56 protein-coding genes, 1 rRNA gene and 1 pseudogene (1 of these 58 only partly in view) are annotated in these 56,553 nt (G+C 56.3%); 26 read left to right on the top strand and 32 right to left on the bottom strand.

Annotated elements, in window-relative coordinates; all coding sequences use genetic code 11:
• The 5 genes from pfkB to AC13CN_RS17005 form a co-directional block, all read left to right on the top strand.
• Positions 1-656, top strand: partial view of a 1-phosphofructokinase gene (gene pfkB, locus AC13CN_RS17025; protein ID WP_253557058.1) — the 3' portion only. Its footprint begins 316 nt before the window's first position; 656 of the gene's 972 nt are visible here — the last part of the coding sequence; the start codon falls outside the window, past its left edge; its stop codon occupies positions 654-656.
• A complete protein-coding gene (locus AC13CN_RS17020; protein ID WP_253557057.1) occupies positions 653-2,392 on the top strand; it encodes a PTS fructose-like transporter subunit IIB in 1,740 nt (579 codons plus the stop codon). Before pfkB ends, AC13CN_RS17020 begins: the two co-directional genes overlap by 4 nt.
• A 224-nt stretch (positions 2,393-2,616) precedes the next feature.
• Positions 2,617-4,284, top strand: a complete 1,668-nt coding sequence (gene pgi, locus AC13CN_RS17015; RefSeq protein ID WP_044629392.1) for a glucose-6-phosphate isomerase — start codon at positions 2,617-2,619, stop codon at positions 4,282-4,284.
• A 192-nt stretch (positions 4,285-4,476) separates the two neighbouring features.
• A complete protein-coding gene (locus AC13CN_RS17010) occupies positions 4,477-5,556 on the top strand; it encodes a PA0069 family radical SAM protein (protein ID WP_253557056.1) in 1,080 nt (359 codons plus the stop codon).
• Between the two features lie 38 nt (positions 5,557-5,594).
• Positions 5,595-5,888 (top strand): winged helix-turn-helix domain-containing protein, encoded by a 294-nt coding sequence (locus tag AC13CN_RS17005; RefSeq protein ID WP_228168834.1) that lies wholly within the window; start codon positions 5,595-5,597, stop codon positions 5,886-5,888.
• On the opposite strand, the gene AC13CN_RS17000 is transcribed toward AC13CN_RS17005, so the two are convergent.
• The 4 genes from AC13CN_RS17000 to coxB are packed head-to-tail and all read right to left on the bottom strand — an operon-like array spanning position 5,809 to position 12,047.
• Entirely contained in the window at positions 5,809-8,064 is a 2,256-nt protein-coding gene (locus AC13CN_RS17000) for a heavy metal translocating P-type ATPase (protein ID WP_253557065.1), read from the bottom strand. The genes AC13CN_RS17005 and AC13CN_RS17000 overlap by 80 nt on opposite strands.
• A gap of 56 nt (positions 8,065-8,120) precedes the next feature.
• Positions 8,121-8,465, bottom strand: coding sequence for a hypothetical protein (locus AC13CN_RS16995; RefSeq protein ID WP_253557055.1), 345 nt, complete (start codon positions 8,463-8,465; stop codon positions 8,121-8,123).
• Between the two features lie 4 nt (positions 8,466-8,469).
• Positions 8,470-10,995 (bottom strand): cytochrome c oxidase subunit I, encoded by a 2,526-nt coding sequence (gene ctaD, locus AC13CN_RS16990; RefSeq protein WP_483053280.1) that lies wholly within the window; start codon positions 10,993-10,995, stop codon positions 8,470-8,472.
• Positions 10,992-12,047 (bottom strand): cytochrome c oxidase subunit II, encoded by a 1,056-nt coding sequence (gene coxB / locus AC13CN_RS16985; RefSeq protein WP_253557053.1) that lies wholly within the window; start codon positions 12,045-12,047, stop codon positions 10,992-10,994. Before coxB ends, ctaD begins: the two co-directional genes overlap by 4 nt.
• Positions 12,048-12,115: 68 nt before the next feature.
• Between coxB and AC13CN_RS16980 the strand changes: the two genes are divergently transcribed.
• The gene (locus AC13CN_RS16980) at positions 12,116-12,574 is read left to right on the top strand and encodes a DUF2231 domain-containing protein (protein WP_044630639.1); all 459 of its coding nucleotides are present in this window, start codon (positions 12,116-12,118) and stop codon (positions 12,572-12,574) included.
• A gap of 49 nt (positions 12,575-12,623) precedes the next feature.
• Here the strand turns inward: AC13CN_RS16980 and AC13CN_RS16975 are convergent, their stop codons facing one another.
• The 8 genes from AC13CN_RS16975 to AC13CN_RS16940 form a co-directional block, all read right to left on the bottom strand.
• Entirely contained in the window at positions 12,624-13,049 is a 426-nt protein-coding gene (locus tag AC13CN_RS16975; protein ID WP_058578323.1) for a CopD family protein, read from the bottom strand.
• 92 nt (positions 13,050-13,141) lie between these two features.
• The gene (locus AC13CN_RS16970) at positions 13,142-14,005 is read right to left on the bottom strand and encodes a DUF2797 domain-containing protein (protein ID WP_483053279.1); all 864 of its coding nucleotides are present in this window, start codon (positions 14,003-14,005) and stop codon (positions 13,142-13,144) included.
• Positions 13,989-14,273 carry a YeaC family protein gene (locus AC13CN_RS16965; protein WP_058578321.1) on the bottom strand — a complete coding sequence of 95 codons (285 nt, stop codon included), beginning with the start codon at positions 14,271-14,273 and terminating at the stop codon, positions 13,989-13,991. The genes AC13CN_RS16970 and AC13CN_RS16965 overlap by 17 nt, the downstream gene beginning before the upstream one ends.
• 41 nt (positions 14,274-14,314) lie before the next feature.
• Complete coding sequence (locus AC13CN_RS16960; protein ID WP_044630635.1) at positions 14,315-15,166, bottom strand: rhomboid family intramembrane serine protease; 852 nt, start codon at positions 15,164-15,166, stop codon at positions 14,315-14,317.
• A gap of 200 nt (positions 15,167-15,366) precedes the next feature.
• A complete protein-coding gene (locus AC13CN_RS16955; protein ID WP_058578319.1) occupies positions 15,367-16,353 on the bottom strand; it encodes a metallophosphoesterase in 987 nt (328 codons plus the stop codon).
• Between the two features lies 1 nt (position 16,354).
• Positions 16,355-17,287, bottom strand: coding sequence for an NAD(+) kinase (locus AC13CN_RS16950; protein ID WP_062360234.1), 933 nt, complete (start codon positions 17,285-17,287; stop codon positions 16,355-16,357).
• 112 nt (positions 17,288-17,399) lie between these two features.
• Positions 17,400-18,269, bottom strand: a complete 870-nt coding sequence (locus tag AC13CN_RS16945; RefSeq protein ID WP_044629748.1) for a carboxylate/amino acid/amine transporter — start codon at positions 18,267-18,269, stop codon at positions 17,400-17,402.
• 86 nt (positions 18,270-18,355) lie between these two features.
• Complete coding sequence (locus AC13CN_RS16940; protein ID WP_044629749.1) at positions 18,356-18,880, bottom strand: YqaE/Pmp3 family membrane protein; 525 nt, start codon at positions 18,878-18,880, stop codon at positions 18,356-18,358.
• Between the two features lie 145 nt (positions 18,881-19,025).
• Between AC13CN_RS16940 and AC13CN_RS16935 the strand changes: the two genes are divergently transcribed.
• The 6 genes from AC13CN_RS16935 to AC13CN_RS16910 all read left to right on the top strand — a co-directional run bounded on the left by AC13CN_RS16935 (position 19,026) and on the right by AC13CN_RS16910 (position 27,080).
• Entirely contained in the window at positions 19,026-19,433 is a 408-nt protein-coding gene (locus AC13CN_RS16935; protein ID WP_044629750.1) for a CBS domain-containing protein, read from the top strand.
• A gap of 278 nt (positions 19,434-19,711) precedes the next feature.
• Entirely contained in the window at positions 19,712-20,071 is a 360-nt protein-coding gene (locus tag AC13CN_RS16930) for a hypothetical protein (protein ID WP_044629751.1), read from the top strand.
• A 27-nt stretch (positions 20,072-20,098) separates the two neighbouring features.
• Positions 20,099-20,962, top strand: coding sequence for an AraC family transcriptional regulator (locus tag AC13CN_RS16925; RefSeq protein ID WP_058578317.1), 864 nt, complete (start codon positions 20,099-20,101; stop codon positions 20,960-20,962).
• Between the two features lie 259 nt (positions 20,963-21,221).
• On the top strand, positions 21,222-24,413 hold the full coding sequence (gene putA, locus AC13CN_RS16920; RefSeq protein WP_253557052.1) for a bifunctional proline dehydrogenase/L-glutamate gamma-semialdehyde dehydrogenase PutA: 3,192 nt from the start codon (positions 21,222-21,224) through the stop codon (positions 24,411-24,413).
• A 298-nt stretch (positions 24,414-24,711) separates the two neighbouring features.
• Entirely contained in the window at positions 24,712-26,202 is a 1,491-nt protein-coding gene (gene putP / locus AC13CN_RS16915) for a sodium/proline symporter PutP (protein WP_253027934.1), read from the top strand.
• A gap of 251 nt (positions 26,203-26,453) precedes the next feature.
• Positions 26,454-27,080 (top strand): OmpW/AlkL family protein, encoded by a 627-nt coding sequence (locus tag AC13CN_RS16910; protein WP_044629755.1) that lies wholly within the window; start codon positions 26,454-26,456, stop codon positions 27,078-27,080.
• 87 nt (positions 27,081-27,167) lie between these two features.
• Here the strand turns inward: AC13CN_RS16910 and AC13CN_RS16905 are convergent, their stop codons facing one another.
• The gene (locus AC13CN_RS16905; RefSeq protein ID WP_044629756.1) at positions 27,168-27,500 is read right to left on the bottom strand and encodes a YqcC family protein; all 333 of its coding nucleotides are present in this window, start codon (positions 27,498-27,500) and stop codon (positions 27,168-27,170) included.
• Between the two features lie 285 nt (positions 27,501-27,785).
• On the opposite strand from AC13CN_RS16905, the gene AC13CN_RS16900 reads away from it, so the two are divergent.
• The 4 genes from AC13CN_RS16900 (at position 27,786) to AC13CN_RS16885 (ending at position 30,815) form a co-directional block, all read left to right on the top strand.
• Positions 27,786-28,838: a DUF3549 family protein gene (locus tag AC13CN_RS16900; RefSeq protein WP_054645068.1), complete on the top strand. Its 1,053-nt coding sequence runs from the start codon at positions 27,786-27,788 to the stop codon at positions 28,836-28,838.
• A 52-nt stretch (positions 28,839-28,890) separates the two neighbouring features.
• Positions 28,891-29,331 carry an ATP-dependent zinc protease family protein gene (locus tag AC13CN_RS16895; RefSeq protein WP_044629758.1) on the top strand — a complete coding sequence of 147 codons (441 nt, stop codon included), beginning with the start codon at positions 28,891-28,893 and terminating at the stop codon, positions 29,329-29,331.
• 40 nt (positions 29,332-29,371) lie between these two features.
• Positions 29,372-30,280: a 30S ribosomal protein S6--L-glutamate ligase gene (rimK, locus tag AC13CN_RS16890; RefSeq protein WP_044629759.1), complete on the top strand. Its 909-nt coding sequence runs from the start codon at positions 29,372-29,374 to the stop codon at positions 30,278-30,280.
• An 88-nt stretch (positions 30,281-30,368) separates the two neighbouring features.
• A complete protein-coding gene (locus AC13CN_RS16885; RefSeq protein WP_044629760.1) occupies positions 30,369-30,815 on the top strand; it encodes a hypothetical protein in 447 nt (148 codons plus the stop codon).
• Positions 30,816-30,836: 21 nt separating this feature from the next.
• Here AC13CN_RS16885 and AC13CN_RS16880 read toward each other — a convergent pair whose 3' ends face one another.
• The 10 genes from AC13CN_RS16880 to AC13CN_RS16835 form a co-directional block, all read right to left on the bottom strand.
• On the bottom strand, positions 30,837-31,625 hold the full coding sequence (locus AC13CN_RS16880) for a SanA/YdcF family protein (protein WP_137094193.1): 789 nt from the start codon (positions 31,623-31,625) through the stop codon (positions 30,837-30,839).
• 18 nt (positions 31,626-31,643) lie between these two features.
• Positions 31,644-32,213 carry a putative Fe-S cluster assembly protein SufT gene (gene sufT, locus AC13CN_RS16875; RefSeq protein ID WP_058578313.1) on the bottom strand — a complete coding sequence of 190 codons (570 nt, stop codon included), beginning with the start codon at positions 32,211-32,213 and terminating at the stop codon, positions 31,644-31,646.
• A gap of 8 nt (positions 32,214-32,221) precedes the next feature.
• Complete coding sequence (locus AC13CN_RS16870) at positions 32,222-33,487, bottom strand: cysteine desulfurase (protein ID WP_137094191.1); 1,266 nt, start codon at positions 33,485-33,487, stop codon at positions 32,222-32,224.
• A 14-nt stretch (positions 33,488-33,501) separates the two neighbouring features.
• On the bottom strand, positions 33,502-34,842 hold the full coding sequence (gene sufD / locus AC13CN_RS16865) for a Fe-S cluster assembly protein SufD (RefSeq protein ID WP_089675401.1): 1,341 nt from the start codon (positions 34,840-34,842) through the stop codon (positions 33,502-33,504).
• On the bottom strand, positions 34,839-35,588 hold the full coding sequence (gene sufC, locus AC13CN_RS16860) for a Fe-S cluster assembly ATPase SufC (protein ID WP_044629764.1): 750 nt from the start codon (positions 35,586-35,588) through the stop codon (positions 34,839-34,841). Before sufC ends, sufD begins: the two co-directional genes overlap by 4 nt.
• A gap of 70 nt (positions 35,589-35,658) precedes the next feature.
• A complete protein-coding gene (gene sufB / locus AC13CN_RS16855) occupies positions 35,659-37,101 on the bottom strand; it encodes a Fe-S cluster assembly protein SufB (RefSeq protein ID WP_253557051.1) in 1,443 nt (480 codons plus the stop codon).
• Between the two features lie 69 nt (positions 37,102-37,170).
• Positions 37,171-37,635 carry an SUF system Fe-S cluster assembly regulator gene (locus AC13CN_RS16850; RefSeq protein ID WP_044629766.1) on the bottom strand — a complete coding sequence of 155 codons (465 nt, stop codon included), beginning with the start codon at positions 37,633-37,635 and terminating at the stop codon, positions 37,171-37,173.
• A 261-nt stretch (positions 37,636-37,896) separates the two neighbouring features.
• On the bottom strand, positions 37,897-38,238 hold the full coding sequence (locus tag AC13CN_RS16845; RefSeq protein ID WP_054641090.1) for a zinc ribbon domain-containing protein YjdM: 342 nt from the start codon (positions 38,236-38,238) through the stop codon (positions 37,897-37,899).
• Between the two features lie 93 nt (positions 38,239-38,331).
• On the bottom strand, positions 38,332-38,808 hold the full coding sequence (locus AC13CN_RS16840; RefSeq protein WP_054641089.1) for a YbhB/YbcL family Raf kinase inhibitor-like protein: 477 nt from the start codon (positions 38,806-38,808) through the stop codon (positions 38,332-38,334).
• Positions 38,809-38,860: 52 nt separating this feature from the next.
• Positions 38,861-39,433 carry a hypothetical protein gene (locus AC13CN_RS16835; RefSeq protein ID WP_062362029.1) on the bottom strand — a complete coding sequence of 191 codons (573 nt, stop codon included), beginning with the start codon at positions 39,431-39,433 and terminating at the stop codon, positions 38,861-38,863.
• A 159-nt stretch (positions 39,434-39,592) separates the two neighbouring features.
• Between AC13CN_RS16835 and AC13CN_RS16830 the strand changes: the two genes are divergently transcribed.
• Complete coding sequence (locus tag AC13CN_RS16830) at positions 39,593-40,054, top strand: flavodoxin family protein (protein WP_054641087.1); 462 nt, start codon at positions 39,593-39,595, stop codon at positions 40,052-40,054.
• Positions 40,055-40,116: 62 nt separating this feature from the next.
• Here AC13CN_RS16830 and fadA read toward each other — a convergent pair whose 3' ends face one another.
• Together fadA and fadB are read right to left on the bottom strand one after the other, a co-directional pair.
• Positions 40,117-41,295 (bottom strand): acetyl-CoA C-acyltransferase FadA, encoded by a 1,179-nt coding sequence (gene fadA / locus AC13CN_RS16825; protein WP_062362025.1) that lies wholly within the window; start codon positions 41,293-41,295, stop codon positions 40,117-40,119.
• Between the two features lie 24 nt (positions 41,296-41,319).
• Positions 41,320-43,506 (bottom strand): fatty acid oxidation complex subunit alpha FadB, encoded by a 2,187-nt coding sequence (gene fadB, locus AC13CN_RS16820; RefSeq protein WP_062362021.1) that lies wholly within the window; start codon positions 43,504-43,506, stop codon positions 41,320-41,322.
• Positions 43,507-43,764: 258 nt separating this feature from the next.
• Here fadB and AC13CN_RS16815 point away from each other — a divergent pair, with 258 nt between their 5' ends.
• Both AC13CN_RS16815 and slyA read left to right on the top strand, forming a co-directional pair.
• The gene (locus AC13CN_RS16815) at positions 43,765-44,922 is read left to right on the top strand and encodes a DUF5924 family protein (RefSeq protein ID WP_062362018.1); all 1,158 of its coding nucleotides are present in this window, start codon (positions 43,765-43,767) and stop codon (positions 44,920-44,922) included.
• Positions 44,923-44,994: 72 nt separating this feature from the next.
• Entirely contained in the window at positions 44,995-45,447 is a 453-nt protein-coding gene (gene slyA, locus AC13CN_RS16810; protein WP_054641086.1) for a transcriptional regulator SlyA, read from the top strand.
• A 3-nt stretch (positions 45,448-45,450) separates the two neighbouring features.
• Here slyA and AC13CN_RS16805 read toward each other — a convergent pair whose 3' ends face one another.
• Positions 45,451-45,993, bottom strand: a complete 543-nt coding sequence (locus AC13CN_RS16805) for a hypothetical protein (RefSeq protein WP_058577842.1) — start codon at positions 45,991-45,993, stop codon at positions 45,451-45,453.
• A gap of 146 nt (positions 45,994-46,139) precedes the next feature.
• Between AC13CN_RS16805 and AC13CN_RS16800 the strand changes: the two genes are divergently transcribed.
• Entirely contained in the window at positions 46,140-46,592 is a 453-nt protein-coding gene (locus AC13CN_RS16800; protein ID WP_062362015.1) for a universal stress protein, read from the top strand.
• 53 nt (positions 46,593-46,645) lie between these two features.
• Here the strand turns inward: AC13CN_RS16800 and AC13CN_RS16795 are convergent, their stop codons facing one another.
• Together AC13CN_RS16795 and AC13CN_RS16790 are read right to left on the bottom strand one after the other, a co-directional pair.
• Positions 46,646-48,565, bottom strand: a complete 1,920-nt coding sequence (locus AC13CN_RS16795) for an ATP-binding cassette domain-containing protein (RefSeq protein WP_062362010.1) — start codon at positions 48,563-48,565, stop codon at positions 46,646-46,648.
• 209 nt (positions 48,566-48,774) lie between these two features.
• Positions 48,775-48,894: pseudogene (locus tag AC13CN_RS16790) on the bottom strand (IS5/IS1182 family transposase); the annotation flags it as partial.
• A gap of 213 nt (positions 48,895-49,107) precedes the next feature.
• On the opposite strand from AC13CN_RS16790, the gene AC13CN_RS16785 reads away from it, so the two are divergent.
• Together AC13CN_RS16785 and AC13CN_RS16780 are read left to right on the top strand one after the other, a co-directional pair.
• Positions 49,108-49,959 carry a TatD family hydrolase gene (locus tag AC13CN_RS16785; RefSeq protein WP_233420306.1) on the top strand — a complete coding sequence of 284 codons (852 nt, stop codon included), beginning with the start codon at positions 49,108-49,110 and terminating at the stop codon, positions 49,957-49,959.
• A gap of 13 nt (positions 49,960-49,972) precedes the next feature.
• Complete coding sequence (locus tag AC13CN_RS16780; RefSeq protein WP_044629783.1) at positions 49,973-50,452, top strand: hypothetical protein; 480 nt, start codon at positions 49,973-49,975, stop codon at positions 50,450-50,452.
• Here AC13CN_RS16780 and AC13CN_RS16775 read toward each other — a convergent pair.
• On the bottom strand, positions 50,449-51,030 hold the full coding sequence (locus tag AC13CN_RS16775) for an elongation factor P hydroxylase (protein WP_058577833.1): 582 nt from the start codon (positions 51,028-51,030) through the stop codon (positions 50,449-50,451). The two genes, AC13CN_RS16780 and AC13CN_RS16775, sit on opposite strands and share 4 nt — an antisense overlap.
• Positions 51,031-51,166: 136 nt before the next feature.
• Here AC13CN_RS16775 and AC13CN_RS16770 point away from each other — a divergent pair, with 136 nt between their 5' ends.
• Entirely contained in the window at positions 51,167-52,585 is a 1,419-nt protein-coding gene (locus tag AC13CN_RS16770) for an MATE family efflux transporter (protein ID WP_054645066.1), read from the top strand.
• Between the two features lie 412 nt (positions 52,586-52,997).
• Positions 52,998-53,702, top strand: coding sequence for a hypothetical protein (locus AC13CN_RS16765; protein WP_044629786.1), 705 nt, complete (start codon positions 52,998-53,000; stop codon positions 53,700-53,702).
• A 60-nt stretch (positions 53,703-53,762) separates the two neighbouring features.
• Here AC13CN_RS16765 and tusA read toward each other — a convergent pair whose 3' ends face one another.
• On the bottom strand, positions 53,763-54,014 hold the full coding sequence (tusA, locus tag AC13CN_RS16760; RefSeq protein ID WP_044629787.1) for a sulfurtransferase TusA: 252 nt from the start codon (positions 54,012-54,014) through the stop codon (positions 53,763-53,765).
• A gap of 28 nt (positions 54,015-54,042) precedes the next feature.
• Here tusA and AC13CN_RS16755 point away from each other — a divergent pair, with 28 nt between their 5' ends.
• Complete coding sequence (locus AC13CN_RS16755; protein WP_044629788.1) at positions 54,043-54,330, top strand: antibiotic biosynthesis monooxygenase family protein; 288 nt, start codon at positions 54,043-54,045, stop codon at positions 54,328-54,330.
• Between the two features lie 23 nt (positions 54,331-54,353).
• Here the strand turns inward: AC13CN_RS16755 and rlmM are convergent, their stop codons facing one another.
• Complete coding sequence (gene rlmM / locus AC13CN_RS16750) at positions 54,354-55,421, bottom strand: 23S rRNA (cytidine(2498)-2'-O)-methyltransferase RlmM (RefSeq protein WP_058577831.1); 1,068 nt, start codon at positions 55,419-55,421, stop codon at positions 54,354-54,356.
• A 251-nt stretch (positions 55,422-55,672) separates the two neighbouring features.
• Between rlmM and rnk the strand changes: the two genes are divergently transcribed.
• A complete protein-coding gene (gene rnk / locus AC13CN_RS16745) occupies positions 55,673-56,086 on the top strand; it encodes a nucleoside diphosphate kinase regulator (protein ID WP_054641084.1) in 414 nt (137 codons plus the stop codon).
• Positions 56,087-56,251: 165 nt separating this feature from the next.
• Here rnk and rrf read toward each other — a convergent pair.
• Positions 56,252-56,367, bottom strand: a 5S ribosomal RNA gene (gene rrf / locus AC13CN_RS16740).
• Between the last annotated feature and the right edge of the window lie 186 nt (positions 56,368-56,553).

The raw sequence follows: 56,553 nt of genomic DNA, 5'->3' as shown, positions 1-56,553 counted from the left end.
ACAGCCCCGGCATGCCCATCGAAGCCGCCCATCTGGAGGCTTTACGCACCACGTTAAGCGGCCTGTTTGAAGGTAGCGCGCCGCCTGAGGCTGTGGTGATCGCAGGCAGCCTGCCTCCCGGCATCGACCAACCCGCGTTTGGCGAGCTGCTTGCCTTCCTGAAAGGTTTCGGGGTGCCGCTGTGGGTGGATACCAGCGGCCCGGCACTGCTCACGGCGATTGCCGCGCAGCCTGCCGCCGTAAAACCCAACGAAACCGAGCTGGCCGACTGGGCAGGAAGCGCGCTCGATACCGAACAGCAGCGCCAAGCCGCCGCCGAGCGGCTGCACGCCAGCGGCATCGAACACGCGCTGATTTCCGCAGGTGCCGATGGCGTTTTATGGGTAAGCCAGCACGGCACTTGGCAATCCACGCCACCGACCGTCACTGCCACCAATACCGTTTGCGCGGGCGACACCTTTGTGGCGGGCATGCTGCATGGACTGCTGAGCCAGCATACACCCGTCGATACGCTTCGTTTCGCCACGGCGCTTTCTGCCGAAGCGGTACGCCATGTTGGCGTAGGCACTTCCCACGCCGATGATTTTGACTCACTCCAACAACAGACCCGGGTACGGCGTCTTGACGACACCCACACCGAGGGAGCCACGCGATGAACCTGATCCTGATTACCGCCTGCCCCAGCGGCATGGCGACCACTTTCCTGGCCGCCAAGCGCCTAGAGCAAGCCGCCATGCGGCTGGGCTGGAACGTTCATGTAGAGATGCACGGTGAGATTGCGCCACTGCAAGCCGCCAGCGCCGAGCAGATTGCTAACGCCGATTTGATCGTCGTGGCTGCCGACCACGTGCCCGCCCCAGAGCGTTTCGAGGGCAAGCGGCTGTTCCAGGCTCCTATTGCCAGCGCCCTGCCCGACCCCAGCGCCTTCTTAAGCCAAGCTAAGCGGGAAGCGCCGATCTACAGTGCCCCAGCAGCCACAGCAGCTGCCCCGACTAACAGTGCGGGCGGCAAAAAAATCGTTGCCGTCACCGCCTGCCCCACCGGTGTTGCCCACACCTTTATGGCCGCCGAAGCGCTGACCGAAGCGGGTAAGGCCATGGGCCACCAGATTCGCGTGGAAACCCAAGGCTCCGTGGGCGCGCAAAACAAACTCACGGAAGCGGAAATCGCCGACGCGGACGTGGTCGTATTGGCCTGCGACATCGAAGTGGAGCCGTCACGCTTTGCGGGTAAACGGGTTTATCGCACCTCTACCGGCAACGCGCTGAAAAAGCCGCGCCCGACCCTGGAGGCTGCCTTTACCGATGCCGCTGTGGAAGACGGCACCAGCGCCGCCAGCAGCAGCGCCACCGCCAAAAAAGGCATGAAAGAGAAAGGCGTCTATAAACACCTGCTGACCGGTGTTTCCTTTATGCTGCCCATGGTGGTGGCGGGTGGCTTGTTAATAGCCCTCTCGTTCGTGTTCGGTATCGAAGCGTTCCAGGAAGAGGGCACCCTGGCCGCTGCGCTGATGCAGATTGGTGGCGGCACGGCCTTCGCGCTGATGATTCCCGTTCTGGCGGGTTACATCGCCTACTCCATCGCCGACCGCCCCGGTATTGCCCCCGGCATGATTGGCGGTATGCTCGCCGCTGAGATTGGCTCTGGGTTTATCGGCGGTATTCTGGCCGGTTTCCTGGCGGGCTACGTGGCCCTCGCCGTCACGCGCTACGTGAAACTGCCTTCCAGCGTTGAGTCGCTCAAACCGATTCTGATCATCCCGCTGATTGCCAGCTTGGTCACCGGCCTGACGATGATCTACGTGATTGGCGAGCCGGTGGCTGCCGTGCTGAGCGCGCTCACCAGCTTCTTGGAGTCCATGGGCTCGACCAATGCCGTGCTGCTGGGCATTCTGCTCGGAGCCATGATGTGCTTTGACCTGGGTGGCCCGGTCAACAAAGCGGCCTACACCTTTGGCGTCGGCTTGTTGGCCTCTGAAACCTACGGCCCAATGGCCGCGATCATGGCGGCAGGTATGGTGCCCGCCATTGGTATGGGCATTGCCAGCTTCGTGGCGCGTAACAAGTTCTCTGCCCCCGAGCGGGAAGCGGGTAAAGCCTCGTTCGTGCTGGGCCTGTGCTTTATCAGTGAAGGCGCGATTCCCTTCGCGGCGAAAGACCCGCTGCGCGTGATTCCCGCCTGTATCGCCGGTGGCGCGGTCACGGGTGCGCTCTCCATGCTGGTGGGTGCCAAGCTGATGGCCCCCCATGGCGGTATCTTCGTGCTGCTGATTCCTAACGCCATTACTCCCGCTCTGCTTTACCTGGGCGCGATTGTGGTAGGCTCTTTGATCACCGGCCTGGGCTACGCGTTTATCAAACGTGGCGCTGCCCAAGTAGCCGTTGCCAGCTAAAAGCGGCACACTAAGGGCGAGGCAATCTCGCCCTTTTGTTTTTTAGTCAGACATTCAAAACGACCACCACCCCGCTGTTTTATTAACCATTTTTCGCTAGCTGTTGTTCTCACGCGCGCAATATGTAGTATTTTTACATAAATAACAGCGACGCCAGGGGGTCGGACACGCCCCGTTAGCGATAACGATGTAAAACAGATGTAAAAACAACAGGATCGCCCGTTATGTTTCAACTCACTCGCAGCGTTACTTGGCAGGCCCTAGAGCGCCTGCGCGATAAAACCGCCAATGACCGCATTCGTGACTACTTTACGAATGACCCGCAGCGCTTTGAAAAAATGAGCCTCCGCGTCGGCGGCCTCTTTCTAGATTACTCCAAGCATCAGGTGTCGGATGAAGTGCTGGCCAAACTGATTGAGCTAGCCGACCACTCCGCCCTGGTACAGCGCCGCGCCCAAATGTTTTCTGGCGACATTATCAACGTGACCGAGAACCGTCCGGTACTCCACACCGCGCTACGCCATCTTGGCGATGAGCCGGTGTATGTGGATGGCGAAGACGTGATGCCCGAAATCACCCGCACCCGCGAGCAGATCAAGCTGTTCTCAGAAGCGGTGCGTAGCGGCGAGTGGAAAGGCTATAACGGCCAGCGCATTAAAGACGTGGTCAATATCGGCATTGGCGGCTCGGACCTCGGCCCCAACATGGCGGTGCGTGCGCTGTTGAAGTATCGCCACCCGGAGCTGCACTTCCACTTCGTTTCCAACGTGGACGGCACCCATATTCAGAAAGTGCTCTCACGGCTCGACCCCGCCACCACGCTGTTCATCGTTTCTACCAAGACCTTCTCCACTCAGGAGACCCTGCTCAACGCCAAGACTGCGCGGCGCTGGTTCCTGGAGAACGCTGGCGAAGACGCCGACGTGGGCGCGCACTTCATTGCCGCTTCCACCAACCGCAAAGCGGCGATGGAGTTCGGTATTCGCGAAGAGAACGTGTTCGAGTTTTGGGCCTGGGTGGGCGGCCGCTACTCCATGTGGTCTTCCATCGGTTTGCCCATTGCACTCTCGATTGGCTTTGAAGGCTTTATTGAGCTGCTGGAAGGCGCCCATGAGATGGACCGGCACTTTATCGAAGCGCCTTTCGCTCAAAACATGCCGGTACTGATGGCGCTGATTGGCATCTGGTACATCAATTTTATCGGTGCGGAAACCCAGGCCATCGTGCCCTACGACCAAGCGCTGAACCAACTGCCCTCCTTCCTGCAGCAGTTGGATATGGAGTCTAACGGTAAGTCGGTAGATATTTTCGGCCACCCGGTGAACTACAAAACCGGCCCGATTGTATGGGGCCAAACCGGCTCCAACGGCCAGCACGCCTTCTTCCAGCTGCTGCACCAGGGCACCCGCTATGTGCCCATCGATTTTATCGCCTCGCTCAAGCCGGAACCGGGCGTGGAAGACCACCACTTCGCCCTGCTGACCAACATGCTGGCCCAAGCCAACGCCTTTATGGAAGGCAGCCAAGGCGACAGCAAAGAGCTTAGCCAGCTCGACCCCTATAGCTGCCCCGGCAACCGTCCCTCCAGCACCCTGCTGCTCGACGAGCTAACGCCGAAAAACCTGGGCGCGCTGATTGCGCTCTACGAGCACAAGGTGTTCGTTCAGGGCGTAATCTGGAACATCAACTCGTTCGACCAGTGGGGCGTACAGCTAGGCAAGCGCATCGCCGGTGAAATCAGCGAGCGCATCGACGCCAACGCCGCCGACTTCGACGCTTCTACGCAGGGGCTGCTTGAGCTGGTGCGTGCCCACTTTCCCACCAGCGCACGCAAAGCCGATAGCGCCGAGCCAGCAAGCAGTGATAAAAAACCGGTGCGCAAGAAGCGTTAGGATAAAAAGTAAGTAAGCACAGCGCCTTGGCAGACTACCAGGGCGCTTTTGGGTCAACGCCTATTGAGTGGCGCTCAACCGTCGACAATCGGCGTGTAGCTGGCACACCGATGCCCCTTGCTTGCAGAGCACGACAAACACCCTATACTGTATGGATAAACATATTATAGGTGGCTCAGCGCGAGGCTCCCGATGACGGCCCATAACCTTCCCCGATCCGCCGTGCATAAAGGGCGTGGTGCAACCTACGACCCACATAACCGCTTCGCCCCTACCCGCAGCGTGGCGGAGGATGACGGCTGGTGGCAAGAGGAGGCCACCACCTCGCTGGCAACAGAAGTGCGCGAGGAAGCCAGTAAAAGCGCGCTCTCTTGGAACAACTCTCCAGATTTACCCTTTGATCGTTCGCTTAACCCGTATCGCGGCTGTGAGCATGGCTGTGTCTACTGCTATGCGCGCCCGTCACACGCCTATTGGGATTTATCGCCGGGGCTGGATTTTGAAACCAAACTGATCGCCCGCCACGGGCTGGTGGAGCATTTAAAAGAGGAGCTTTGCCACCCCCACTACGTTTGCAGACCCATTAACCTCTCCGGCAATACCGACTGTTACCAGCCGCTAGAGGCCACCTACCAAACCACCCGCCGCTTGCTGGAATTGCTGTTGGCTTGCCGCCACCCGGTGACGCTAGTGACGAAAAGCACGCTAATTTTGCGGGATATCGATCTACTAGCAGAAATGGCGGAGCATCGCTTGGTGCGGGTGTTCGTGAGCTTGACCAGCCTGGACGCTAACCTAAAGCGCACGCTGGAACCCCGTGCGGCATCGCCGCAGGCGCGCCTGAAAGTGATTCGTGAGCTAAACACGGCGGGAATACCGGTGGGCACGCTGGTATCGCCGATTATTCCCGGCCTGACCGACCACGAAATTGAGCGCATTCTGGAAGCCGCCAGCCGCGCCGGGGCGCGCACCGCCACCTGGATGCTGCTAAGGCTGCCCCACGAGGTCGCGCCGCTGTTTGAAGCGTGGCTAGAAGCCCACTACCCCGAGCGCGCCGCTAAGGTAATGAGTTTGATGCGCCAGTGTCGGGGCGGTAAAACCTACGATGCTGCCTTTGGTAAGCGCTTTCGCGGCGAGGGGGTATTCGCTGACTTAATCGCCCAGCGGTTTCAGCGTGCTAGCCGCCAGTGGAACATGCAGCCACGCACCGAGCAGGGACTGAATACCCGTGATTTTCGCCCGCCCCGGGCACAGGGGGATTTATTTGATTAGACTGCAGGAATACCCATCACTAAGAAGACGCCCCCTCCATGTCGCTCAGCAAAACAAAATCCAGCTTTTACCGCCGCCTTTACGTGGCCCACTTGATTGAGCAAGGCGTGGCCAGCGTACCCGCGTTGATGGAAGCCACCGGCATGCCGAGGCGCACCGCCCAGGACACCATTACGTCCCTGGGGGAATTGGATATTGAGTGCGTGTTTGAAAAAAGCCACGGCGAGCGCCACAACATTGGCCACTACACCATTAAGCAGTGGGGCGCGATTGACCCGCACTGGGTGGCATCGAACGCTGAGCGCTTAGGGCAGGCATTGGGCTATCGCTAAGCCCCTCGTCAGGCTCTGCCCACGCAAGGCGCGCCGTGTTTAACGTCACGCTGAGCGAGCTTGCTGCCATCGCCAGCACGGCGGCCAAGGGCGGTACCGCCATCATGATCACCAGCCCAAGCGCCAGCGTGTTATAGAGTGCCGAAAACACTAGGTTTTGCACCATAACTCGGCGGGTGCGCTTCGCCAGTGCCAATAGCCTCACCACACCGCTCACCCCAGGCTGAAGCAGCTGTGCGGCGGCTCCTTCGCGGGCGGCTTCGCTGGCTTGCATAGGGGCGACGCCTACCCCGGCTTCGGCAAGGCTTAAGCTATCGTTCACCCCGTCGCCCACATAGAGCGTGGGCGATGGCAGCGCTTTGAGTAGTGCCGCTTTGGCTTCCGGCGAACGCTGGGCGTAGCAGGCGGTTTTTGCTAACCCTACCTGCTGGCCAAGCCAGCCCACCGGCCCCTGGCGGTCGCCGCTGATCAGCGCCACGATGTACCCTGAGCGCTGTAGTTCGGCAAGGCTTGCTTTCGCATCGCTCACCGGCTGGTCGGCACAGTAAAGCGTGGCGAGCCAACCGCGGCTGTTGGCCACTACCACCTGTGAAGCAAAGGCGTAGTCAGGGTGTTGGGCGTTATCTGGCAAGGGTGTGCCAAGCTGCTGCTCTATCCATGCGGCGCTACCTAACCACCACTGCTCTCCGTTTTGAAACGTTACTTGCAGGCCTTTGCCGGGATGCTCCTCAAGATGAAGTACGTTATGAAATACTTTATGAAGCGCTTTGGGCGGCGTTGCTGTTTCAGCCTTGTTCACCCAGTCCAGCAAACCGCTGGCTAGTGGGTGTTCGCTTTGGCTAACGGCGCTGTGCAGCATCGCCTGAAACATCGTGAGATCTTCGCCCTGGCGCAGCGCGGCGTGCACTACCTGATACTGCCCACGGGTGAGCGTACCGGTTTTATCAAAGGCAATACCACGTACTTTCGCCAGGGTTTCAAAAGCGGCAGGGTCGCGAAGCGCAATGCCCTGCTGTAACGCTTGGCTGCTACCGGCAAGGCTTGCCAGCGGAACCGCCAGCCCAACCGCGCAGGGGCAAGCCACCACCAAAACAGACAGCGCACGCACAGCAGCGTCTTCCAGCCCAAGGCCCAATAGCAACCCGAGTGGGAGTGTCAGCACAGCCAGCAGCAGCGCTACGGGGCTTAGCCATGAGGCAAAGCGGTCGGCCAGCTTATGCAATTCGCCCTTTTTTGCCTGGGCGCGGCGCATTTGCTCGCACAGTTTATCCACCCGCCGCTGGCCGACGGTAGCCGTCACAGCCACCTTCAAAGGCGCTGCGTTTAGCCCCGCCGCATAGCGGCAGCCCGCATAGACCCGCTGCCCAGCATGCAGGTAACGGGGCACGCTTTCCCCAGTGAGCGTGGCGGTGTCCAGCCAGCCGGGCGTTTCCAGCAGGCCATCCAAGGGCACCTGCTCACCAGGAGGCACTTCAATCACAGCTCCTATGGAGACTTCCCCAACGGGCTGCATGTCGCGCTGCCCGCCTTGGCAAACCACCACATCAGCCTCCGGCAGCCTTAGTGCATCAAAGGCTTTAAGCCCCCGCTGCCTGCACAGGGTTTCGACCAGCCGGCCCACCAGAAGCAGCACAATCAGCATCACCGCAGTATCGAAATAGACCTCAGCAGAGCCGCGCAGCAGCAGCCCTACCGATACCGCCATGGCGCCAAGCACACCCAGGCTTACCAATACATCCATGCCGGGGCGTCGGGCCAATAGCGTGCGCCACCCCGCTCGGTAAAACGGCAGGCCGGAATAGAGCACGACGGGTAGTGAAAAGGCACCGGCCACCCAAGCAACGACCAGCTCTATGGTGGCATTGGGCAGCGCGCCCACGTAGATCAGCAGCGACGCCAGCATGGTCCACATACCCAACACTGCACCTACAATCAGGCGCAGCATGAGGTAGCGGCTCTCTTGGGCTAAGCGCTGCTGGGCATCTTGCACTGGCTCTAGCTCGCTCAGCCGATAGCCCAGCCGCTTCACCACGGGGGCTAGCACCGCCAACTGGGTTGCTGCGGGAGCGCCGTTTACCCATACCGTTGCAGTAGGGTAATGAACGCTGGCCTGCGCGACTCCCGGCACGCGGGCTAGCGCGCCCTCTACCGCCAGCGCACAGCTGGTGCACCACATGCCATGAAGCGTATAGAGCGGCACCTCTTGCTTGGTAGAAACGTGTTCGGCCTCGGTTACAGGCAAGGCGGCACACCTATGATCGGCAGCCCCGCAAACGCCACCCCAAAGGCCGAGAACAGGTAGAGCCAACCGGATACCACCGCATGGAAGCGCTGTCGCCCCTGGTGCTGTTTGGCCGTGCGACAGCTTCCCCAGCCCAACAGCACAAGCCCAGCAGCACAGAGAAGGGTAAAACCGCCCAGGGCTACGTTGAGTAGCGTGAGTGATCTTGCCTCGGGCGGCGGTGGATTTACCGCACAGGCCACCGATAGGCCGCTATACACGGCCACAAACCAAACGCTCCAGAGCGTTAGCCCCACTATCAAATGGATAGGGTGGGTAAAGTTAAGTCGTTCCATCGCCCTACCCTCCTAACACGCGGGGCAGCACCGCTAGCGCCCCTATGAGCAGCCCAAAGGTGACCACGTTATAGCGCCATAGCAGGGCTACTACGCCCGGCTCGAAGGGAGCATGAGCGCCCACATAGCCATAGCCCACACGCAGGCCTTGAAGCACGGTCAAGACGACCGCTAAACCGCCGTGGAACAGAGCGTAGACAAGGCCGACCAGCATCACCGCATCGTGGGAGGTTTGCGTGGGGGCAAGCTCGGCTTGCCACAGCGCCCAGCCCGTTAGCCCCACTTGTAGTGCGCCTAACGCAGCGGCTAAATAGAAGCCTGCACCTAGCCCGGCGTCACGCTGCTGGCGCAGCCCACATACCAGCTTTTCCATCACACCACAACCGGCTAAAACCGCTACGCCAGCTGCACCCATTAATATGAGCGATAGCGGCGGCGTCTCTGGCATCTGCCATTCGGGTGAAACGGTCCAGAGGTAGAACCAGCCAAACAGGTAAGAGAGATAAAACGATCCGTTGGCGATCAGAAAAACACCCATCGCCCAAAGGCCGGGGCCGTCCATCGTACGCGAATGGAGCGGTGGATCGCCCGGTTTTACGCCTGCGTCCGGTGCCGCTTTAGGATGCGCCCCGTTCTCCCAGGACCAGCGCAGCAGAAAGATACCGGCAATAATGACGAATACGCCTGCCAACGCGTACACCTTGGTCAGCAGGCTCAGGCACACCACCGCCAGCGCGGCAGCGGCAAACAGCGGCCACCAGGAGTTACCGGGCAGGTGGATAATCTCGCGCACCTTGCCCGAAATTGGATCGGTGCCCCACATCTCCCTTCTGCCGTGGGAAGCCACCGCCAACGAGTGCTTACCCTCGGCCATGGTATGAGGCAGATTTGGGTCATCCCACAACGGGTGGCGGGTTTCGACATTGGGAAGGCTGACAAAGTTATAGGCGCTGGGCGGCATGGTGTTGGCCCACTCCAGCGTATCGGCATTCCAGGGGTTATGCTTGGCAGGCTTGCCAAACCGAAAGTGCAGCGCGATATCCAGCAGCACCATGGCAATCCCTGCCGAGAGCACAAAGCTGCTGATCGACGAGAGCAGGTTAAAAATCTCCCAACCTGAGCCTGCTTCATAGGTGTAAATCCGCCGGGGCATACCGAGCAGCCCGGTCCAGTGCATGATCAAGAAGGTGCCGTTAAAGCCCAGGAAAGTAAGCCAAAACCCCCAGCGCCCCAGGTTTTCGGAGGGCATTCGCCCGGAGAAGAGCGGCAACCAATAGTAAAGCCCGGCGATCAGCGGGAAGAACATGCCCCCCACCAGCACGTAGTGCATGTGAGCCACTACAAAGTGGGTGTCGTGCACCTGCCAGTTAAACGGCACCAGCGCCAGCATGACGCCGGTTAACCCACCACACACAAAGATAATTAAAAAGCCCATCACCCACAGCATGGGCAGCTTCATTTTGGGTTTGCCAAGCCAGAGCGTGGCTATCCAGACAAACACCTGAATCGCCGTGGGCACGGCCACTAGCATACTGGCCGCCGAGAAAAACGCCTGGGCCAGCTGCGGAATGCCAATGGTGAACATGTGGTGAACCCATAGCCCAAAGCTGATAAAGCCCATAATGGTGATCGCTGCCACTACCCAGCCGTATCCCACGATGGGCCGCCCGGCAAACACGGGAATCAGCGTCGAAATAATCCCGGCAGCAGGCAGAAAGATGATGTACACCTCTGGGTGGCCAAACAGCCAGAACAGATGCTGCCAGAGTACCGGGTCGCCGCCGCCCGCAATTTGGAAAAACGGCATGCCTACCGCCCGTTCAAGCTCCAGCAGCACGCTGCCGAGTATCAGCGGTGGGAAACCCACCACGATCATTAGCGCCATGGCGAGGATATACCACGCAAACAGCGGCATCTTATGCAGCGCCATGCCCTGGGTGCGGGTGCGTAAGATAGACACCACCAGCTCCACTCCCGCCGAGAGCGCTGATATCTCCACAAAGGTAATGCCCAGCAGCCAAAAATCGGAGCCCAAATCCGGGGCAAACTCTTTACTGCTCAGCGGCGTGTACATAAACCAGCCGCTTGAAGGCGCCATCTCAATAATTAGGCTGGAGGTGAGGATGATCCCGCCAAACAGGTAGCAGAAATAACCCAGCGACGTTAGCCGTGGGCACACCAAGTCACGGGCACCAATCATTTTAGGGATCAGGTAAATCGCCAGCCCCTCCAGCATAGGGATGGCGAACAGGAACATCATCACCGTGCCGTGCATGGTGGTGACCTGGTTATAGATCTCCGGCGACATAAAGTCCTGGTCGGGCATCGCCAGTTGGGTGCGCACTAGCATGGCGAGAATGCCGCCAATCAGGAAAAACACCATCCCGGTGATCATAAAACGCAGACCGAGCGTTGTATGGTTCACGATGGTGAGGGCCTTTAGCCCTTTCGGGTTGCCCCAAATGTCATGTAGGTCTTCGTGTAGTTGCTGCGGGTCCTGCTCTACCGCCTCTTGATTCACGCTCTTCATGGGGTCAAGGTCTCCAGCCAAGCACCCAGGGCATCCAAGGTGTCCTTATCAATATCGTCGTGGGCGGGCATTTTATTGCCCGGCTTCAGCGTTTGGTGCTGCTGCAGCCACTGGCTCACCGCGCCCTCTTCCATGGCCATCACACCGGCACCCAGCATCGTGCGGCTACCGATATCCGAGAGGTTCGGCCCTACATCGCCCTGGCTGACGCCAGCCACTCGATGGCAGCTCGCGCAGTGGGTCGCAAAGGCCTCTCTTGCGCTATCGTGGGCTGAATCTTGGGTCGCTAATTCGCTTAGTTCTGCGTCTTGGCGAGCTGCCAGCCATGCATCGAATGCTTCACGAGGCACGGCTTCGACGTACAAATGCATATGGGCATGGCCCACCCCGCACAGCTCGGCACACTGGGCACCAAATACGGCGGGCTCATCGGCTTCCAGGCGGATTTTATTCACCCTTCCTGGCAGCATGTCGATTTTGCCGCCCAGGCGCGGCACCCAAAACGCGTGAATGACATCCGCCCCGCTCACATGAAAATCCACCGGCTCCCCGGCGGGCATGACGAGCTGGTTAGCGGTGACGACTTCGCCGCCTGGGTAGCGTACCTCCCACCACCATTGGTGGCCGATCACTTCAATCACTTCAGGCGGCTCGCCTAGCGGGAGCGGTAGCATGCGTTGCCCGGCGGGCACCCCAAACATCAGCAGTGCAGTCACACTGGTGATCGGCAACACAAGGCCTCCACCAATAATCCAACGCCGGGCAATGCGTCGTTCTTGGGCAGGCGTGCGCTCCACGTTGCGCGGCTTGAAGGCGTACAGCCAAACCACGGTGACACCAATCAGCACGATGGTGGCAAAGCCCAGCATTACCCACCAAATTAACCGAACGTCTCGCGCGGCGGGCCCTGCAGGGTCTAAGATAGATCTGTCGCCAGTACAGCCCGCGACACTGAGCAGCAGGCTAAGCCCTAGCCAGCAGGCGGCTTGACGGGCTCGTCGCGATGTTAAACACGACATGATGGCGGACGTAGCGCTATTGCGTTCCCTCATTAGCGTTTTCCCTGAAGTGCAGTTGATCTGTCCGACTGTTTTGCTTTGTCTAACCACAGGAAGTGACGATGACACCTACTCCCCAACGCTCGATCAAAAGCCGCGCGTCGCTGGCGGGCCATCCACTCCATCCGGTAATGATTCACTTCCCGGTAGCGGCGCTGATGGCACTGGTCGCTTGCGATATCGCCTACTGGTATACCCAAGATACGTTTTGGTTGCGCGGCGGGCTTTGGCTGGCGGGTGTTGGCGCGTTTGGCGGCTGGATTGCGTCGGTGGCAGGCATCATTGACTTGGTCTCGGTAGCACGCATCCGTCGACTGATTACTGGCTGGAGCCACGCCATTGTGGCTGTGGTCATGCTCTCTCTGGCGTCGCTGAACTGGCTGCTGCGTTTCACTGAGCCCAGTGCGGTGCTGCCGTGGGGGTTGACCATCTCGCTGGTAACGGCCGGCTTGATTGCGCTGGCCGGGTGGCTCGGTGGCCAACTGGTGTACGAGCACGCGGTGGGCGTTGAAGTAGAATAGTAACCCGAGCGGCTCAATGGCAGCCCGTAATTGGATATTGGCCATTGAGCTAGCTCCACTCCAGCGGTTTAGAAAGCACAAACCCTAGCACCCCAAAGATGCCTACCAGCGCCAACAGCAGCGCACACAAGCTGGCCGTCTTCACCCCTTTAAAAATCCCCTTCTCAAGGCGCAGGATGAGCCAGCCAAAACAGCCGTGGGCAGCTACCATTAACACCACGGCCCCCAGCTTTAAGATCAACCAGCCGCCTAACAGGCCATGTAACAGAAATAGCAGCGTGCCTGAAGCAATCGCCGCGAGTGCCGCCGGGGTGGCGATGGAATTATAGAAAAACCGCGGCATGGGCGGTGTGCCCTGAGCGAAGCCCGCATCTTTACGTAGCTGAAGCGCCTGTAATAAAAGTGCAGGCAAATAAAGAAGAGCGCCGCACCAAATGACCAGCGCGGCGATGTGCAGCAGTTTTAGCCATGGCATCGAGGCTTCCTTGCGTTACTAGGGCAGAGTCTATTGTGACCCTGATAACCTTAGTCAACCGATGCCATTCTGGCTAGGCAAAACGCCAAGTTTCACTCCACCGAAATCTCGTAACCTGTGAATTTACGTAGATTTATCACACCCGTGTCGAACATGAGGTACTGCCCTTTCACGCCCTGAAGGATGCCTTCAACCAGCGGCTGCTTATCAAAATTATGAGAGACTACTTTGCGGGGAAACGCAGCCACAGGATAGTCGAACTGCAAAGGAGCCTCATCCAACGTGCGAATGGCGTCTTCGCCGTGAACACTACGTAGCTGGCCCAAGCCGTCTGCCAGTTTACTCAACAAGCGATCACGCTCAGCGCGCAGGTCGAGTGGTTCTACCTCACCTTTTAACATGGCACGCCAGTTGGTGCGGTCGGCCACCTGCTCTTTGAACAGCATTTCGACAAACCCGGACTGCTGGCGGGTATTCACTTCGAGAATCGGCAGCGCCTGAATAGCGCCTTGATCCAACCAGCGGGTGGGCATTTGGGTTTTGCGAGTAATGCCCACCTTCAAACCGGAAGAGTTAGCCAGATAAACGATGTGGGGCTGAAAGCAGTGCGCCTCGCCCCACTCCGGCTCGCGACAGGTGCCTTGGTAGTAGTGGCAGGTCTCCGGCTTCATGATGCAGGTATCGCACTGCGCCAAGCGCTTAAAGCAAGGGTAGCAGTAGCCTTGTGCAAAGCTTTTTTTGGTTGCCCGACCGCAGTGAGTACAGGCAATGGCACCGCTCCATGCAAGGCGCATGGGGGAGCCAATACGCTCATTCAACGCCACCCGATGCTCACCAGCGCACAGATGGTAAACTACTTGCTCGTCTTGGCGGCTAGGCAGTGCCGCCGCCATTTTTTGCAAACACCCTTTAACGGGAGAGACCTCGGGGATTAACAAATCAGTCACGCGTGGCATCCCGGCCAAGGCCCGCCATTTCTGGGCTAACGCCTGCGCCCGTCGCACCTGCCCCGCAGGTACGCCGCTCCAAATAACCTACGCGATTCTCTTCCGGTACATTGTTTTCAACTTCATAACGCATGACAGCTTCCAAACACAGCTCGGTTTGCTCCGGCGTTAAGCGGCGGCCGTCAGGCCATTTGCGTAGCGACACCCCTTGCTTAAGGCTTTCATAAATCGCAGGCGTCATCTGGCTGATCATTTTATCGAAGGTCATATCGCTCACGGTTAGCACCTCAAGTATTTGCTGCTTTCAAATTGGCGGCGTTAGGCTTTGCTACGTTTGGAGGAATAATACCAGCCCGTGGCGAGCCCCACGAGCAGCCCGCCCAGGTGGGCTTCATTGGCCACGTTGCCAAAGCCGACGGTACTGGCGATATCGGTCATGGTGAACACCATCCAGCCGAGCATAAACACCACCAGCATTTGCGGCACGAAAAAGCCACTGTTCGGGGCACGGCGGGACATGAGCCACACGTGGCCCAATAGCGCATAGACCACGCCGGACATACCGCCAAACAGCACCGTTCCGGTCACGTATTGCGCCAAGTTGGCACCGATACCGGCGACGAGAAGCAGGAGCAGCATCGTTTTACTGCCTTGGCGCAGCTCGATTTGCCGTCCGAAGTACCACACCCACATCAGGTTGAAAATCAGGTGCATCCAGCCAAAGTGCAGAAATGCAGGCGATAACAGACGCCATACCTGCCCCCCCATCACGGTGTCTGCCAGCGACCCATATACCAATTGGCCGCCGGAGATACCCACCGGCACAATGGTGAGCGCCACAATTAGCAGATCGCCGAAAATGCCGCTTAGGGCAAATACCAGCAGGCTCACGCCGATCATTAACGCCGTGACCGGCACTTGGCGTAGCGTGGCAGCAAGGCTGTGGGCCGCAGGCGGGCGTTTGGGCCGGGTAGCTTCAAGAATCAGCGGTTCGCCTCGCTCCCAGCGGCTAACCAGGGTACGTAACTCTTCATGTTGGCGGGGGTCGGCCACCCAGAGCAGCTGGCCGTCCGCTTCGTCGGTGATCCGGTGGCCAATACGGTAGTGCCATAACGCTTTGCGCAGTGCCTGTGTGTCTGCGCCCGCGGGTAAGAGCATGACTGGATGCATGGCATCTCCCTTCTATCCAAGTGGTGGTCGCGCTTTAGCGCCGCTTTACCAAAGGATAAACAAAAAAATCCGGCGGAGGGGGCCGCCGGATAAAAGCAAGGGATCATTCAAGGGAACACTTACTCTGATAGCCGGCAGCTAGATTAGTTCAGCAGTTTTGCAAAAATTATGTAACCATTTGTAAATCATCCACAGCACGCTTAATCAAAATCTATTTCCCAGGGTTTGGGCAGCGCACGCTCCTCTTTAGGTACTTGAATCCATACGAAATGATCAGCGTTCAACTGGGTTTCACCGCTCCAACGATAGGCAACCAAACGGCCAAACTTTACGGCGCTGTAATCCAAGCAGGCGATATTTGCGGCAGGCAGGGCGGGAATTCCTTCGCACCAGTAGTGGCCAATAAATAGCGGCGGCTGCTCTGGGCCGTAATAACTTAGCCGCTCTCGCTCACTGTCGGTGAGTGGTCGCGCTTCCAAATCGCCGGGCAGGTTATCTGGCTGAAATACCACATCTCCCCACTGCTGCGGGTTAGCTGCCCAAAAGTGGGCGCGAAAGCTTTGTCGGGTAAAACCGTCCCCCGAGTGAATCGCGACACCTTTTGGTAACCGGATATGGGGGCCACGGGTAAGACGATCAAGTATTCGATACGCCTGGGAGCCTGGGTCGTTGGACTCTACCAGAAACTGATCATCCATTCGGGCAGTCGGTAAGCGCTGCTTGAGCTCGCTGATCAGCGCATCATCCCAACACGCGTGTACCACGCGAATACCGTCTAGCTCTAGAAACAGCGGAATGGTTTTGAACCAGGCCAGCGTGTCTTCCCACTCGTTGGTATGGTGGCGATACTGATCAAGAGTGTCTTGAATAATGCGGTTGTGGCGCGGGGTATGTTCGCGCAGCCAGCGCTTGTGGCTGCCAGAGGGCGCGGGATGGGTATAGGCCAACGCGTTATACTCGTGATTGCCCATCACAATATGCGCTTCGCCCGCCTCTACCATGCGCCGTGCAATCGTGACCGCCAAGCGAATACGTGGCCCGCGATCAATCAGGTCGCCCAAAAAAATTACTTTGCGCCGCGGGTGGCGATAAACACCGCCGCGCTGGTGGTAGCCAAGCTTTTCCAGTAGTGCCGCTAGCGTGGCACCGCAGCCGTGGATATCACCAATTAAGTCGTAACCCTCCATATTAATCCCCTAGTCGGTGGCTCCAGCCGAGTTTACTGCGCAGCACGTCATAGAAGTTGTGCCCAATGGGATGCACTAATTGAACGCGCTCCGGCTTACGGGTGATAACCAAGACATCGTCAGGCTTGGCCACCGCGCGGGTTTGCCCGTCGCAGCTAATATGGGGGTAGGTCTGATTGGTTTCGCCAATATGAATGCGTATTTCGCTGGCCGCATCAATCACAATGGGCCGACTGGAGAGCGTGTGCGGGAACATCGGCACCAGCGTCACCACATCCAACTTCGGGTGCATAATCGGCCCACCACCGGAAAGCGCATAGGCGGTAGAGCCGGTTGGAGTGGCGACAATCAGCCCATCGCTGCGCTGGCTGTAGACAAACTGCCCATCGATAAACAGTTCAAACTCAATCATGCGGACCGCTTTACCGGGGTGCACCACAACTTCGTTAAGCGCGTCGCCATTTCCTACGGCGACCCCATTGCGGTAGAGCACGGCATCCAGCAAGAAGCGCTCTTCAACCTCAAACTCCCCCGCCAGCACTTCGCCTACCCGGGTCTCTAACTCATCGGGAGAAATATCGGTTAAGAAGCCCAGCCGCCCGCGATTGACGCCTAGAATCAGCGTACCGCTGCGGCACAGGGTGCGTGCAGCGCCTAACAAGCTGCCATCGCCGCCTACCACAATCACTAAATCGCACAGTTCACCCAACATGCGGCGGCTAGCTTCAGGTAAGCCGTGTTGGGGCAGCGCCGTGGCGGTGCGGTCTTCGATGAGTACCTTATAGCCATGTTCCGTTAAGTAACGGACCAAGCGTTGAAGCGAGTCGACAACTTTGTCGCTGCCTAAGCGGCCAATCAAGCCAATCGTCTTGAACGGCTTCACTGGGTGACTAAGGCTACCGGGGTTGGAACCTGACGATGTGGTATTAGACATGGGCGACTCTCGCTAGCATCAGCCCACATTATGGAGAGGAAGGCAGTATCGAGCAAATCACCCGGTGCGCCAGAGATAAGCCTTCCGCACCGGGAAAAATCAGCGGTTTAGCTTAGGCAGCCGCCACCTTGCGGCGCTGCAGCCACCAGTGGTTTAGCCACAGCGAAGCGCCCATGATCGCCGCCCCCAAAAGCAGTTTGCCCACATCAGCATCGCGGTTCCAAATCACCAGGTTAACGACCAAACCAGCCGGCACCAGCGCATTGTTCATAATCGCCAGGGTGCCCGCATCTACCTTGGTTGCCCCTTGGTTCCAGGCAAAATAGCCAACACCCGATGCCACCAGCCCCAGCCACGCCAATACGCCCCACTGCAGAGTGGTGGATGGCAGCGCGGCGCTATTACCAAACAGCAAGAAGGCAGGCAGCGCTACCAGCATAGCCCCGATAAAGAACCAGCCAAACACGTTATGCCAAGCAAGAGTGGGCGGCAGGTCTGCCGCTAGGCGGCGGTAACCGACTTGGCCGATGGCGAAACATAGGTTAGCGCCCTGCACGACCAAAAAGCCGAGCCAGAAGCCGCTGTCGATGCCGTCGTAACGAATCACCCCGGCGCCTAGTACTGCCAAAATAGCTGTTACCAAATAGATCGGCGTAAAGCGTTTGAACATCAGGTCATCCAACAACGCGATATACACCGGCGTAAAGATGGTAAACAGCAGCACCTCCGGCACGGAGAGTAGCAAGAAGGAGTGATAAAAGAAGGTGTACATGATGCCTAACTGGATCGCGCCCAGCGCCATCAATGCCAAGCGCTGCTTACCGCGCAGCAGGCTTGGGCGCAGAAAAGGTAGGAACACCAGCATTGCTAGGGTCACGCGGACCAGCACAGCAAAGTAGCTATCAACCTGACCCGCCAAATACACACCAATTAAAGAGAACGAAAACGCCCAGAGCGCCGTTACGCCAACCAAATAGCCCATCAGTAAACCCCAAGCAAAAAGAAAGTTGACGGGGATTATACGCCTTTAGAATCCCCTGCCAATGGGCCAAAAGCGTAAGGCGGTTTTTACCGTTTATTCAGCCAAACAAGTGCATAGACAACACCGGGCAACCAACCTATTAGTGTCAGCACGACACTGATTAATACACGCTGGGCCCCGCCTTCGGTTAAACCAACGGCTAAGGGCGGTAGCAGCACGGCCAGGGCGCGATAAGCTAGCTGTAAGTTGGCAGGTTCTTTCGCGGGTGTGGCGGGTGGTTCTGGTGAAGTTTTTTCTTCAGGGGCTATAGGCTTCGCTGAGGGGGTAAAGTGCCCAACGGCCGCTTGTGCTTTCTCGGCCTGCTCCTTTTCATGGGCAAGCGCTTTACGGTGCGCCTCTTTATCTATTTTTTGCTCTAGGGTGTCTGCGCCCTCTGCCAAGTCGTCGTGGTAGCGCTCCCAATCTTCCCAGTCGTAGGGTGTCCCCGAGTTGGGCCGATGACTGCCTGCGCCACGGGCACGCTCCCAGGCTTTCTCTTCCAGCGTATTGGGCCTGTCAGGGTCTCGATCTAGGCCAACGCCTTTACGGTTCAGATATTCACGAGCATCCATAACGACTCCTCACAGCATTTGAAGCGGGCTTGAAAAATTGGCAAAGCGTTGAATAGAGACAGTATGGGGTCAGCACAGGGTGAGTTAAATCACCTACAGTAAGAGAATCGGCAGTGGCCTGTCGATCACGTTAAGGAGTGCTCCAATGAATAAAAAAATCCCGGATACCGTACGCGATATTATGTCCCGCGACTGCTACCGCGTCTCTAGAGAAACGTCTATCACTACCCTTGCCCAAGGGCTTGCCCTGCACCGTTTGCCGGGCGCCCCGGTGGTGGATACGGCTGACCGCTTAATCGGCTTTATCTCTGAGCAGGATGTTCTGGGGCACGTGCTCGACAGCATTTACCATGACCACGAAGCGCCGTTGGTCCGAGAGTTAATGCGTCAGGACGTGCTCACTACCTCCCCCAATAAAAGCGTGACCGATTTAGCGCAGGAAATGCTGGGCGCGAAACCGAAAATTTATCCGGTCGTCGAACAGCATCGCTTAGTGGGCATCGTCACGCGTCGGGACATTTTGATGGCCTTACTAATGATTCGCCGCCATTAGACGCTTGAACACCTGCGGCATGATGCTAATAAAGGTACCTACAAAAAAAACCGCTGCTTGAAACAAGCAGCGGAAGCAAGGGATCGAAAACAATAGCCAGAACAACACTATTAGCGACTGCTATCGCGATGTTGTCTGTACATACTCAGACACCCTGCAGAGAAAAAGTTCGCAAAAGGTTAAAATTTTCGTCTCAGCAGGCGCAGGCGTATACTAGGTGGCTATTCTCAACTGGGCGCATAAGCTGGCGTCTATCCTGATGTGGCCAGGAGCTATGCATGGCACTTTACTTACTGGTGTTTGGCGTTTGTTTACTGGTAATGGGGGCTGTGTTGCTGGTGCTGATGAACGCAGGAACGCCTCGCTACCGCACCGAGCCCAAGGATCTGATCGCGCTGTTTGATAAGGCGCTGGAGAGCAAGGTCAGCGAGACCGAGTGGAATGCTCTGATTGGCTACCCTATCCGCCATGATGAGTATTTAGACAACGTTCGCCGCCGTGCCTCACACCTAATGGATACACACGGGCGACGCTGGCAGATTGCTCAGGGCAAGCCGCTCCTCAACCAGGAGGGTTACGCGGAGCTAAAAGCATTACGTGATCATTTAGCGGCACATACAGCGCTTCGTCAGCGCTAACAGAGCAGCAGCGACGAGGAGAACCGTATGCCGAGTACCATTCGTCAAATACCCCTGGAAACGGCGACGAAGCATCACTCCCATGACTTCCATCAGATAGTGATCACGCTATGTGGCTCTTCTGAATTTGAAATCGAGGGGTTGGGCGGCCGTGTAAACGCTTTTTCCGGCTGCATCGTGCCTGCTAACCACGAGCACTACTATTCTGGCAACGGCCATAATCGTCAGTTGATTCTAGATTTACCAGAAGATGCTCCCGCTTTGACGGGTGAGCACCGTGAATTGGTGGCGCTATTTGATGTGCCGCGCTTTTTTGCCTTAGACAGCCCGCTGCGCCACTATCTTACCTTTGTCGAGAGCGAACTGGCCCGAGGATTAGACAACTCTGCCACCTCGTTTCAGCAAGACCGCCTAGCGGCCACGCTGTTAGGCTCGCTAAAAGCCCGCCTAGGTGCCTCAGGGAGCGCTGCCCAGCGACGCATTGACCTTAACCAGATTGACCGGTTTATCCGCCGTCACTTAGCCGATGAGCTGCGGGTGGCCGACCTGGCCAAGCTCGCCTGCCTGAGCGAAGCACATTTTTCTGAGCGTTTTCGCGCCCAAACCGGCCTCTCCCCCTGGCAGTATGTACGACGGCAGCGGCTTCACGCGGCACGCCAGTTGGTCATGCAAAGTCGTTTGCCACTTACCGATATCGCCATACAAACAGGGTTTGCCAACCAGAGCGCGCTGTCCCATGCGTTTCGCCGCAGCTACGGAGCCTCGCCGCGCCAGCTACGCCAAGGCTTTGCCAGCCCCTCCTTAGATACCAACAATCGTTCAACGGCTCATTCAACGGCGTTATCACCCTCAGCCACCCCCGCAGGGGCAAGCGTGCTCTCGTCTCGCTGATATTACGTTGGTGGATGTAGTAAAAAAGTCGCGTTGTTTGCCGCTAGCGAGCCGCACCCAACTCTACTAAAGTCGTAAATAGGCACAGCTTGCCGTGAAATTGACACGTTTTGCCACGAAAACGACATACACCTAACGACGGCTAGCTCTACATTCGAACGTCAGTCTGGGCACCTGCCCTGCCACCACTTTTTGAACGCTAGCTGACACAGCTATTCGTTCAAGCTGTTCGTTTCAGACCTGTCTTACGGGGGCCTCAATGCTCAATGCTAAAAAAATGCGTGACCCTGCCACCTGGCAAACCGACCTTGATACGCTAATGCAGCGTGTCAGCGAACACTATATCGTCGATGAAGATGCCTACGTCAGCGAGCTGATTAAACTGCTCAACGCCGACCAAGACGATTTTTCGCGCATTGAGGCCAACACGGCAGCGCTGGTGCGCGACGTTCGCAACATGGACACCGCCGTCGACACCATCGACGAGCTGCTTCAGCAGTACAGCCTGGATACCCACGAAGGGCTGATGCTGATGTGCCTGGCGGAAGCGATGCTGCGTATTCCGGATAAAGCCACCGCAGATGCGCTGATCGAAGACAAGCTGGGCCCAGCGGATTGGCAGTCCCATGTAGGCAAAAGCGAGTCGTGGATGGTCAACGCCTCGACCTGGGGCCTGCTGATGACCGGCCGCGTGCTGAAGCTGGACCATCCGAAAGAGGGTCAGCCCGCCCACTTTATTAACCGCATGGTTAATAAAGTGGGCGAGCCGGTGATTCGCCGGGCGATGATGGAAGCGATGAAAATCATGGGCAAGCAGTTCGTGCTTGGCCGTGATATCAACGAAGCCCTGAAACGCTCTAAGCCGCTATTCAATAAAGGCTACACCTACTCTTACGACATGCTGGGCGAAGCCGCACGCACCCGCGACGATGCCAAACGCTACTTTGACGACTACGCCCGTGCCATTGAGCAAGTGGGAAAAGCGTGCAAATCTCTGGGCGACAAAACCCCGGCACCATCGGTCTCCATCAAACTCTCTGCCCTACACCCCCGCTATGAGTTTGGCCGCCGCGAACAGGTACTGACCGAGCTGGTAGATACCGTCATTCAACTGGTCACCAAAGCGCGCGAGCTGGATGTGGCTGTGACCATTGACGCTGAAGAAGTCGACCGCCTGGAGCTTTCTCTGGAAGTCTTCCGCGCGATTTACCAGAGCGACGCCGTCAAAGGCTGGGGCCACTTTGGCCTAGTGGTTCAGGCATACTCCAAGCGTGCTCTGCCAGTGCTGCACTACATCAACCGCTTGGCGGATGAACAAGGCGATGAAATCCCGCTACGCCTAGTAAAAGGTGCTTATTGGGATAGCGAAATCAAAGAGTCTCAGCAGCTTGGTATCGATGGCTACCCGGTCTATACCCGCAAGGCGTGTACCGATGTGGCCTACTTGGCCTGCGCGCAGTTCCTACTGTCTGACGACACCCGTGGCCGCATCTTCCCTCAGTTTGCGACGCACAACGCTCACACCGTGACCACCATTCTGGAGCTGGCGAACCACGACAGCCGGCCGTTTGAATTCCAGCGCCTGCACGGCATGGGCGAAGCCCTTTACGATGCAGCCCTTGAGCGCGCCCCCAAAGGCACTTACTGCCGTATTTACGCGCCGGTCGGTGCCCATAAAGACCTGCTGCCCTACTTGGTACGTCGCCTGCTGGAAAACGGTGCCAACTCGTCGTTCGTTCACCAGATTGTCGACCCGGACGTGCCGGTGGAGTCGCTGTGCCAGCACCCTATCGAAACACTGCGCCAGCAAAAAACCTTCTACAACAAGCGCATCCCGCTGCCAAAAGACATCTACGGGCCGAAGCGCCGCAACTCCCGTGGGGTCAACTTAAACATCCGTAGCCACTACTACCCGCTGATGGAGAAAATGGCGACATTCATGGATAAGCAGTACCCCACCAAGCCGCTGCTAGCGTTTGATGTGGCCGACGATAGCGCCAATACCCATAGCGTCACTTCGCCTTTCGACCGCCGCCAAACCGTCGGCAGCGTGCAGTGGACCAGCAAAGAGCAGGCAGCGAAAGCCCTCGACGCTGCCTGGGAAGCCTTCCCGCGCTGGGACACGACTCCCGTAGCCGAGCGCGCAGCGATTGTGCGTCGGCTGGGCGACCTGATGGAAGAGCACATGGCGGAGCTGATGACACTCTGCTCCCGTGAAGGCGGCAAGCTGCTCACTGACGGCGTCGATGAAATCAAAGAAGCGGTTGATTTCTGCCGTTACTACGCCATGCGCGCTGAAGAGTCGTTTGGCGAACCCATCGAACTGCCTGGCCCGACCGGTGAATCCAACCGCTTGATGATGGGTGGTAAAGGTGTTTTTGCCGCCATTAGCCCTTGGAACTTCCCGGTAGCCATCTTCTGCGGTCAAATCGTTGCCGCCGCCGTTGCAGGCAACACGGTGCTGGCAAAACCCGCCGAGCAAACCTCGATCGTTGCCCACCGTGTCATCGAGCTGTTGTACGAAGCGGGCATGCCCCGTGATGTGGTGCAGCTGCTGCCGGGTGACGGCCCGACCGTGGGCAGCGTATTGACCTCTGATCCACGCATTACCGGCGTGGTCTTCACCGGCGGTACCGACACGGCGCAAATCATCAACCGCGCGCTGGCCGCCCGCGAAAACGCGCCGCTCCCCACGCTGATCGCTGAAACCGGCGGCATGAACGCGATGATCGTTGACTCTACCGCCCTGCCTGAGCAGGTCGTAGTGGATGTCATTCAGTCTGCCTTCCAGAGTGCTGGCCAGCGCTGCTCTGCCCTACGGGTGCTCTACCTTCAGGAAGACGTTGCTGACCGCGTTATCGAAATCCTCAAGGGGGCGATGAGCGAACTGCGCATTGGCGACCCTCGTGACCTGGGTACCGATGTCGGCCCGGTCATTGATGAAGACGCCCGTAAAGGCTTGATGGAGCACATCGAAAAGCTCAAAGCCGAGAACCGCTTAGTCGCCGAAACACCGATGTCTACCGAGCACACCCAGCACGGCACCTTTGTACCGCCGGTGGCGTTTACCATTGACAGCATTGATGCCCTTTCTCGCGAGCAGTTTGGCCCGGTGCTGCACATTGTGCGCTACAAAGCCCGCGAGCTTGATAAGGTGATCAACGATATTAATGGCCGGGGTTATGGCCTGACATTTGGGGTGCATAGCCGTAACGAATCCTTTGCCGCTGAAATAGCGCAGAAAATTCGGGTAGGCAATGTGTACATCAACCGTAATATCATCGGTGCTGTTGTTGGTGTTCAGCCGTTTGGTGGCCAAGGGTTGTCAGGTACTGGCCCTAAAGCAGGCGGACCGCACTATTTGCAGCGCTTTGTGACCGAAAAAACGATTACTAATAACACCGCCGCCCTGGGTGGCAACGCGTCGCTTCTGGCGCTAGGGGATGAGTAACGGCTCATCAACACTACTAACCTGAACTCCTGAAAAGGAACCGTCTCATGGTTGACAACAATAGAGCGATTGCCTTCACATTCGCGGCCCCTCAAGGCCGTGTGCTGGGTATAGGGAACATTGCACATAAACGTAGCCATACCCCCTCTAATGACATCCCTAGCGGTTACTCGCTAGGGTCAGCGACTTGAATACGAAAAGGGGTTAACAACAACAAGACTGCGCGGCGGCCAACGTTACTTGGTCGGCGCAGGCACCTGTCGGAGCTAGCTCCGTCCTGATGAATTGGAGATATTTTATGGATATTGGCGTTTGGGTCAGCCTTTTTGCCTACTTTGCGCTCATGATTGCCATCGGCGTTTATGCTATGCGCAAAGCGACATCTACGTCTGAGGATTACATGCTGGGTGGCCGTACCCTCAGCCCTAAAGTAGCCGCCCTGTCGGCTGGCGCGTCGGATATGAGCGGCTGGCTGCTACTGGGTTTACCAGGGGCGATGTTCGTCTCTGGCTTGGGTTCGGCCTGGATCGGGATTGGCCTATTTGTGGGCGCACTCTTTAACTGGATTCTGGTCGCGCCGCGCCTTCGTGAACAGACAGTTCACTATGGTAACGCGATTACCATTCCAGCCTTCCTAGCCAACCGTTTCCCCACTCGGGCGCTGTCGCTGAGAACGGTGTCCGCTATCGTCATCGTGATTTTCTTCGCCGTTTACACTGCTTCTGGCTTGGTCGCAGGCGGCAAACTGTTTGAGAGCGCCTTTGCTGGCGTTATCAACATCGGCGGTATGAGCGACTACGCGGTGGGTGTGGTAATCACGCTGGGCGTGGTGCTGGCCTACACCGTGGTTGGCGGCTTTTTGGCCGTGAGCATGACGGACTTTGTGCAAGGCTGCATCATGATGCTGGCTTTGGTCATCATGCCTGCAGTAGTACTGTTTGGTGAAGGCGGTGGTGGCTTTACTCAAGCCTCACAGACCCTCAATGAAGTTGATCCCACGCTGCTGTCGTGGACTGAAGGGTTGACGTTCATTGGGTGGCTCTCTGCCGTTACCTGGGGCCTGGGCTATTTTGGTCAGCCGCATATTATCGTGCGCTTTATGGCTATCCGTACGCTGCAAGATGTTCCGATTGCCCGCAACATCGGCATGAGCTGGATGGCTATTTCCCTGATCGGCGCGGTCTCTCTCGGCATCTTTGGTCGCGCCTATGCGGTTCGCAATGGGATGGAAGTCCAAGACCCGGAAACGATCTTTATCATCCTGGCTGAGTTGCTGTTCCATCCGCTGATCACCGGCTTCCTCTACGCGGCCCTGCTTGCTGCTGTGATGAGTACTATTTCTAGCCAGCTGCTGGTGTCATCTTCATCACTGACCGAGGACTTCTATCGCCTGTTCCTGCGTAAAGAAGCTACAGACAAAGAGTGTGTGGCCGTAGGTCGTGTCAGTGTTGTGCTAGTGGGTCTGATCGCAGCCGTGATTGCCTCTGACCCGAACTCGCAAGTGCTGGGGCTGGTGAGTAACGCTTGGGCAGGTTTTGGTGCCGCCTTTGGCCCGCTGATTATTCTGTCGCTGATGTGGTCGCGTACAAACGGCGCAGGTGCTATCGCCGGTATGGTGGTGGGTGCTGCCACGGTTATGATCTGGATTGCGCTGGGCTGGAACGGCTCCTTCATGGGTGGCCCTGGCGTTTACGAGATCATCCCGGGCTTTATCGCTTCTTTCATTGCCATCCTGGCAGTAAGCAGCATAACCGCCGATGCTGGCGAGTATCAGCATATTGAACGCTAAACGAGCGTAACGTCGCTTAATTAGCCTAAGGCTTAACGGGTTGCAGCTAACCCGTTAAGCCTCCTCTTTTTTAGCCCCTTCTTTAGCCCCTTCCCCCTTCAGATATTTACCTTGCTAGGCGCTGAACTTATCAGTTCACAGCTCTTTGCCCTAGGTCAATAACGCTCCCTCGTTGGCTCGATACACTGGCTATATGGTTTACGACAACTTTAAACCACTCACCCATCATGTTATCGGTCAGGAGCGACGCTATGCGCCATTTATCACTGCCTACCCTACTCGCCACTGGGCTTGCCGCTGCCACCTTAGCAGTTAGCAGCCAAGCCGTTGCCTATGGCGCTGGCGATTTCTTTACCCGCGTTGGCGTTGCCAACATCGCGCCGAAAAGCGACAACGGCTCGCTCGCAGGTGGTGCCTTCGCGGTCGATGCTCAGGATAAAACCGACTTCGCTTTCACCCTGGGCTACCGTTTCCACGACAAAATGGGCGTGGAGCTACTGGCTGCGCTCCCTTTCGAGCATGACATTGAACTCAACGGTGACAACCTAGCATCAACAAAGCACCTGCCGCCCACTCTAACACTACAGTATTACCCACTGGGTGGTAGCGACTCTCAAGTACAGCCCTACGTGGGTGCGGGTATTAACTACACGCGCTTCTCCGATGAGAGCCTCGCCATTGGCGAACTTGAGCTAGACGACTCATGGGGCGCGGCCGCTCAAGTGGGTGTTGATCTACTCATTGATGACCACTGGGCACTCAACGCTGCTGCCTGGTACTTAGACATCGACACCGACGCCTCTATTAATGGCGCAGGTGCGGGTACCGTCGAGATTGACCCCATGGTGGTCATGGCAGGCTTGAGCTACCGCTTCTAGCTTCTAGCTCCCACCTTCGCTAACACGTAAAAAATGCCCAGAGCTTGCGCTCTGGGCATTGCTATTTGGTCTGGCTTACTCGCGTGGTTAATTCTCTGTGACCAGCTTGTCGACACGCTCCACCGCTTTCACTACCAATAGCTGATCGCTTGCTCTTACCTTCTCCTGCATTAAATACGCCGCCACCGCTGGAGCGACTTCACACTTGGCGGGCATGGCAGCCTCGGCTTCAATAAGTGCATTTAAGCGGGCAACAAAGACATAGCGCACCCACTGGGGCAGCGACATGGTATCAATACAAAAAGGCTGCTGACTGGCAAAAGCGGCCGCATCTGGGGTGGGCGTGCGCCACAGATTAGCGGCCTTCATGGCGGCTTCAAGCTCAAGAAGCGCGGTTTGAAGCTGTTGATGGACGCTCATAAGCACCTTATGGGTTGGTCATATTTAGCGTTCATTATCCCAACTCTGTGGGTAAGTTGCCACTCAAAGGCGTGCTCAATGGAGTTATTCACCGATTCACAGAAAACCTGCAAGAGGCTGTGGATAAACTATGGAAAGGTGTCGCCACCGCTAGTCTCACGCGGCTTACGCAAAGTTGCTCATTTTTTAACCACTTAGATGATAAAGCACGGATTAATCAGCGTTTGCGGCTGACAGTGGCAGAACAGCAAGGTAGAGTGCAGGCTTGAAATGCGGAAGGATGTCATGCAGCCAATTAACACCCTTGATGAATTTTTTACACGCAGTGGCGCTGAGGTGTCGCTTTACCATATGGGGCGCAGAGTGACTGCCTGCTCCAGGGAAACCCTGCGCGCGTTTGAAAATGCCGAACAGGCCTGGCCTGAACCGTGGCAAGGGCAAGCACGCCTGGGGATCGTCTTTCGCCTAGGGGCAATGGAAGAGCCTGCTATCTGGTTTTTAGCGCTGCCACTGGATGAGCAAGGCATGCTATCGCCCGCACAGCGCGATGGCTTTATTAACCGCCTATTGGAAACCCTGGGTCGCAATGCCGCTGCTTCTGACCCGACTGTGCTCGACGCTGCAGAATCAGCAGACGTGGACCATTTAATGAAAGATAATCCGCTGGCCTTTACGCCTGATATCACCTTTCAGGCCATGCTCAATGCCCGGGCCACCTATGCCAGCGCCCTACCTGCCAGCCAGCACCTAGAGCCTGTAGAAGCCTATTTAAGTGGCCAACAGACGATTGATTGGCAAGCCCTTGGACTACAAGGCATCGCCGATTATGTCGTACGTTTGGATACACCAACGGCAGATGCCCTAGCGCTACGTATTCCTCAACTGCCGGTGAGCGTTATTCATTCGCTCTGCTACTGCCTTGAGCATCAGCCACTGTCTGAAGCGCTCATTGATGCGTTGCGGACACGAGGCGAGCAGGCGGCCAGCAGCGGCGATTTAGAAACGCTCTGCGCCTGCGTACGTAGCGTGGGTAGCTCAGCGCCGGCTTTTGCTGGCGACTGGTATACCAACCTGCTAAACGATAGCGCGGCCTGCGGCCCCGACCTGATGGCCGCCATCGCCGGGCGCGGTTGGCCATTACTGGAAGATGCCGAGCGTTTACCATTATTCTTACAACGTTTAGCAGAGGATGAGCGCAGCCACTTTGCGGCCGTTGTGCGCGATATCGCTTTAATTCCTCGGCTGCGTCTGCCCGTCATGCTGACCTTGCGTGACGCCCCAGCAGGCTCGGCTATCCAATCGCGTTTGTCGGCCATGCAGCCTAACCAAAAAGGCTAGCAGGAATCGTCATCACTATGTCTTGTTTCTCTTATATCGTCAGGAGTGCGCTGTGAAGGAATTACCCTATCAGGCCAAAGCGGTCATCGGCCGCCGTGAAATGGTGACGTTACCTGAACTAGGGCTTCACCTTTGCTGCAAAGCCGATACCGGTGCGCGCACGTCGGCACTGCACGCCGAAGAGATCGAAACCCACGAAGATGCTGATGGACAGTTATGGGTAAGCTTTATTACCCATAGCGGTGGGCCAGAGACGCCTGCCCACCGCTATCGCCTGCATTTACACGACCGTCGCCGCGTCACCAGCTCGAACGGCCATAGCGAGTGGCGCTATGTTATCCGTACCCCAATGCAACTGGGCGAACTGAACTTTCCGGTTGAACTTACTTTGACCGACCGTAGCAATATGCGCCACGCGATGCTGCTGGGCAGGCGCGCTATGCGCCGCCTACTGGTGGCCCCCGGCGCTGCATTTTTGCACGGCGAGCCTTAAACACATTTAAACGACGACCCTTTTTGGCCCGGAGCCCTGCATGCATATTGCCCTGCTTTCCCGTAACCGAAACCTTTACTCTACGCGCCGACTGGTGGAAGCCGCCGAACAGCGCGGCCATACCGCCCGCGTGGTCGATACCCTGCGCTGCTACATGAGCATCGCCTCGCACCACCCTTCTATTCACTATAAAGGCGCAGAGATTGAGCCGTTTGATGCGGTGATTCCGCGTATTGGCGCCTCGGTGACTTTCTACGGCTGTGCGGTACTGCGCCAGTTTGAAATGATGGGCACCTACGTGATTAACGATTCGGTCGCGATTACCCGCTCCCGGGATAAGCTGCGCTCGCTGCAGCTGCTGTCGCGTAAGGGATTAGGCCTGCCGATTACCGGCTTCGCCCACTCACCAGATGATATTCCCGACCTAATCACCATGGTGAAAGGCGCGCCCCTGGTGATTAAACTGCTGGAAGGCACCCAGGGTATTGGTGTGGTATTGGCTGAAACCAACCAGGCCGCTGAATCCGTCATTCAGGCCTTTATGGGCATGAAAGCCAACATCATGGTTCAGGAATACATCAAAGAAGCGCGCGGTGCGGATATCCGCTGCTTCGTGATTGGCGATAAGGTCGTGGCATCCATGAAACGTCAGGCCGCCGACGGCGAGTTCCGCTCCAATCTTCACCGTGGCGGCACTGCTAGTGTGATCCGCATCACCCCGGAAGAGCGTTCCACCGCGATTCGTGCAGCCAAGGCGATGGGACTGCGCGTCGCGGGCGTGGATTTGCTTCGCTCTAACCACGGCCCGGTGATTATGGAGGTCAACTCTTCACCAGGTTTGCAGGGCATCGAGAGCGCTACCGGTAAAGATATTGCCGGCATGATCATCGAGCATATCGAAAAGAATGCAGTGCCTGCGCGTAAAGCACCACCCAAGCCTAAAGGCTAACGGCCAATTGCAAAAATAATCCCCGTTAGGGGTGGCAAATCAACGCCGTCCCCCCCACAATCTGCGTCACCGAAGGAGGTAGACGCTCATGTTTCTCGACAATCGCCAAGTGGCGATGGACAGCGTGCTGGAAGCGCTGGCCGATAGCATTGATTATTTCCAGGATAATATCGAACGCCTGCGCCCCTCGCTGCGCGATGCACTGAAGCCGCACTATACTGAGCGACTCAAGCAGATGCGTAAGCTGCAGGAACTTGCCCGCGCGCACTTAAAAATGCTGCCTCGGGATGCTGACGTTGAGCGTGATGACTTCTTATGGCTCTGGAGCCGTTTAAAGAGCTTCGTTGGCAACGATAGCCAAGTCTTGATCAATGAGCTGTTAGAACAAGAGCGTGTACTGATGCAGGCCCTCTCAACCTTGTTTACCCACCCCCTACCCGACCCGATCGAACCGGTAGTGGATGAGTGCATGCGGGGATGCCGTAAGCTGATTCGCGAGCTATACAACCTGCAAAAACGTAATACTCGCCGCTAACTTTGCGGCGTTAACTCGGCTTTAATGTTCAGGGACTGTATCAGCCTGCAGCGACTGCTGAAAAAATAGAGCGGCGTTGATATTGACGGTCGCCTCAGGCGTGTTTTCCCTACTTTCTTCTCTACTTTTATCGCCACCCTCCTGGCGATGAAGCTCGATAGGCTCTGCGGGGCCGAGAAAGTAGGGCTCCCTCTGCCATAAGTAGAGATCTCCCAGAGTAGCAATTCGCGCTACCCATTCACGCATTTTTAACCGCCACTCATCTGCCGCTGACTGCTCCTCAGCAATACAGCCCGTCACTTCCATCCCCAGCGCACGCCCGATAAAAATAGCCCGAGGCAAGTGCCAACTCTGGGTAACCAGCAGCGCCTCTTTAAGCTGAAACACATCCCGCGCCCGCACCATCGTGTCATAGGTGCTGAAGCCAGCGAAATCCATTGTCAGTTGCTCTGCAGACACCCCTCGGCGATACAGATCGCGCCACATGGCACGCGGCTCATTATAGGCTTGGGTGCGATTATCGCCAGAGATGAGCAGATGCTGAACACGCTGGTCAGCGATAAGGCGTGCAGACGTTCGCATGCGGGCATGAAAATGCGGGTTACGTAGCCCACTACGAGTCCAGTGGGAGGTGCCAAAGACAATCGCCACGTCTGTGGGTTGGCACTGCTCTAAATGACCGTCGATATAGCGTGCGGTACTTGCAAGCACCCATAAATTACCGGCTATAAATAGCAATGTCGCCAGTAGCAGCAAGGCTCCTAGCGACATTAGAAAACGCTTTATCCAACGTAATAACAGGCTGTGCATCCAGCTCCCCAGCAGGGGTTAGAACATGCCGAGCTCAAGCTTGGCTTCATCGCTCATCATGTCACGACTCCAGGGTGGGCTAAAGACAATTTCGGTATGCACCTTGCTGATCTGCGGCGCTCCCAGAATCTTGTTGCGCGCATCGGCAGCGATGACATCGCCCATGCCGCAGCCAGGCGCGGTCAGCGTCATACGGATAGTGACTATCCGCTCGCCACTAATCAAGCGCTCGATCCGACAGCCGTACACCAGCCCTAGATCAACAATATTCACCGGAATTTCCGGGTCAAAGCAGGTGCGCAGCTGATCCCAGACAAACTGCTCAATCTCTTCATCAGTAGCACTTTCTGGCAGTGTCGGACGTGGCAGCGACTCAAGCCCCAGCGCATCAAGGTTACGCCCTTCAATGAGATACAAGCGGCCTTCAAAACCAACACTCACCGAGCTACCTTTGGCTTGCATTACGCTGACAATACTGTCTTCCGCCAGCGTATCCGTTTTGCCGAACGGAATCGCGATAGCCTCTACATCCCGCTGGAGCGGGAGTTTTTGACCGCGCTCAAGACTCGCAATTTGCTCGATATCCATAGATGTCCTTAGCGTACCATTCCAATCACACGGTTGAGCGCTGCCACAAACGTGTCTACTTCATCAAGGGTATTGTACGCAGCAAACGATGCACGACAGGTCGCCTCAACGCCAAAGTGATGCAGCAGCGGCTGGGCGCAGTGGTGCCCGGTACGAATTGCTACACCCAGCTGGTCAATCAGCAGACCAATATCCTGCGAGTGCGCACCTTCAACAACGAAGGAGAGCACGCCCGCTTTATGCGGCGCAGTGCCTAATATCCGCAGGCCCTCAATGCCACTCACCGCCTGAGTTGCATGGTTGAGCAGCACGGCTTCCCACGCACCAATCGCCTCAACGCCAACGCCCTCCATCCACTCAAGCGCACGGCCAAGCGCAATCACTTCGGCAATGGCGGGAGTACCCGCTTCAAATTTATGCGGAATATCTGCAAAGGTGGTACCTGCATCAAAGGAAACGGTTTTGATCATTTCACCGCCACCCTGCCAAGGCGGCATGACCTCTAGCAACGCCTGCTTGCCATATAGCACGCCAACACCCGTTGGGCCGTACACTTTATGGCCTGAAAACGCATAGAAATCCGCATCGATAGATTGAACGTCCACCTGCTGATGCGGCGTCGCTTGGGCGCCATCCACCAAGATGAGCGCGCCATGCTGATGCGCCAGCGCTGCCATCTCTTTCACGGGGTTAATCGTACCCAGTGCGTTAGAGACGTGATTCACCGCCACCAGTTTCGTGCGCTCACTCAAGAGTTCACGATACGCCTGCATATCGAGCGCCCCGTGCGCGTCCACTGGGATGACCTTGATCGTGAAGCCGCGCTCCGCCGCCAGCAGTTGCCAGGGAACGATGTTGGAGTGGTGCTCCAACATCGAGATCAGCACTTCGTCCCCGGCACTTAGCTGGCTGCGGCCCCAGCTTTGGGCCACTAAATTGATCGCTTCAGTGGTGCCCCGCGTGAAGATGATTTGGCGGGCATCTTCGGCATTGAGAAACGCTTTAACACGATGACGCGAGGCTTCAAAGGCTGCCGTCGCTTCATCGGCGAGCGTATGCAAGCCGCGGTGAATATTGGCGTTGTAGCGCGAGTAGTAATCGCTAAACACGTCAATCACCTGCTGCGGCGTTTGGCTGGTGGCGGCATTATCCAAATACACCAGCGGCTTGCCGTGAACCTCACGATTCAAAATCGGGAAGTCGCGGCGTAGCGCTTCAACGTCATAGGCCGCAACGCTGCGCTCGGTAGGCTTCTCAATCACGCTATGGGGCATTGATGACTCCTTGATTAATCGTTGAGCGCAGCCGCCGCTTCAACCAGTCCGGCGAGATTGAAACGCTCAGGCAGTTTACCGGCTACCGCCAGCTCAACGCGCTCGGCAATAGCATCAAGCGCCACTTGCTCAAGTACTTCACCAGCGAAGGCGAGGGTTAACAGGCCACGTGCCGTGGCTTCGTCGATACCCCGGGTACGCAGTGCGTAGATCGCATCCTCGTCCAACTGACCGGTGGTGGTGCCGTGGGAGCACTTCACGTCGTCGGCGTAGATTTCGAGCTCGGGTTTTGCGTCGATTTGCGCGCGATCTGACAGCAGCAGGTTCTGGTTGCTCTGGAAGCCTTCAATCTTCTGACTATCGCGCTTCACGTACACTTTGCCATTGAAGACACCGTGAGCGCGATCATCCAGAATGCCTTTGTAGTTCTCGTTCGAGAACGTCAGTGGCGCGTTGTGGTTCACCTTAGTGTGGTTATCCACGTGCTGGCGACCCTGGCCAAAGAACAGGCCGTAGAAGTTCGTTTCAGCGCCCTGACCGTTCAAGTCACTGACCAGGTCGTTGCGCACCAGCGCGCCACCCAAATTCAGGTTGTACGAGGTGTAGCGGCTGTCGCGGTTCTGCTCGACGTGAATGCTCGCTACGTGCAGGTCACCAATGGGTGCTTCCTGGAGCTTGTAGTGGTTCAAAATTGCCCCACGGTCCAGCATTAGCTCTGCCACGACGTTGGTAAAGTTGGCGGCATCCGCCTCACCCACGTAGTGCTCAATGAGGGTAGCTTCGCTACGCCCAGCGGCTTCGACCAAAATGCGCGGATGGCTCATCACCGGCGTCCCCGCACGAGACAGGAACTGCAGCAAAATGGGCTTTTCGACGACGGTGCCCGGCGCGATGCGCACCACTGCGCCCTCTTCCATAAAGGCGGTATTTAAAGCGGCGAACGTGGAGAAATCGACCCCGGTTAAACGCCCCAGCGGGCCGCCCACGGCTTCATGGTTCTCGGCCAGTGCCTTAGAGAGCGGCATCACCTGAACGCTGTCGGGAAGCGCATCGAGGTCCGATAGCGCTGCCGAAAACACACCGTCCACGAACGTCAGCCGGTAAGCATCCAGGGGCAGCGTGAGGGCAGCCGCCTGGGCCTGAGAGAACTCGGCGTTCTCTGCCAAGGCAAAGTTGCCCTGGGCGATGGCGCGCACGTCGGTGTACTTCCACTCTTCGTCGCGGCGGGTCGGGAAGCCCATTGCTTCGAAGCGAGCCGCGCCCGCCTGGCGGCGAGCGGCGATCCAGGTAGGCTCTCCAGCGCGCTGCTGACTGCGCGCCGCTAGCGTGTCCAGAAAGGTTTGGGTATCGCTCATGCCACGGACTCCTCAATGCCTTCGTAACCGTTGGCCTCTAGCTCTTTGGCAAGCTCGGCATCGCCGGTTTTGACAATACGGCCATCGACCAGAACGTGAACTTTGTCCGGCACGATGTAGTCCAGCAGGCGCTGGTAGTGGGTGACCAACAGAATGGCGCGCTCTTCGGCACGCAGGCTGTTCACACCGTCCGCGACGACTTTCATGGCGTCGATATCGAGGCCAGAGTCGATTTCATCCAGCATGGCCAGCTTCGGCTGTAGTACCAACATCTGCAGGATTTCGTTACGCTTTTTCTCGCCGCCGGAGAAGCCTTCGTTCACTGCACGCTGCAGGAAGCTGGCATCCATTTTCATAAAGCCGAGCTTCTCTTTGACCAGCTTCATGAATTCCGGCGCGGGCATTTCGCCTTCACCACGCGCAGCGCGCTGAGCGTTAAGCGCAGACTTCAGCAGGTAAATGTTTTTTACCCCTGGGATTTCCACCGGATACTGGAAACCTAGCAGCAGGCCTGCTTGGGCGCGCTCTTCGATTTCCATTTCCAGCACGTCCTTGCCTTCAAACGTGATGCTGCCTTGGGTCACTTCGTAGCCATCTTTACCAGCAATAACCGCTGACAACGTGGACTTACCCGCGCCGTTGGGGCCCATGATGGCGTGCACTTCACCAGCATTAATGGTGAGCGTCAGGCCTTTCAGAATCTCTTTACCTTCGACGGTGACGTGTAAATCGTTAACTTGCAACATAGTGATCGCCTTTTAAATACTTGCGGGTCGCGAGTGCGACGCCCTAAAAATAAGTTGGGTGCCGAAGCGGTTAGCCCACCGCGCCTTCCAGAGTGACATTGAGCAGTGCTTCCGCTTCCACCGCGAACTCCATCGGCAACTCTTGGAAAACATCTTTACAGAAGCCATTCACAATCATGCTGACCGCATCTTCTTCTGAGATACCGCGGCTCTGGCAGTAGAAGAGCTGATCCTCACCGATTTTAGAGGTGGTGGCTTCGTGCTCAATGGTCGCGGTGCTGTTGCCAATTTCCTGATAGGGGAACGTATGGGCACCACACTTGTCGCCAATCAGCAGCGAATCGCACTGGGTAAAGTTACGCGCGCCCTTGGCACGCGGCCCAATTTTGACCAAGCCACGGTAAGACTGGTCGCTCTTACCCGCTGAAATACCTTTGGCAACGATATAGGAGCGTGTACCTTCACCAATGTGAATCATCTTGGTGCCGGTATCCGCCTGCTGGCGACCGTTCGTTACTGCAACAGAGTAGAACTCACCGATGCTGTCTTTACCGCGCAGCACGCAAGAGGGGTATTTCCAGGTAATTGCAGAGCCAGTTTCTACCTGCGTCCAGCTGATGCGCGAACGCTCACCACGGCAGTCTCCGCGCTTGGTCACGAAGTTATAGATGCCGCCCTTACCCTCTTCATCACCGGGATACCAGTTCTGAACGGTGGAGTACTTGATGTAGGCATCGTCCAATGCAACCAGTTCGACCACGGCAGCGTGCAACTGGTTTTCATCGCGCATGGGTGCGGTGCAGCCTTCCAGGTAGGAGACCTCGGCACGATCCTCGCAGATGATCAGCGTGCGCTCGAACTGGCCCGTATTGGCCGCGTTGATGCGGAAGTAAGTCGAGAGCTCCATCGGGCACTTTACGCCTTCCGGTACAAAGACGAACGAGCCATCAGTGAACACGGCGGAGTTTAGCGCAGCAAAATAGTTATCAGCCACGGGCACTACCGTACCCAGGTACTGCTTGATCAAATCCGGGTAGTCACGAATCGCTTCGGAAATGGAGCAGAAAATAACGCCCGCTTCCGCCAGCTCTTTTTTGAAGGTCGTCGCGACAGAGACGGAGTCGAAAACCGCATCGACGGCTACACCCGCCAGAGCTGCGCGCTCATGCAGAGGGATACCCAGTTTTTCGTAGGTTTCCAGCAGTTTAGGATCGACTTCATCCAAGCTCTGAGGGCGATCTTCAGGACGTTTGGGCGCACTGAAATAGGAGATCTCTTGGTAATCGATGGGCGGATAGTTCAGGTGTGCCCAGGACGGCTCTTCCATCTTTAACCACTGACGGTAAGCGTCCAGGCGCCACTCCAGCATCCACTCCGGCTCGCCTTTCTTCTTGGAGATGAAGGCGATGGTGTTTTCATCCAGGCCAGGTGGCAGTGTGTCGCTTTCAATATCGGTTACAAAGCCATCTTTGTACTCGCGACGAACCAACTGTTCCATTTCTTCGCTTGCCATGGTGATACCCTCCGGGCAGTTGGGTGGCGAGGTTAGCTCGCCGTGAATAGGGTTAAATTGCCTAACGGTTTAAGCCGATGCCGCCGATAGGCTAATACTTTGAATCGGTAACTGTACGGGTAGCTTGATGGGCGCGGTGTCCGCCAAGTGAGCAAGCGTAACGCTTTCAAGCAGCGTGCGAATAGCCAACGATACCCGCTGCCAGTTATCTGCTACGCCACAAGTGGCGACCAGTTCACAGCCGCCTTCCGCTTGGCTGCACTCTGTCATCGCGACGGGGCCTTCAATGGCACTGATAATATCAGCTGCCGTGATGTGCGACGCTGGCCGCGCTAGACGGTAACCGCCTTGGGCACCGCGCTGCGACTCCAAAAGCCCTGCTTTCACCAGCATCTTAAGGGTTTTGCTCACCGTGGGATGGGGCAATTGAACCGCTTCTGCTAAGTCAGCCGCCGCATGCGACGCCTGGGGATGACGGGCAATTTGTGCCATCACCACAGCGGCATAATCTGTCAGCCGAGAAAGCTTGAGCATAGTCACTCCCGTTTTCCATCACGTTAGGGCGAGCCGTTGGCTTACCCGTTAATTGAGTACCATTTTAGTACTGTATAAATTTGATGTGAAGCCCTTCTGCAAAATCCTTATCAAATAGCGCGACTTCTTAGCACGTTCGCGGCTGATAACATCAAAAAAGCCAATCATTATCATTTAGAGAAGCTATGACAGCTCGAAAAATAAAGCCCACGAGATTCATCGCAGGCTTGGAGAGGGAACTAGGATGATCTTAGCTCGATGCTAAGCTTTTTTGACAAAGATGGACTTCAGCTTCATGGGGCCAATCCCATCGACTTTGCAGTCGATATCATGGTCACCGTCTACTAAGCGAATATTCTTCACTTTGGTACCCACTTTCACAACGGAGGAGCTGCCTTTCACTTTGAGATCTTTAATTACAGTGACGGTGTCACCATCAGCCAGCATATTGCCGTTTGCGTCACGGATGCCTGAGCCCGCCTCCACTTCGCTTGATTCGCCGTCCTTAGACCATTCATTACCACACTCTGGGCAAACGTATTGAATGCCATCGTCATAGGTAAACTCAGAGGCGCAAGCAGGACAGTTGGGCATATCACTCATCAAAGGCTCCATCGCAGCAGACAATCACACAAACATTAGCAAGCGACGGAGCCTACACGGCTTCAGCGGAATGCTCCAGCCTGGGGAGGTAAATCAGGCGCGCTCGTAGGTGCCGACGAGACGGTTCATGCCTAACAAGTGAGGCTCAACGGCGCTCAATAGTTCAGGCAACGTAAGTCCTTCCGGCAGCATTGTTTGTTCATCCAGCGCCAGCACCCAGAAATAGTAAAGGTGGCTGCCGTGGCCTTCTGGGGGCATGGGCCCGCCGTAGCCAGGTTTACCAAAATCAGCCATACCCAACGTGCCTAGCGTGGTGTTTTCATCCAGCGAGGTGATATCCCCCGGCAGGTTGTAAAGCACCCAGTGCACAAACCCGTAGCTGCCCTCTTTCACCAGCGGGGCATCAGGGTCGTGGCAGATCACCGCAAACCCTTTGGTGCCTTCCGGAGCCCCTTGCCAAGCGAGCGCAGGGGAAACATCGTCGCCCTCACCCGTGTGCTTGGCAGGAATCGCTTGATGGTTACCAAAGGCCGTGCTGGTGACTTGCATGCTAGATAGTGCAAATGCCATAGAGCTCTCCTAATCAGCGAAATAAGGGGCAAGGGTCAATGTAGCGAATGTGTTAGCGCAACTCCAACTGTGTCGCATAGCGCTCCCACCACTGCTGAGCAATGCGCCGATTTTCCCCATTGGCGCTTGGGTCCAGTACCGTCGGCAGTTGAACGGCTTCGCCGCCGGTTTGGAAGGTCACGAGCGGGTCTTGTGTGGCTAACTGCAATGCGTAGAGCACCAGCATAAGTTCGTACTGGTCCTCGGTATTGAGGCGGGCAAACAGCAGCGGAACGGCAGGCATACCTATTTCGCCCAGACGCTCGGCTGCGATATACCAGGGTCTTGGGTTATCGGGCCCACCATACTGGCTGACAAAACGGCGGTCGGATAACCGGCTCACATAGTAAGCGGCGTCCTCTTCCGGGCTCGCCTGCAGCGGGGGTGCCCAATCTTCCGCCTGTGCCATTCTGACGGGTTGATAGTTCGATGCGGCTGCAGCAGGAACTATCTCTTCACTGCTCGCGGCAGGAGCTGAACGGCTGTCGTTACGGGCTGGGGCACTTGGTTGACCCGCACACCCTGCCAACAACAGCGTTAATGAACAAAGACTGGCGATCCCTATCATTTTGGCCTGCTGACGCATGACGCGATTCCCTTTTTGATCGTTCAACACGGAACACCCTATCCCATACGCGGTTTTAAAGCGTTTGATTGGTTTGCCCTAAGACCTCTAGGCTGTGTCATTAAGTGCTGTCAGTGTGGCACCTCTTGAACACACCGCCAATTGCCTGAAGACATCCTCATGAAACGCTTATTAATCGTCGCTCACTCCCCCTCCATCAATACCCGCGTCTTGAGCGAGGCCGTACAGCGAGGTGCAGAACATGAGGATATTGAGTCAGTGACGTGCATCGTCAAAACGCCTTTCGACGCAGGACCGACGGACATCCTCGATTGTGACGGTATCGTATTGGGCACTACCGAAAACCTAGGCACCATGAGCGGCGCGCTAAAGGACTTTTTCGACCGTAGCTACTACGGCGTACTAGAAGAGAAGCAGGGCCTGCCCTGCGCGCTTTATATTCGCGCGGGCCATGACGGCACGGGCACTCGTCGGGCAGTGGAAAGTATCGTTACGGGACTACGCTGGCGGTGGGTGCAGGACCCTCTGATTTTTCGCGGCGAGTGGCAAGAGGCGTTTATCAGCCAAGCCGAAGAGCTGGGCATGACCCTTGCTGCTGGGTTGGACAACGGATTGTTTTAACGTCTTGAAACAAAAAACGGCACCGCTCAGGGTGCCGTTTTCATTACGGGGAAGAGCGCGTATTACTTCAAACGCTCGAACACCGTGGCAACCCCTTGCCCCATGCCAATACACATGGTGGCTAGGCCCAGGGTGGTATCGCGCTGCTGCATGACGTTCAGCAGCGTCGTGCAAATGCGCGACCCGGAGCAGCCTAACGGGTGACCCAAGGCGATGGCACCGCCATGCAGGTTCACTTTTTCGTCCATGGCGTCCAGGAAGCCGAGGTCTTTCAACACCGGCAGCCCCTGCGCGGCAAATGCCTCGTTCAGCTCGACGGTTTGAATATCCGCTGCAGACAAGCCAGCCGCTTTCAAGGCTTTCTTGGACGCGGGTACCGGACCATACCCCATAATAGATGCATCGCAGCCTGCGACACCGGTTGAGAGCACTTTGGCAATCGGCTCCAGCCCCAGCGCCTGGGCACGCTCGTAGCTCATCACGGCCATGGCAGACGCACCCACCGACAGCGCCGAGGAGGTACCTGCAGTAACGGTACCGTTACGAGGGTCAAACACTGGCTTCAGGTTCGCCATGGACTCAAGACTGGCGTCGGCGCGGATGACTTCGTCGTTTTTCACCAGCACTTTAAAGCCACGCTGGTCGTGGCCTTCAATGCCGATGATCTCATTGTCGAAGTAGCCCTTCTCCATCGCCGCTTGTGCACGTTGATGCGAACGGACACCGAACTTGTCCTGATCTTCGCGGGAAATACCGTGCATTTTACCCAGCAGTTCCGCCGTGAGCCCCATCATCATGGCTGCTTTGGCAGCGTACTTGCTGGCGGCCGGGTTAACATCAACCCCGTGGGCCATGGGAACGTGCTCCATGTGCTCAACACCGCCGATCACGTAAAAATCACCCATGCCCGCCTTAATGTTTGCAGCAGCAATATGCAGTGCGGTCATCGAAGAGCCGCAGAGGCGGTTCACCGTTTGGGCAGGCACCGTACGAGGAATACCGGTCATGATCGCCGCGTTGCGAGCGATGTTCATGGACTGCTCTAGTGTCTGATTGACGCACCCCCAGATCACGTCGTCTACTTCCGACGGATCCAGATTAGGGTTTCGGGTAAACAGCGCCTGCATCACGGCAGCGGAGAGGTTTTCGGCACGCACGTTGCGGAAGGCGCCGTTTTTCGCTTTCGCCATGGCGGTACGAACACCGTCAACCACCACGATATCTCTCGGATTCAAACTCATCTTATTTCTCCTGTGGGTGGTGACTTAGGCCTGAGCGTTTGCAGTGGTGCCAGCGTAGAACTGCTCGTTATTCTGTGCCATAGCACGCAGCTTCTCGGTGGGTGCATAAAGCGGCCCCAGCTCTTGTGCTAAACGGTCGGCCAGCGCAACAAACTCGGCTACGCCCAGCGCGTCGATGTAGCGCAGCGCACCGCCACGGAAGGGAGGGAAGCCAATGCCGTAAATCAGCGCCATATCGGCTTCTGCGGGCGTATCGACAATGCCATCTTCCAAGCAACGCACAGTCTCAAGGCACAGCGGCACCATCATGCGAGCAATGATGTCCTCATCCGAAAACTCTTTTTGCTCTTTCACCACTTCTTTTACTAGTGCGTAAGCCTGCTCGTCGCTGACTTTCTTAGGCTTACCCTTCTTATCTTCTTCGTAGGCGTAGAAGCCTTTGTCGTTCTTCTGACCCAGGCGCTTGTTATCGTACATCACTTGAATAGCGGTTTTGCCTTCACGTGCCATACGATCCGGGAAGCCTTCGGCCATCACCTCGTTGGCGTGCACGGCGGTATCCATGCCGACGACATCCAGCAGGTACGCCGGGCCCATGGGCCAGCCAAACTTCTCCATGACTTTATCGACGCGCTGGAAGTCGGCACCCTGCTCGACCAGGAAGCTAAAGCCACCGAAGTAAGGGAAAAGCACACGGTTGACCAGGAACCCAGGGCAGTCATTCACCACGATGGGGGTTTTACCCATGGCCCGGGCATAAGCCACGGTTGCGGCAACGGCGGCGTCCGAGGTTTTCTCGCCACGAATGACTTCCACCAGCGGCATGCGGTGCACGGGGTTGAAGAAGTGCATGCCACAGAAGTTTTCCGGGCGCTTCAGGTTCTTAGCCAGACGGTTAATCGAAATGGTCGACGTGTTGGAAGTTAGAATCGTGTTCTCACTTACCTTGTCTTCTACTTCGGTCAACACGGCGTCTTTGACGTTGGGGTTCTCGACCACCGCTTCTACGACCAAATCGACATTACCGAAATCGCCGTAAGAGAGCGTTGGACGGATGTTAGAGAGTTTTTCGGCCATCTGCTCGGTGGTGAGCTTTTTACGCTCTACCTGTTTAGAGAACAGCTTGCGCGCCTCTTTCAGGCCTAGCTCGATGGCATCGTCCTTGATGTCTTTCATCAGGATCGGCGTACCCTTGCTGGCACTCTGGTAGGCGATACCCCCGCCCATGATGCCAGCACCCAACACGGCGGTTTGCTTGACTGGCTGCGCCTGCTTCTCGTACTTGCTGCCTTTCTTTTTAACGACTTGGTCGTTAATGAACAGACCTACCAAGTTGAAGGCAACGCTGCTCAGCGCGAGCTTGGCGAACGACTTGGCTTCAATGGCCTGCGCGCGGGCGCGGGTCTCACCGGCGCCCTTTTGAATCACTTTGATGGCTTCAACCGGGGCGGGATAGTGCGGGCCCGCTTTGCCAGCGACGTATCCTTTAGCGGTTTCGAACGCCATCATTTGTTCGATGGCGTTGAGTTTGAGCGGTGATTTTTTCTCTTCGCGACGAGCGTGATAATCCAATTCGCCTGCATTGGCGCGGTCGAGGATATCCAGTGCCGCCTCTTCCAACTGTTCGTGGGCAACAGCCGCATCCACAGCACCCACTTTAAGTGCTGCATCTGCGCGGTTTTCAGTGCCACCCGCAATCCACTCAACGGCGTTATCGGCACCTATCAGGCGCGGCAGGCGCACGCAGCCACCCCAACCCGGCAGAATGCCCAGCTTGGTTTCTGGCAGGCCAATTTTGGCCTTCTCGCTCATCACGCGGAAATCGGTGGTCAGCAGCACTTCGCAACCGCCGCCCAGCGCCAACCCGTTGATCGCCGTCACGGTGGGGAAAGGCAGGTCCTCAATCGCATTGAAGATGTCGTGAACCTTGAGGTTCATCTCCACCAGATACTCTTCGCCCTTGTCGAACAGGCTGTGAAATTCGGTGATGTCGGCGCCGACGATAAAGGCGTCTTTGCCACTGCGTATCATCAGCCCTTTCAAACCACTTTCGGCCTGAATCGCTTTTACCGCATTGCCCAGCTCTGCCATAACGGCGCTGGATAGCTTATTGACGGACTCATCTTTCAAATCGAAAGTGAGAATTGCGATGTCATTGCCACCCAGGGTGTCACGACGCTCCACCGTGATGGCATTGCCTTGATAGATCATGCGCGCTCTCTCCACAAGTTCGGGCTGGCACGCCGTTGACGAGCCTGCCACGCATTTCATACGGTCGTTTGATTGCCTTAGCTTGGTTGAGTTACGCCAGTACGTCAAGCCCTGACTTTTGGCTAATCCGCTTGCTTGATAGACACCTTTCTAAATGCACACATTTCTTACGCTTTTTAAGCGCATAATGGCGTATCACATCGACTTTACCCGCTATCCCAACGATCATATACGTTTCATTGACGAGTTTTTAACGCTATGGGGACACTCTTAACTCCCGCCCGCATGGAAGCACTGCAAGGGCGCGTCGAAAGGATCGTAGAGCGCCTAAAGCCCTGGAGTTGGCTCTGGCCGCCCATGGCGTTTGCAGCCGGATTAGGCAGCTTTTTCCTCGTTGATCGCCAACAGTGGCTGGGGGCTGTTCTAGCACTGGGGCTGCTGTTTGCTTGGCTACTGCTACTATCCGAAAGTTTGATTGGCCGCTGGCTGGCCCATCGCGGTCATCCGACGCTGCCGAAAGGCATTACCGCTTTTATCGCTCAAATGATTCACCAGGAGACGCTGTTTTTTACCTTGCCGTTTATTCTGGTGACCACCGTGTGGAACAGCGGCCAAGCGCTGTTCGCGCTGTTGGTGATTGGCATGGCCGTGTGGTCGATTATCGATCCGCTCTACTACAAGCTCGCTGGGCGCTGGCGCAGTCTCTATTTTATGTTTCATGCCCAGTGTGTGTTCTTGGTACTACTGGTCATTCTGCCCATCATGGTGCACCTCACCACGGGACAGAGCCTACTGCTAGCATTGGTATTAACTGTTTTAGTGGCTCTACCTAGCTTTTGGCATTTATTGAAAAAGCGCTCCCTCGCGCGCTGGCTAGGCTTTTTTGCACTAACCGTGGTGCTGGCTTATGGGGCATGGCTTGGTCGCGTGTGGGTACCGCCCGCTAGCCTCTGGATGACCAGCACAGCGCTATCCCCAGCGTTTGATATACAGCAGCGCACACCTCAAGGCACCATGGCATTGACGCCTGATGCTATCCGCAGTAATGGGCTGTATGTGTATACCGCCATTCGCGCCCCCCGGGGGTTAAGCGAAACTATCTACCATGCGTGGCATCATAACGGTGCAGAAATGGACACTGTGGAGCTTGCGATTAACGGCGGGCGCGAACAAGGCTACCGCGCATGGAGCCACAAGCAGAACTTCCCCGAAGACCCATCGGGGGAGTGGCGGGTCGATATTATGACGGACGGTGGCCAGCGGCTGGGCCTAATTCGGTTTACTGTATCGGCAGATGCTGACAAGGCAACCGTCGCCGATAGCACCATTCAGCCTAGCGGGCTGAGCGCGCTTAATTTACGTCGTTTTATCCCTGGAAAGAACGGCACTCAAAGCGACTCATCAGAGCCGGAGTAGCAGAACACCTTGCATTCAGCGACGCAGCTTATGACAATTCGTTCACTTACACTTTTCGGCAGTTAGTTACCTATGGCATCAACAATTGGTTTTCGTATTGCTCGTTTGCCCCATCTGTGGCGCTCGATCCTCGATCGCAGGCTGGCACCATTAGGGCTGACCCAAACCCGGTGGGTGACTCTGTACCATCTTTGGAAACTGGGGGAAGGCAATCCTCAGTGTGATTTGGCGCGCGCGATCGGTGTCGAGGCGCCGTCGCTGGTGCGTACTTTAGGACAGTTGGAGGCGCAAGGTCTGGTCGAGCGTCGCGCCTGCGATGACGATCGACGCAGCAAACGGCTCTACCTTACTCCAGCCGCCATACCGCTCCTGGAGCAGATCGATAGTGTGGTACTGGCTGCGCGTCAGGAGATGCTAGCAGGCTTGAGCGAACAGGACCTGGACCAGTTGGATAAGTGGCTTGCGCTGATCGAATCCAACGGTCTGGCGATTCAGACAAGGGATCAAGATAGCCCCACAGCCTAATCGTTAGACGTTTCTTTGTTCCACGCCATCTGGCGCTAGCGGTTTGGCAGGTGGGTGGTCTGAAAGGCCGCTCAACGCCTTCTTGAGAGGTTCGATATCCGCCAAATAGCGCGTAAACCGCTCGGCGGTTTGTGATTCCCACCACCATAGCGTCAGCGAATGGGCGTTAGATTCCAATACCAACGCATCCTGGGGCAGACGCTCTAACAGAGTTCGTAAGTGTGTGCTGGCCACATCGGGCAAGGGACGCAGCGGCGCAATGCGCCAGCGCCAACCCGCGTGAAAAGGCTCCAAAGCGTCACTAGCGTTGGAGTCACGTACCAGTACAAAATCAGGCCCAGGCGCCTGTTGCGGGTAGTGCCAGCGATACGCGGGCATCGTGCCTCTAAAATGATGTAGAGGTGGTTTGGCCATTTTGACCGCCACCCCCTGACGCGCTGCGCAGGAGCGCAGCGCCATCTGGCGCTTTTGGCGCGGGCTTGGTTTTAACCACATGACTGGCGCAATCACAAACATCAGAATAAAAACGATGATCAACCATTCCATTGCAACGCTTACCCTCTTTTCGTCAAACTCAACTCGCAATATTTAAAAACTATGACCTAGGTCGTTGTTAAGATTCATTTTCAGACCTAAAGTAAAGGTATCGAACAAGAGCCTTTCTGTGTGCCACATCACCAAGGAGATACGCCATGAGCTATCGCCATATCCTGGTCGCCGTCGACTTAACCAAAGACTCTCACAAAATCCTTGAGCGTGCGGTGGCGATTGCCGAGCGCAACAACGGCGCGAAAATTTCGATCATGCACACTCTGGAACCCTTGGGATTCGCCTACGGCGGCGATATTCCTATGGATCTTACCAGCATCCAGGACCAGCTAGATGAGCATGCCAAGAAGCGCTTAGCGGAGATCGCCGCGCCTCACGTCGAGGCTGCTGACCAGCATGTAGTGGTAGGTATGCCGGACACGGAGATTCACCGCTTTGCCGAAGAGCACGGCGTTGACCTCATCGTGGTCGGCTCCCATGGCCGTCACGGCTTTGCTTTGCTGCTTGGCTCCACCTCTACTGGCGTATTACGCGGCGCTCAGTGCGACGTTTTAGCCGTTCGTGTGGGCAAAAAAGGTGAAAAAAGCGACGAATAGCTTTTTTAACGGTAAAGGCCCCACCCGGGGCCTTTAGCATATAACAGCGCTAGCTATTCGCCATTGGCCATTGCTTCAAGCTCCATCCAACGCTCCATCGCCACTTCCAGCGCCTGCTGAACCTTCTCTAGCGCTTGCAGTTTAGCCGTCACAGCGGTGGCCTCCTGCTGATAAAACGCCGGGTCGCCAACCGCCTGTTCAAGCGACGCCACTTCGCTCTCTAAGCGTTCAATCTCGGCGGGCAAAGCATCCAGCTCACGCTGCAGCTTGTAGGAGAGCTTAACAGCTTTTTTGGCCGGTTCAGCCGCTGGGGCTGGCGCAGCTTTTTTAACGGCCTCGCTGGTGGGTTCTGTGTGCTGGCGTGCAGCACCTTCCCACGGTGCAGGGGGTAACTTACCGCCCTGGCGAATCCAGTCGGTATAGCCGCCCACGTATTCACGCACGCGCCCTTCACCTTCGAAGGCCAGCATGCTGGTCACCACGTTATCCATGAAGGTTCGGTCGTGGGAAACCAGAAGCAGCGTGCCATCAAAATCTAACAGCAGCTCTTCAAGCAGCTCCAACGTTTCCATGTCTAGGTCGTTGGTGGGCTCATCCAGCACCAGTACGTTAGCAGGCTGAGTAAACAGCTTGGCTAACAGCAGGCGATTGGACTCGCCCCCGGATAGCGCTTTCACTGGCTGACGCACGCGATCTGGGGTGAACAAGAAATCCTGCAGATAGCTCATCACATGGCGGTCTTTACCGCCCACGCTGACGCGATCACTCCCCTGGGCTACGTTGTCATAAACCGTTTTTTCCAGCTCTAGCCCGGCGCGCAGCTGGTCGAAGTAAGCAACCTTTAGGTTCGTGCCTAGCTGCACGCTGCCTTCGGTGGGCGCCAACTCTCCGAGCAGGATTTTTAGCAGCGTGGTTTTTCCGGCACCGTTGCGCCCCAGGAAACCGATCCTGTCGCCACGCATCACCTCCAAATTAACGTTGCGTAGTATGATATCGTCGCCAAAACGCTGGGTAACGCCTTTCAGCTCTACCACGCGCTTACCGGTCCGCTCTCCGCTATCCACGGTTAGGTTGGCTGTTCCCTGCCGCTCGCGGCGTTGACTACGCTCATTACGCATGGCCTCTAGCGCGCGGACCCGGCCTTCATTACGGGTGCGGCGCGCTTTAATACCTTGGCGTATCCAAGCTTCTTCTTGGGCGAGTTTTTTATCGAACTCGGCGTTCTCACGGGCTTCCACTTCCAGCTCATGCTGTTTGCGCGCCTGGTATTCAGCGTAGTTTCCGGGGTAGCGCCCGAGTTTGCCGCGATCCAGCTCAAGGATGTTAGTAGCGAGTTTCGACAAAAACGCCCGATCGTGGGTAATGAGCAATACGGCGCCATTAAAGGCAAGTAGCTGTTCTTCCAACCACGCAATGGTATCAAGATCCAGGTGGTTGGTGGGCTCATCAAGAAGTAACAGGTCAGGCTCTGACACTAGCGCGCGGGCCAGCGCTACACGACGACGCCAGCCACCGGACAGCGCGCTCATCTCGGCTTCTGGCGGCAGACCCAACCGGGTTAACACCACGTCGATACGCTGATGAAACGACCAGCCGTCAATGGCTTCAAGACGCGTTTGCAGCGTCGCCATGCGGTTCATATCCGGGTCTGGGTCGTTGATGAGGTGCTGATATTCAGACAGCAGCTCGCCCGCTTCGGGCAGGCCTTGAGCCACCATATCAAAAATCGTCATGCCCGAGGATTCAGGCAATTCCTGGGCCAGCACGCCAATTTTCAAGCCCGGCGCACGCCAGATGGAGCCGTCGTCGGCCTGAATATCGCCCGCCACCAGCTTTAGTAGCGTGGATTTACCGGTGCCATTGCGCCCGACCAGCGCCAGCCGCTCGCCTCTTTCAACCGTTAGGTCGGCGCGGTTAAGCAGTACTTGGGTGCCGTAAGCGAGTTGCAGCTGTTCGAGTCGTAACAGGGTCACGCAGTGTCCTCCTTCGTCGTGAGGCGCACAGTGTAACGCATGCATCCAAATTACGATGCACCCTTGTAGAGCCAAGCGAGACAACGTGCTAACGTCATAGAAGGATCACGACTATAAAGCGGTGTTTAAGGAACCGCTGATCAATTCGTCTCTAAGCGGCTGAAACGCTCATAATGGCACTTTCACTGCATCAGCGGTCGCTTTCTGACCAGCGCGTCGATGAGCCGTTGCCAAGGCACCAGCACCTCCATCTGGGCCAGGAACCGCTCGCGGCGGGTCACCTTTTTCTTGTTCTGGTGTTCTGCCTGGGCGAAAGAGATCTGATTCATCGGGTGGCTCGGTCAGGTGGTGGCAAGGCGAATAGATTTTACCCCGCCGACGGCCGCCAGACAGCTGTGGCGGGATGTGTGCAGCCTTTCCCTAACAAGCCAGTTTTTTTGCAATTCGTGCCATTCGTACTGTGTGTGAACGGTAGGAGCATTAGTGGTTGTGGGCCGCCAGCGTTACAATAGCGTTAATGACACATGGCGGAGGAATACAGTTTGGCAAGCACTGAGGCCGATACGTTTTTACCCGAAGCACTGCAATTTCGCCCTTCGACGCCTTTAGTGGATATTGGCGCGAATTTGACCCACGAAAGTTTTCAGCGCGACCTGGGTGACGTGCTGGCGCGGGCCAAGGCAGCCAATGTCACGACGCTTATCGTGACCGGCACCGATGTCGCCCATGCTAAGCAGGCCGTGCAGATGGCGCAGCAGTACGCGGGGATCTACGCAACGGCGGGCGTTCATCCCCATGATGCCAGTGGGTGGAACGACACGGTCGCCCAAGAAATGCGGCAGCTTTACCGTATGCCGAAGGTCGTGGCGGTTGGCGAGTGCGGGTTAGATTTTAATCGCAACTTTTCAACCCCAGAGCAGCAGGAGCGTGCGTTCGAGGCGCAGTTGGCTCTGTCAGCAGAAAGCGGCCTGCCGCTGTTTTTGCATGAGCGGGATGCTGGCAAGCGAATGCAAGACATACTGCGCAGTTGGCGAAATGATATTAGCCAAGCGGTTATACACTGCTTTACGGCAGACCAAGAGACGCTGCATGGCTATCTTGATTTAGATCTGCACATTGGTTTGACAGGCTGGATATGCGATGAGCGCAGAGGCCATCACCTGCGCGACATGGTGCGCGATATACCGCTAGACCGCCTGATGGTGGAAACCGACTGCCCTTACCTACTGCCCCGCAATTTGCCTGCTAAATTGAAGGGACGCCGCCACGAACCAGCGCTACTGCCCTGGATTGTTAAAGAAATAGCCCGCTGGCATGACGTGAGTGATACCGAGCTTGGCGTGGCGACCACTCGCACCGCCCAGCGTTTTTTCCGAATTGAAGCGGACGCTTAAAAGGAGCAACTGCGTGGCTGACTATCCTGGATTTATTGCCATTGAAATAGGCGAAGATAATGGCTTGCCGCTCTCTATTGCGTGGTCGTTACCCGACGGACGAATCAAACAAACGCTGATCCAGCCGGACGACAGCTGGATCACCGAAGATAGCAATGTGATGGGCGCTTACAGCATTGAGGAGTTAGAGAGCCTAGGCGTCAGCCCTCTAGATGTGATTCGTGAATTAGAGAACGACCACTTCTCTGCCACGCTATACACCAGCGATAACGGCGAAGATGAGGCCGCGCTGGCGCGTTTGTTTGACACCTACGGCCTGGACCCTTTTGTAGAGCTGGCACCCGCAGGGGTACTTTACGATCAGATCAGCTCTAGTGAATGGCACCGCCTACGTAGCGAGATGTTTAACGACTTGGGCTTAGAGCCAATGCGTCCAGAGCACGAAGTTAAGGTGATGCTCACGTTGCACCAACAGCTTAATGAAAAAGATTAAGCGCTAACTTCAGTGGCTGCTAGCAGCGCTCTGCCTGCGGCTATTGCCTGTTCCAACGTATCGCCCTGCTGATAGTAGCGCGCCAAGGCTAAGTAAAACGCATTGGCGCGTTGCGGCAACCCTTCTGCTAAATAGCGCTGCGCCCGGGCAGCGACTCTCTGCGCAAAGGCATCTCGATCTACCTCTACTTCGCCCCCTAGGTTATCCACGCTCACGTGGAAGGTACGCCCGCAGGCCTGGGTGAATAGCTGTTCCAGCGCCTGAGGAGCAATTTCAGCATTTTCGAATGCTTGCTGCTCTTGGGCGTTACGGCCATCGGGCAAGTACCAATAGCCATAATCTTCTAACAGTCGCCTTTCTTTACCCGCAATACACCAATGGCTGATTTCATGTAGCGCACTGGCAAAGTAACCACGCGCAAAAATGACCTGATGATAAGGCGTTTGATCGGTGGCTGGTCGATACAGCGGCTCATCGCCTCCTTTTATCAAACGCGTCTGGTAATGCGCCGCAAAGACGCCATCAAACAGCGCCATAATATCGCCCAGGGTCCAACGCTCTTGCTCTTCAATCACCATATTGCCACTTTTCCCATGCATTTCGCGCAGTATACCCGCTGTGGCTTAGCCAGCTAAAGAGGAGACAGCAAAGCGCAGCGACTCCTGCTACTCTATCGGCCTTTCTTAGGTCTCTTGGCTAAAGGGGAGCCATACCTTGGGCGGCTTTACTAGCGATATCAAATCCATCTATTGGCCAGAAACTCGCACACTTGTTGCGCTGGCCTTGCCTATTTGCGGCGCTCAGCTAGCCCAGGCGGGCATGAGCGTTGTCGATGTCATGATGACAGGTAGACACAACGCAACGGACTTAGCCGCCGTATCAGTGGGCTCAAGCTTATGGATGCCGCTGATGCTGTTTATGACCGGCACGCTGATGGGGCTAACGCCGATCGTGGCGCACTTATTAGGCGGCCAGCGCAATAACGATATACGCCCAGCCGTACATCAAGCCCTTTGGGTGGCGTTGGCATTAGGCATCACTGCCGCTGGTTTATTATGGGTCGCCGTTACACCTATTTTTGAACTGATGAACGTTCCTCCTGGTGTTGCACAGGAGTCGGCGGCTTATCTAAGCGCCGTTGCTTTTGGAATGCCTGGGATCGCGCTTTTTCAAGCGTTACGCGCCTTTTCAGATGGCATGAATCATACTCGCCCTGCTCTCTGGATCAGCCTTGTGGGCCTTGCCGTTAACATCCCCTTTAACTATTTGCTCATTTACGGTGGTGATGGCCTAGTCAACCTATTGGGTACTGGCATCCCTAATAGCTTGCAACAGCTACCGGCGCTGGGGGCTTTTGGCTGCGGTATTGCCACCGCTATTTCGATGTGGACAATGGCCATCGCGATGGCGCTTTATACAAGGCGCGGAAACACCTACCGCAGCGTTTCACTTTGGGAGCAGCTTACGCCGCCACAATGGGCGGGCATTCGTGAACTTGTGGTGGTGGGTGTGCCTATCGGCGTCGCGATTTTTGTTGAAGTCACTCTATTTACTCTGATCGCGCTTTTTATAGCCAGCTTTGGAGAAGTTACTGTAGGTGCGCACCAAATCGCCCTCAGTTACACCACCATTCTGTTTATGCTGCCCATGTCGTTAAGCATGGCGTTGACCGTTCGAGTAGGTAATACGCTGGGCCAGCGACGCTTAGCCATGGCACGTAAAGTTGCCTGGAATGGCATTACGATTAGCGTCATTGTTGCGGCGATCAATAGCACGCTATTGTGGTTTACGGCCCCAACAGTGATTTCGCTATACACATCAAATACTGAGATTCAGGCATTAGCATTAACTATTATCGCGCTAGCGGTTATTTTTCAGCTGTCGGATTCTCTGCAGGTAAATTTAGCAGGGGCCTTACGAGGCTACAAAGACACGCGCATTGTCATGGTCATTACCGTGCTCTCTTATTGGATTGTGGGCTTAGGGGGCGGCCACTGGTTAGGAACCTATGGCTTGGGAGGTGTGTCTGAACCAATGGGTGTACACGGTTACTGGATTGGGCTGATTGCTGGTCTCAGCACAGCCGCTATATTGCTGGCTTGGCGATTAAAAACGATCAGCCAACAGGAGTAATCCATGCCCCCCAAGCAACGTTACGGCAAGTGGCTAGCCGCTTCGGCGAGCCTATTTCTGGTGGGATGTGGTGATCACAGCGCCGATCAAGCCTGGCGCAGCAGTCTGAACAGTGGCTGACCCACGTCAATCAATTAATTGACGTTCACCCTATTTCCTCCCCTGAGGCTATTACGGCCTATCAAACTTCGTGGCTCTCTATGAGTGAGTAACCCTGAGGCACCTTGACTACAATTTCAGAATGCTTTGGAGGAGCGCCAGCAACTAAAAGCGGCATTTTCTGCCTGTGATGTCGATTAAAAATCATGTTTACGCTTAACCTCGCGCTCAAGCTGTGCTATTGGTGAAGGTAGCGGCAGGCGGTGTTCACTGTCTGCCAATGTCGTGACCACGCAGTACAAGGAGGGACACCATGGGCGCACCCCTGTCAACTCGCTCTGCCCAGGTCATCGACCTGGAAACCGTGCGTCAGCGTCAGCAGGCGCGAAAGTGTTTAGTTCGTTTAGCACCAGAGCTAGATGGCTTAGAGATGGTCTACCAGCTCGCTGCGAGTCCCGACACCTACTACGGCCTGCCCATTCTTGCCTGGGGGCTTAGGGAAGATGGCAACGTTGTGGGGCTTGTTCCTTGGATGGAGTCGCTGGCGGCCTGCCATGAGCTGGATAGCCATGAAAGTGGTTTCTTCGTCGGCTACCGAGACCCTGAAACCGACGAAATTTTCGAGCTTCCCCCTGACCATAAGTATGATGAGCTAAACGCCGCTGCCAGCTATTTTGAGTATGAGGCTTCTAGCGAAATTACGCTGATTCAACAGCTTCCTGATACTTTGGGCACACATGCACTCTGCATGAACCACCCTAATGCGCCATGGCACATGAAGCCTGTGTACGGATGGCGGCTGTATAGTGATGGCAGCATAGAAGCGATGGTGGCAGACGAGCAAAAAGCCACCATGACCCCCATTTTACTGGGCGACAAGTGCTTGTACGACGCGCATTCTCGGCATCAAACCGTCTATTTCTTCCAACGCCATATTGCTAATCGCATTCTGGAAGAGGATCCAGCCACGCTTGAGGCACTCGCCATGATGGTAGTGCCGAGTAGTGATCATGCTTAGCGATAATAGGCAAGGCGCTACACCCTTAGTCGTTGAGCGCCTTGCTTTGGCTCCACAAGATCACGCTAAGCGGATAAAGTAGACGTACTGATCGTCTGCGATATTTTTATCTATCAGCTCGTGCCCTAAAAATTGACAAAATTTTGGCACATCGCGCGTAGTCGCAGGGTCGGTTGCCACGACCTTCAATACTTGGCCTGCTGTCATATCACGGACTTTATTATGCATCAGCATAATAGGCTCAGGGCAATACAGCCCGGTGGTATCTAGTTCAGCGTCAAACGCGTTGTGGTCATCGGTATTATCAGTCATCGACTCTCTCGGTTAGGAAACAGACACTATGATAAAAATCATCATTGAACGGCGCATTATGCCCGGTTTAGAGGACGAATATGAACAAGCAGCGCGCGAAGCAATGCGTGTGTCACTGGGCGTTAGAGGCTTCGTTGGTGGTGAAACCTTGGTTGAGCTTGGCCACACAGACCGCCGTTTAATGATTACCAAATGGCGCGACTTGCGCGCTTGGAAAGAGTGGCACGCCAGTGAAGAGCGCGCCATGGCAATGCAGCGTATTTTACCGCTACTTACCGAAGACGAAACCATCCGCATTTATGAGCCAGGCTACTAGCCCAGCGGCGGATACCTGCCAGGTTAGTGAGCCAGCCTAACGTATACCGTCACCTCTTCCCGATCATGGTAGAGGTGGCGACAACGAATAGTGGCCCCTACGCCCGCTGTCGCTAACGCTTCTTCTAGCGTTGTCAAACAGCGAGTTACTTCATCCCAGCGCTTTTTCATCGGCAGCTTGAGGTTAAAAATGGCCTCCCGGCACCACTTGCGCGTCAGCCAGCGCTCAACCATGGCCAAGACCCGTACTGGCTTGTCGACGATGTCACACACCAGCCAGTCCAAACGCTGGGGCGGCTCCCAGGTAAAGCCATCTTCACGTAGGTGATCGATCTGCCCGGTGGCCATGAGCTGTTTGTCCATTGGGCCGTTATCGATGGCATAGACATACATACCACGCTGCACAAGCTGCCATGTCCAGCCACCTGGCGCTGCGCCTAAATCAGCCGCCTGCATATGCGTAGCTAGGCGCTCGTCCCACTCTCCTCGGGGGATAAACTCGTGCCAGGCTTCTTCGAGCTTCAACGTTGAACGGCTAGGTGCTCTGGATGGAAAACGCAGGCGACGAATTCCGTTAATTAACTCACTGCGGTTATCGGGAAAGCTCATGCCTAGCTGCACACGATCACCGTCTGTCCAAAAAATATGCAAGCGGCGAGCCCCCGCCTTACCCCGTAATGCACCACGCTTTTTCAACATACTCTGAAGAGGTTTTGTCAGCGCTTTAATTAATCCGGCTAGCGCTTTGCCATCATTAGTATCCGGCGTTTCGTGCCAAATTTCTTCAAAGCTCCAGCGGCTTGCTTTGACCTGATCTAAAATCGCCGTAAGCCGATCATCCCGAGACAGGGTCAACGCGGGCAGCGCTGCTAAACTTTGCCTCGCAAATATGAGCCGTTTAAAGGCTGCCTGACGGTGTAAATCATTTATCGCCTCGCCATCATGGCGCGTTAAACTTACCCAGCCTTCACCTTGCATCGGCTCACAGGGAACCCCCTGTTGCTTCGCATGGTGCTGCATCTCTGCCAACGCATCGTGTTCAAAACCTGGCCGGCAGTAAACAAGCCATGACGTGGGTACCGTGTCACTCACCTTTCACCTCTAACATAATCTGCAACCCATAAACGCGATATAACAGCTTGCTCGCGTAGCGGCCTGCATCATAGCACTTTATGCGCACCTCACTCTAAGCGCGTCGTCTTTTCGTTCGAAGTGTCGTACACTACTAGCTTGATATCTCGACAGTCCTTTCTTTATGGAGAGGGCTTTTTTTATGTCATTCAATACCATTTGTATAACGACGCAACCAGCCTTTTGCTACTGCGTTTGCCAAGGAGAGCATCATGGGGCAGCGACCTCCCCTTATAATCAATCGACTTGATGCAGACCGCTTGCAGCGCCTGATTGATGCAGCGACTGAAAAGGATCAAATGGTGGCCGAGCTGTTACAAGATGAGCTTAGTCACGGGGAAATAGTCAATCCCGAAGAGATTCCTGATAACGTTGTGAGCATGAATAGCCAAATTCAGTTTACCGATCTCACCCGTAATCAGCAGATGGTACGTACACTGGTTTACCCGCACTCTCTCGGTAACACCGAAGATGCCATCTCCATTATGGCCCCCATCGGTGCTAGTCTTTTAGGTGTGAAGGTAGGCGATACTATCGATTGGCCACTGCCTAACCAACAGGCAACCCGTTTACGGGTAGACGCCATTCTATGGCAGCCTGAACGCGAGAAACAGTACCACCGCTAATCGTTTAGTAACCTATTTAGCCGCCCCTAACGGGCGGCTTTTTATTGCCGATCCCCCCGGACGGAGCATGCCCACAGCAAAAAGCCCCGAACATACTGTGTTCGGGGATTTTCTTCGGCGCAACAAAAAACCCAGCCGTTTGGCTGGGTTTTTTGCGGTATAAGTGCCTGACGATGACCTACTCTCGCATGGGGAGACCCCACACTACCATCGGCGCTAAGCGGTTTCACTGCTGAGTTCGGCATGGGATCAAGTGGTTCACGCTCGCTATGGTCGTCAGGCGTAACGGGTAATGCATATCATGCTGGGCGTCATTGACGTGTTTTGTGATCGTCTCTTGTCAGCAAGCGCCTTGGCTTGCTGCTGCGTATCCGGTTTTCGTTATCACTGCGACCAGACCCCTTGGGTGTTATAGGGTCAAGCCTCACGGGCCATTAGTACACGTTAGCTCAACGCCTTGCAGCGCT

This window comes from Vreelandella sp. L-25 (genome assembly GCF_056857535.1).
This window is presented reverse-complemented; position numbering and strand designations above follow the sequence as displayed.

Coding starts and splice junctions, on each gene's coding strand:
- AC13CN_RS17020 (WP_253557057.1), top strand. CDS start 653: ATGAACCTGATCCTGATTACCGCCTGCCCCAGCGGCATGGCGACCACT.
- pgi (WP_044629392.1), top strand. CDS start 2,617: ATGTTTCAACTCACTCGCAGCGTTACTTGGCAGGCCCTAGAGCGCCTG.
- AC13CN_RS17010 (WP_253557056.1), top strand. CDS start 4,477: ATGACGGCCCATAACCTTCCCCGATCCGCCGTGCATAAAGGGCGTGGT.
- AC13CN_RS17005 (WP_228168834.1), top strand. CDS start 5,595: ATGTCGCTCAGCAAAACAAAATCCAGCTTTTACCGCCGCCTTTACGTG.
- AC13CN_RS17000 (WP_253557065.1), bottom strand. CDS start 8,064: ATGTGGTGCACCAGCTGTGCGCTGGCGGTAGAGGGCGCGCTAGCCCGC.
- AC13CN_RS16995 (WP_253557055.1), bottom strand. CDS start 8,465: ATGGAACGACTTAACTTTACCCACCCTATCCATTTGATAGTGGGGCTA.
- ctaD (WP_483053280.1), bottom strand. CDS start 10,995: ATGAAGAGCGTGAATCAAGAGGCGGTAGAGCAGGACCCGCAGCAACTA.
- coxB (WP_253557053.1), bottom strand. CDS start 12,047: ATGAGGGAACGCAATAGCGCTACGTCCGCCATCATGTCGTGTTTAACA.
- AC13CN_RS16980 (WP_044630639.1), top strand. CDS start 12,116: ATGACACCTACTCCCCAACGCTCGATCAAAAGCCGCGCGTCGCTGGCG.
- AC13CN_RS16975 (WP_058578323.1), bottom strand. CDS start 13,049: ATGCCATGGCTAAAACTGCTGCACATCGCCGCGCTGGTCATTTGGTGC.
- AC13CN_RS16970 (WP_483053279.1), bottom strand. CDS start 14,005: ATGCCACGCGTGACTGATTTGTTAATCCCCGAGGTCTCTCCCGTTAAA.
- AC13CN_RS16960 (WP_044630635.1), bottom strand. CDS start 15,166: ATGCATCCAGTCATGCTCTTACCCGCGGGCGCAGACACACAGGCACTG.
- AC13CN_RS16955 (WP_058578319.1), bottom strand. CDS start 16,353: ATGGAGGGTTACGACTTAATTGGTGATATCCACGGCTGCGGTGCCACG.
- AC13CN_RS16950 (WP_062360234.1), bottom strand. CDS start 17,287: ATGTCTAATACCACATCGTCAGGTTCCAACCCCGGTAGCCTTAGTCAC.
- AC13CN_RS16945 (WP_044629748.1), bottom strand. CDS start 18,269: ATGGGCTATTTGGTTGGCGTAACGGCGCTCTGGGCGTTTTCGTTCTCT.
- AC13CN_RS16940 (WP_044629749.1), bottom strand. CDS start 18,880: ATGGATGCTCGTGAATATCTGAACCGTAAAGGCGTTGGCCTAGATCGA.
- AC13CN_RS16935 (WP_044629750.1), top strand. CDS start 19,026: ATGAATAAAAAAATCCCGGATACCGTACGCGATATTATGTCCCGCGAC.
- AC13CN_RS16930 (WP_044629751.1), top strand. CDS start 19,712: ATGGCACTTTACTTACTGGTGTTTGGCGTTTGTTTACTGGTAATGGGG.
- AC13CN_RS16925 (WP_058578317.1), top strand. CDS start 20,099: ATGCCGAGTACCATTCGTCAAATACCCCTGGAAACGGCGACGAAGCAT.
- putA (WP_253557052.1), top strand. CDS start 21,222: ATGCTCAATGCTAAAAAAATGCGTGACCCTGCCACCTGGCAAACCGAC.
- putP (WP_253027934.1), top strand. CDS start 24,712: ATGGATATTGGCGTTTGGGTCAGCCTTTTTGCCTACTTTGCGCTCATG.
- AC13CN_RS16910 (WP_044629755.1), top strand. CDS start 26,454: ATGCGCCATTTATCACTGCCTACCCTACTCGCCACTGGGCTTGCCGCT.
- AC13CN_RS16905 (WP_044629756.1), bottom strand. CDS start 27,500: ATGAGCGTCCATCAACAGCTTCAAACCGCGCTTCTTGAGCTTGAAGCC.
- AC13CN_RS16900 (WP_054645068.1), top strand. CDS start 27,786: ATGCAGCCAATTAACACCCTTGATGAATTTTTTACACGCAGTGGCGCT.
- rimK (WP_044629759.1), top strand. CDS start 29,372: ATGCATATTGCCCTGCTTTCCCGTAACCGAAACCTTTACTCTACGCGC.
- AC13CN_RS16885 (WP_044629760.1), top strand. CDS start 30,369: ATGTTTCTCGACAATCGCCAAGTGGCGATGGACAGCGTGCTGGAAGCG.
- AC13CN_RS16880 (WP_137094193.1), bottom strand. CDS start 31,625: ATGCACAGCCTGTTATTACGTTGGATAAAGCGTTTTCTAATGTCGCTA.
- sufT (WP_058578313.1), bottom strand. CDS start 32,213: ATGGATATCGAGCAAATTGCGAGTCTTGAGCGCGGTCAAAAACTCCCG.
- AC13CN_RS16870 (WP_137094191.1), bottom strand. CDS start 33,487: ATGCCCCATAGCGTGATTGAGAAGCCTACCGAGCGCAGCGTTGCGGCC.
- sufD (WP_089675401.1), bottom strand. CDS start 34,842: ATGAGCGATACCCAAACCTTTCTGGACACGCTAGCGGCGCGCAGTCAG.
- sufC (WP_044629764.1), bottom strand. CDS start 35,588: ATGTTGCAAGTTAACGATTTACACGTCACCGTCGAAGGTAAAGAGATT.
- sufB (WP_253557051.1), bottom strand. CDS start 37,101: ATGGCAAGCGAAGAAATGGAACAGTTGGTTCGTCGCGAGTACAAAGAT.
- AC13CN_RS16850 (WP_044629766.1), bottom strand. CDS start 37,635: ATGCTCAAGCTTTCTCGGCTGACAGATTATGCCGCTGTGGTGATGGCA.
- AC13CN_RS16845 (WP_054641090.1), bottom strand. CDS start 38,238: ATGAGTGATATGCCCAACTGTCCTGCTTGCGCCTCTGAGTTTACCTAT.
- AC13CN_RS16840 (WP_054641089.1), bottom strand. CDS start 38,808: ATGGCATTTGCACTATCTAGCATGCAAGTCACCAGCACGGCCTTTGGT.
- AC13CN_RS16835 (WP_062362029.1), bottom strand. CDS start 39,433: ATGCGTCAGCAGGCCAAAATGATAGGGATCGCCAGTCTTTGTTCATTA.
- AC13CN_RS16830 (WP_054641087.1), top strand. CDS start 39,593: ATGAAACGCTTATTAATCGTCGCTCACTCCCCCTCCATCAATACCCGC.
- fadA (WP_062362025.1), bottom strand. CDS start 41,295: ATGAGTTTGAATCCGAGAGATATCGTGGTGGTTGACGGTGTTCGTACC.
- fadB (WP_062362021.1), bottom strand. CDS start 43,506: ATGATCTATCAAGGCAATGCCATCACGGTGGAGCGTCGTGACACCCTG.
- AC13CN_RS16815 (WP_062362018.1), top strand. CDS start 43,765: ATGGGGACACTCTTAACTCCCGCCCGCATGGAAGCACTGCAAGGGCGC.
- slyA (WP_054641086.1), top strand. CDS start 44,995: ATGGCATCAACAATTGGTTTTCGTATTGCTCGTTTGCCCCATCTGTGG.
- AC13CN_RS16805 (WP_058577842.1), bottom strand. CDS start 45,993: ATGGAATGGTTGATCATCGTTTTTATTCTGATGTTTGTGATTGCGCCA.
- AC13CN_RS16800 (WP_062362015.1), top strand. CDS start 46,140: ATGAGCTATCGCCATATCCTGGTCGCCGTCGACTTAACCAAAGACTCT.
- AC13CN_RS16775 (WP_058577833.1), bottom strand. CDS start 51,030: ATGGTGATTGAAGAGCAAGAGCGTTGGACCCTGGGCGATATTATGGCG.
- AC13CN_RS16765 (WP_044629786.1), top strand. CDS start 52,998: ATGGGCGCACCCCTGTCAACTCGCTCTGCCCAGGTCATCGACCTGGAA.
- tusA (WP_044629787.1), bottom strand. CDS start 54,014: ATGACTGATAATACCGATGACCACAACGCGTTTGACGCTGAACTAGAT.
- AC13CN_RS16755 (WP_044629788.1), top strand. CDS start 54,043: ATGATAAAAATCATCATTGAACGGCGCATTATGCCCGGTTTAGAGGAC.
- rnk (WP_054641084.1), top strand. CDS start 55,673: ATGGGGCAGCGACCTCCCCTTATAATCAATCGACTTGATGCAGACCGC.